Here is a 48,190-nt window from a genome sequence, read left to right on the forward strand (position 1 = left end):
ACACCCACACACCAACACAAATCCCCAGCACAACAGGCATATTTCGCGCTTGTTAACACGTGCTATTAAGCCCGCTTTACGTTCACTGCGCCGAATAAGTACGGCACGATTATGCACCCCGCGACGCCCAGCAGGATTCCGCTGAGCGCATAGACCACTACTGCACTTGCGGGGTCATACGTTTGCGGATTGAGCATTTCTCGCCCGGAGATCCAAGCAATAAGTACCGGGAAGTGGCTGGAGTTGGGTAACAACATCTCCATGGCCTTTCCCGCAAGCAGCGCGGCTACTCCGGCGATCGCGAAAAAGACGAACGGGGAAAGGGGCAACGTGGCGTCGATAAGCAACGCAGGAAGTGCACCAGACATCGCAATGAAGGCTTGAGAAACGACTACTTTCAGCACAAGGGTGCCCGCCCACCGCTTGCGCGTTCGTCCATAAGCCTGGGCGACAGCGGCTGAGGTAAAGCCGTCGCTGGCCGCCCAAGCCCAGTACGCGAGCAGCGGAATGGCCGGCACGATTGCCGCAAGCCATTCGGGCCCAACTTTCGCGCACAATCCGTACAGCGCACCGGCAAGCACTCCGGCAAGGATTGCAAAGATCTCGATTTTCCCGGGCAGGTGCAGTCGGCCGAGCGTCTCACGGTTCGCACTTTCCCCGCCTTGTAGGCAGGTCACAAGATGGACCGCGGCTCCCAGCAGTGCGCCAGTAAACGAGCTCACCGGCGGTGCCACCTGCGCAAAGGCCAAGGCGACAAGCAGCGTGACCGGAACGAGCACGAACAGCAGTTGCTGGCGGGCACGCGCGCGGTTCATGCCGTAGGCGCGAAACGTTTTCGGCTCGGGTATGAGCAGGAAAGCCACCATGACGCAGCACACAAGCGACCCGAGCCATGCCCACCCACCTGCGAATGCGAAGACGAGATAGAACAGCGGGATCATCGGAAGCTGGAGAAACCGCAGGCCCGGGCCTGCTTTGAATTGGAACCACAGGAAGTCGCGGTCGAGGTGCGTCATCGGGTTCACTGCTGCACCTCCAGCACTGCCTCGAGGACGTCGCCGAGGTCCGCCGTTTGGGTGCGTAGTCCCATTTCAGCGGCGGTTTCTGCGGGGAGGATGGCGCGGGCGGCGGTGGCGGTGCGTCGATAAGCAAGGGCCCCGGCGGGCTCGTCGAAGTTGCCGGTCGCGATGACGTAGCCGTCGGCATCCTCTGCGTGCAGATGCTTATCGACGCTCCCCTGCCTCCCCAGCACCAACGCCGAGTCCAGGATCTTGGCGGCGTCGTCGATGTGGTGAGTGGCCAGGATGAAGCATCGCTCGGACTCTGCGTGCGCGAGAAGGTGGCGGTAGAAGACGGAGGTGTTGTGGACGTCGAGGCCGACGTAGGGCTCGTCGAGAAGCGTGAGTTCTGCGCCGGAGGCAAGCCCGATGACGATGCCGACCATCGCCCGTTGGCCGCGGGATGCCTTGCCAAACGCAGTCCTCGCCTGCGCGTCCAGTCCGAAATCTCGCATGAGCATCTCTGCAGTGCTTTGCGACCAGTTGGGGTAACGCTTCGCGGCCGCGGCGACCACATCAACGAGTGCCCACGAGGCGGGGTACGGGGTGTCCACGCCGGTGAAGCAGACGCGGTCCATCACGCTCGCGCGGTCGAAGGGTTGCTCGCCGAAGACGGTGAGCTCGCCGCCGGAGGGCTTGAGTTGGCCCGCGATGAGCGCGAGCAGCGTGGATTTGCCGACGCCGTTGCGACCAAGCAGGGCGTGGATGCCAGAACCGGGGAGCTCGAAAGAGATGTCACTGAGGACTTTATGTGCCCCAAAGTCCTTTTCCAGGTGATGCGCGTGAATCATTGGTACATTCCTCTACTTTCTGCGACGCGGTCGATAAGGGTGTGCAGGGTGTCGCGGTCGTAGCCGAGGCGGACAGCCTCGTCAATCGCGGGTGCGAGGTAGTCGCCGGCGTAGCGCTCGCGGCGCGCCTTTAACGCCCGCTCGCGCGCCTCGGGGGTGACAAACATCCCGAGGCCGCGGCGCTTTTCCAAGATGCCGGCATCCACGAGGATCCCCAGGCCCTTGCGCGCGGTGGCTGGGTTGATCTCGTGGAAGGCGGCGAGCTCGTTGGTTGAGGGCGCGCGCTCGCCGGGGGCAAGCGTGCCGTCGACCACCAAGTCCTCCACCAGGCGGGCCACCTGCACGAAGAGTGGCTCTGTATCGGCATTCATGGCGTTATCCCTGCATACTCATGTGGGTTGGTTAGTTACTCGAGTAACTAACACGCTAACTGCGTTATGGGGTGAGCGCAAGGTTCGCTGAAAGAGGTAGACCTCGCACGCTGATTCAGGCACACTGGGGAGGTAAACAACCTTTAGCAACGAAAGAATCGGAATTTAGGAGCCATGCTTGAACGCACTTTGGTGTTCGTCGACACGTCTTACCTACTCGCAAGCTTTTACAACTCGTGGGAAATCGGCGCTCGATCCCAGTTAGAAATTGATTTGCCCGAGGTCGTGGCAAGCCTCGGCACCATGATCTGCCAACAACTCAGCCAACCTATCCACCGCCAGTTCTGGTACGACGGCATCCCGGACTCGGGCCCGCACCGCTACCAGCGCGCGCTACGCACCTGCGACGGCGTGCAACTGCGCACCGGCCAACTCATCGAGTGGGGCGACCGCCGCACGCAGAAGGGCGTGGATACTCGCCTCGTCGCGGACCTGGTGGTCAACGCCACCCGCGGCCAGTTCACTGATTTCGTGCTCGTCTCCGGCGACGCGGACATGATCCCGGGCGTGGAGGAGGCCACCGCCAGCGGCGTGCGCGTTCACCTCTACGGCTTCGGCTGGGATTCCATGTCCTCGGCGCTGCGCCACGCGTGCGACACCACCACGATCCTGGACCCGCGCGAGGACTTCGCCGACGCCATGCAGCTCCAGGTCCTCGAGGGCCCGCTGCCCCCGTCGATTAGGGAGCGCCCGCTTGCCGACGCCGCGCCGCTCGACGAAGCCGAAGGCCCCTCCCCCGTCCCGCTCGGCCCGGATCCGCTGGCACCAGAGGAGCCAGAGGAGGAAGCGGAGCCTCCAGCGAAAACCGAGGAAGCTCCAGAGCCTGTCGAGCCAGCAGAGCCCGAAAAGCCTGCTGAGCCAGAGAAACCCATCGAAGCCCCCGCCGATGCCCCCGAAACCCCGAAGCCCGCGCCGAAGCCGTCCATGATGGCTCCGCGCCGGAAGCTGCGCTCCCGCTACGTGCCGCTGCCGGAAGAGGTGTGGACCTCCGCCGGGTTCCAGACCCCCTACGACGTGGGCCAGCAGTACGCGGCGTGGTGGTACGACAATGCTGCCTCCTCGGAGCAGCGCGACAAGGCACACATGCTGTCCGGGGGCGGGCTACCGCCGGAGATCGACCGCCCGCTTCTGCAGTTCGCCTGCGAAACACTGCACGAATACACGCTGAGTGAAACCCAGCGCGTCAATCTTCGCGATGGGTTCCACTCAGGGATTCGTGGCGTGCTGATTAATATCAGCCGCGACTAGTCCTCTTTTTCGGCCTCGGCCTCGGGAGCTTCTTCCGGGGCCTCGATGGCCTTCTCTGCAGAATTCATCGAAGCGCGGATCTCGTCGAGCTTGCTGGCGGCCTTGATGTCGGTGCCAGCGGTCTCGATTTCCGCCATCCGGTCCCCCAGGGAGTCCTTGGCCAGCTCCTGCGCGCCAAGGGCGGTGGCGTAGCGCTTCTCGATCTTGTCGCGCACGCCATCCAAGGTCGGCACGTTGTCGTTCGCGCCGAACTGGTTGATGGTGTCCATCGTCTGCGCGGTCTGCTCCTGCATTTTCGCCTGGTCGATCTGCGACTCAAGCTGCTGGGCCTGCTGCGCCTGCTCGCTCAGGCGCGCCTCGGACTGCTGCAGCTGGGCCTGCGCCTCGCGCGCGGCCTGCTCGGCACCGGCGTGCGCCTGCTTGGTCTGCTCCAGGTCCTGCTCCACGGCCACGAGCTGGGAGGCCAGCACCTCGGCGGTGTTGTTGTACTCCTGCGCCTTGGTCGCATCCCCCTCCGCGTTCGCCTTGTCGGCGGCCTGGAGCGCGATCCGCGTTTTCTCCTGGAGCTCTTCCTGGGACTTGATCAGGCGCTCGAGCTTCATCTCGAGCTGGTTGCGGTTGCCGACGATCGCGGCCGCGTGCTCGGCGATCTCGCGATGGTTCTTCCGCGCCTGCTCCATCGCCTGCTGGAGCTGCACCTTCGGGTCAGCGTTCTCGTCGATCTTCGAGTCGAACGACTGCATCAGGTACTTCCAGCCCTTGGAAAATGGGTTCGCCATGGTGGTGTCCTTCCGGTCTACTCGCCCTGCTGCTGCGCGATTTGGGCGCGCACCTCGTCCATATTCAGCGCCTTGACCTGACCAATGAGGTCATCGAAAGCGGCCGGCGGCAGGGCACCCGCCTGACGGAAGACCAGGATACCGTCGCGGAAGGCCATGAGCGTGGGGATGGACGTGATCTCCAGTGCAGCCGCAAGCTGCTGGTTCGCCTCGGTGTCTAGCTTGGCGAAGGTCACGTCCGGGTGCGCCTCGGACGCCTTCTCATAGGTCGGCGCAAACTGGCGGCAGGGCCCGCACCATGCGGCCCACGCGTCGACGAAGACGATGCCGTCCGCGCTGACTGTGGATTCGAAGGTGTCCTCAGTGACGTCAATGGTGCTCATAGTTCTACTCCTTAGAGTGGTTTGTTAACGTTGCTCCAGTTCCAACACTAACAATGGCGATTGTATTCACGAGGTACATCGAGGGCATGACGAAGAATTACAAAATTTCCGGCGAGGCTAGCGAGGTCGCAGTGGATTCGCTTATCGACGAGGTGCGGATGGTCGACGGCACCTTCGATGTCGAAATCGACGTTGCAGAGGGCCGCATGACGGTCACTGGAGAGAACTTCAGCGACGCCGATATCGAAAAGGCTGCGCAGGAGGCGGGCTTTAGTATACTTTCGCCAGATACCCCCTAGGGGTATAGTCGCGGGTGTACGTGACACTCCAAAAAGAAAGGACACTCACTATGGATACCCGCGAATTCACCGTTGAAGGCATGACCTGCGGCCACTGCGAGCTCAGCGTGAAAGAGGAGATCGGCGAGATCGTCGGCGTCACCGACGTCACCGCCGACCACACCACCGGCGCCGTGACCGTGACCGGCGAAGGCTTTGCCGACGCTGACGTGGCCAAGGCGGTCGCCGAGGCCGGCTACACCCTGAAGTAGCCATGACAAGCCAGATCGAGCTGGGCGTGACGGGCATGACCTGCACGTCGTGCTCCTCACGCGTCCAGCGCAAGTTGAACAAGCTCGACGACGTCACCGCCGCGGTCAACTATTCCACCGAGACCGCCACCGTCGACTACGACCCAGCGACCACCACGCCCGAGCAGCTTATCGACGTCGTCCGCACCGCCGGCTACGACGCTTTCGTGGTGGGAAAAGCTCAGGACGAGGCAACGTCGATAAGCGAAGCGCGCGACGAAGAGGCAGACAGCCTGAAGCGCACCACCATCTGGGCGGCGCTGCTCAGCCTGCCGGTGATGGTGCTGTCGATGGTGCCTGCGCTGCAGTTTCCCAACTGGGAGTGGGCCGCGTTTGCCGCGACCACCCTGGTCTATTTTGCCGCGGGGAAAGTGTTCCACCGCGCGACGTTGGTGAACCTGCGCCACGGCGCGGCCACGATGGACACGCTAATTACGCTGGGCACGACCGCGGCGTATGTGTGGTCAATCGTTGCGCTGTTTGTGTGGGAAGACGTCTCGGACATCTATCTGGAGACGGTCTGCGTCGTCATCACCTTCCTGCTGCTCGGCCGCTGGTTTGAGACCCGCGCGAAGGGGCAAAGCTCGGAGGCGTTGCGAGAACTGCTACAGATGGGCGCGAAAGACGCGAGCGTGCTTCGCGACGGCGTGGAGGTCCGCGTCCCCATCGCCGAGGTGAAGGTGGGCGACAAGTTCGTGGTCCGGCCCGGCGAGAAGGTTGCCACGGACGGGCGCGTCGTCTCCGGCCACTCGGCTGTCGACGCCTCCATGCTCACCGGCGAATCCGTCCCCGTCGAAGTCGGCGAGGGTGAGCAAGTCACCGGCGCGACGCTGAATACCTCCGGACGGCTCGTCGTGGAGGCAACCCGCGTGGGCGAAGAAACCACGCTGGCGCAGATGGGCGCACTGGTCAAGGACGCGCAGGCCGGCAAGGCCCCCGTGGAGCGCCTGGTGGACCGGATTTCGCGGGTATTCGTGCCTACCGTCATCGCGGTCGCTTTCGTGGCGCTGGTCGGCCACCTGCTGTTCGGCGACGGACTGAGCGACGCCTTCCGCGCCGCTGTCGCCGTGCTGATCATCGCGTGCCCTTGCGCGCTTGGTCTTGCCACGCCCACCGCGATTCTGGTGGGTACCGGCCGCGGCGCGCAGCTGGGACTGCTGATTAAGGGCCCCGAGGTGCTCGAGTCGACCCGGCAGGTGGACACCGTGGTGATGGATAAGACCGGCACGGTAACTAGCGGCGAGATGGAAGTCGTCGACGCCTCTGATAGTGAAACGCTGCGGTTCGCCGCCGCGGTCGAGGCGGGCTCCGAGCACCCGATTGCGCGCGCCATCGTGCGTGCCGTGACTGGCGAGCTGCCGGAGGCCACCGACTTTGTCAACGAGCCTGGCCTGGGTGTCTCCGCCACTGTTGAAGGCAAACGGGTCCGAGTCGGCCGACCAAAACACGCGACTGATAAGTTCCGCGCTGCGGAAGAGTCAGGCGCTACGGCGGTTGCCGTCGAGGTTGATGAAAAATATGTCGGCATGGTCGCCGTGCGCGATACGGTGAAGCCGGATTCGGCGCGTGCCGTCGCAAAGCTGCGCGAGCTTGGGCTGACCCCGCACCTGCTCACCGGCGATAACGCCGGGGCTGCCCGTGCGGTGGCAAAAGAGGTTGGCATCGACCCGGAGCACGTGACGGCAGGCGTGTTGCCGGAGGACAAGGTGAACGTGGTCCGCCAGCTCCAGGAGCAGGGCCACCACGTGGCGATGGTGGGCGACGGCGTGAACGACGCTGCCGCGCTCGCCCAGGCAGACCTCGGCCTGGCGATGGGTGCGGGCACCGACGTGGCCATCGAGGCCTCCGACATCACGCTGATGCACAATTCGCTGATGTCCGCCGCGGACGCGATCCGGCTCTCGCGGCGCACGCTGCGCACCATCAAGGGCAACCTGTTCTGGGCTTTTGCCTACAACGTGGTGCTCGTACCCGTGGCGGCGCTGGGGTTGCTCAACCCGATGCTGGCTGGCATCGCGATGGCGTTTTCCTCCGTGTTCGTGGTGAGCAACTCGCTGCGCCTGCGCGGGTTTAGCGCCGCGCGCGGTTAAAGATGCGCCCGAGCAGGCCGCGAATGGTCTGCTCCTCCGTGGCCTGGTCGATGGCGTCGATGCTGCGCGGCAGGTTGTACAGCCGGGTGGCGTCCCCCGACTTGGCCACGGTGATGGAGGGGTCAAGCTTGGCCATGGTGCCTGCACAGGCCCCATCGGCGTGGATGGATCGAATAGTCATGGCGCTTCCCTTTCCTTTCAGTACCGTAGGTTTGCGCTAGTACTTCAAGGATCGTAGCCACAAAACCGCAGGCTGTCACCGTTGGAAAGGCAAACCTTACCCGTGCGCCATGTTGACGAAGCGGGAGTAGTGCAGCTGGTGCGCCACCGGAATCGTGTCGATCGGGCCGCCGCGGTGCTTCGCCACGATGATGTCCGCCTCGCCTGCGCGCTCGTCGTCGCGATCCTGCGAATCCGGGCGGTACAGCAGGAAAACCATGTCGGCGTCCTGCTCCAGCGAGCCGGACTCACGGAGGTCAGCGAGCTGCGGCTTCTTGTCAGTACGCGCCTCGGGCCCACGGTTGAGCTGCGAGATGGCAATCACGGGGACCTCGAGCTCCTTGGCCAGCAGCTTGAGGTGGCGGGAGAACTCCGAGACCTCCTGCTGGCGGGACTCGACCTTCTTGCCCGAGCTCATCAGCTGCAGGTAGTCCAGCACCACCAGGTCCAGGCCGTGCTGCTGCTTCAGCTTGCGCGCCTTGGAGCGGATTTCCATCATGGTGAGGTTCGGCGAATCGTCGATAAACAGCGGGGCGTCCTGGATCTCGCTGAGGCGCTGGGTGAGCTTCTCCCAATCACGCTCCTCCATGTTGCCTGAGCGCATGGAGGAGAGCTTGATCTCCGTTTCCGCCGAGAGCATGCGCATGATGATCTCGGAGGCGCTCATCTCCAGCGAAAAGATCACCGAGGTCTTGCCGTGCTGGATGGAGCAGGAGCGCATGAAGTCGAGCGCGAGCGTGGACTTACCCACGCCCGGCCGCGCCGCGATGATGACCATCTGGCCTGCGTGCAAGCCGTTCGTGAGGTTGTCCAGGTCGGTAAATCCGGTGGGCACGCCCTGCTCGAGGCCGCCGCCAGAAGCGATCTGCGTGAGCTCGTCGATAGTCGGCTTGAGCAGGTCGGAGAGCACCTTGTAGTCCTCGCCGCCGCCGCTGCGCGCGATGTTGAAGACTTCCTGCTGCGCGCGGTCGACCAGCGCCTCGACCTCCATGCCCTCGGCACCCTCGTAGCCGTACTGCACGACGCGGGTACCGGCGTTGACGAGCTGCCGTAGGAGAGACTTTTCCTCCACAATTTCCGCGTAGTAGCGAGCGTTTGCCGACGTCGGCACCTCCGAAATCAGCGTATGCAGATACGGCGCACCGCCCACCCGCTCCAACTGGTTCAGCCTGTCCAGGCGCCCGGCGACGATGAGGACGTCGATCTGGCTGCCGTCCGCAAAGAGATCGAGCACCGCCTGATAGATCAGCTGGTGGGAAGGGAAGTAGAAGTCTTCCTGCTGAAGGCTCTCCACCACGTCAAGGACGACCTCCTGGTTCAGCAGCATCGCGCCGAGCACGGAGCGCTCCGCCCGCTCGTCGTGCGGGGGCTGCCGGTACTCCTGCAGGTCGCCCCGCGCTTGACTGAAGTTGGACTTGGCTGGCTTCCGTGTGTTGGCGGCGTAGTCCCCAAAGTCGTCGAAGTCGTCCCGCGGCTCGGGCGGCAGGACGTAGTCGTCGTCAAAACCGTCGAGTGCATCTCCAGCCATGTGTTTCCCCTTAGATGTCGTTCCGGATATTTAGCGTACCCCGCGACACCTCTCCCCGGAAGTTATCCACAACCCCCTGTGGACAACTTTGCGGTATTCCCAGGGGTTCGCCACACGGGTGTGGATAGGTTGTGGATAACCGTGTTCTCCGTCCTGCGCAAACACCTTATACGTACAGCTCAGCCCTGTTATATTCATTATCAATCCGTGGTTGAGAGTTGGGGAAAATGGCGCTCACCACCAGGTTTGACACTGGTGCGTTTACCGACTAGTAACCTGAAATTCGCCCGTGAGCAGGCATCTTTCCCCCACTTATCCACAGCAGCCAGGGGCGTGTTCGGGTGGTGCTATAGCGTGTGTGCCATGAACGCTACCCGTGAATCCGCAAACCACCTTCTCCAGGGAATCGCTGGCCCCAACGCACAGTTGCGCGACGACCAGTGGTCCGCCATCGATGCACTTGTAAACCACCGCCGCCACATGCTGGTCGTGCAGCGCACCGGCTGGGGCAAGTCCGCCGTCTATTTCATCGCGGCGAAGCTGTTACGCGAAGCCGGCACAGGGCCGTCGATTATCGTCTCTCCCCTGCTCGCGCTCATGCGCAACCAAGTCGCGGCCGCCGAGCGCGCCGGTATTCGCGCAGCCACGATCCACTCCGCCAACGTCGCCGAGTGGGAGCAGATCGAGGCAAACCTCCATTCCCTGGACGTACTCCTGATTAGCCCTGAGCGCCTCAACTCCCCCGGCTTCCGCGAAGAGGTGCTGCCGAACCTTCACGCGCACGTAGGCATGCTCGTGGTGGACGAGGCCCACTGCATCTCGGATTGGGGTCACGACTTCCGCCCCGATTACCGCCGCATCGCCCGCCTGATCGAGGATCTGCCTGCGGACACGCCCGTGTTGGCCACCACCGCGACGGCGAACAACCGGGTCGTCGAGGACATCCTCAGCCAGCTCGGCGAGCACACGGGAGTGTTGCGCGGCGGTCTCGACCGCCAGTCTCTCGCACTTAGCGTCTGCCAGCTTGACGACGCCACGCAGCGCCCCGCCTGGATCGCCGAATACCTCAGCCACACCGAAGGCTCCGGCATTATCTACTGCCTCACCGTCGCCGCCGCGCACGACCTGGCCGAGGCACTGCAGGCGTCCGGATTCGCGGTCGCCGCCTACAGCGGGCGCACCGAGGCGGAGGAACGCGAGAGACTGGAGCAGGCGCTGCTTACCAACGAGCTCAAGGCCCTGGTTGCCACGAGCGCGCTCGGCATGGGCTTTGACAAGCCAGATCTTGCCTTCGTCGTGCACATGGGCGCACCCAGCTCGCCGGTCTCCTACTACCAGCAGATCGGCCGCGCTGGCCGCGCCACCGACCACGCTGAGGTCGTCCTGCTCCCCGGCCCGGAGGACGAGCGGATCTGGCAGTATTTCGCATCCGTGTCCATGCCGGAGGAACCAGTGGTGCGCCAGCTGCTCGCCGGGCTCGGCAGCGAGCCGATCTCAACGCAGCGGCTGGAGAACGTCGTCGACCTGTCCCGCTCGCGCATTGAGCAGGCCCTCAAGGTCCTCGACGTCGAGGGCGCAGTCCGCCGCGTCAAGGGCGGCTGGGTGGCAACCGGCGCGCCGTGGAGCTACGACCACGCCCGCTACGACGGACTCGCACAGGCCCGCGAGCGGGAGCAGGCGCTCATGCTGGAATACGAAAGCACTCAAGACTGCCGCATGGCGTTTCTGCGGCGCGAACTCGACGACCCAACGCTCGACGGCACCCCCTGCGGCCGCTGCGACAACTGCACCGGGAGTGCGCTGCCGACCACGGTGGATGGGGAGCTCGTGGCGTCGATAAGCGCCCAGCTCAGCGCGCCCGGAGTGGCGCTGCCCGCGCGCAAGATGTGGCCGACTGGCTCCGCGCGGCGCGGAAAGATCAAAGGCCTGCTGCCTGGCAAGGCGCTGGGCAGGCTTAACGACGTCACACGCGGCCCCGCCCTCACCACACTGCTCCGAGACAATACGTACCGCCCCCTGCCCGCGCCGCGGTGGCGCGAGGACGAGTGGGTGCGGCAAGTCGTGGAGATGCTGGCGGCGTGGGAGTGGAGTGAGCGGCCCAGATGCGTCGTGGTGCTCGGCGACGCAGATGCGGCGCGGACCGAGATGCTCAGCGCGCTTGGAAAGACGGTTGCGGAAGTTGGGCGGATGGACTTTGGCGGCACGATTGCGTTATCCGGACCTAAGGTCACTGCGAAGAACTCGGCGTTTCGCGTCAACGCGCTCGATCAGCATTTCGATTTCCGCGGTGTGGAGGTGCGCGAGGGGCCGGTCTTACTTTTGGCCGGAGTGGTGGACTCCGGCTGGTCGGTGACGGTTGCGGGGGCGGACTTGGCTGCTACGAGCGGTTTCGAGGTGCTGCCTTTTGCTTTCGCAAGTACGGGCTAAATTGTTCTGTAACAATATGGTTACAGGTGTAGCGCTCGTTTGTGTGTTCGGTATAATTGTCGGCAACGGAAAGTTTAGAAAGGAGGAAGCCCCATGTCCCGCACAACCACGCAGACGAGCACAGAGACACACACGCCGGCCGCGCTGCACAAGCATTTTCGCTGCCAGAACGCGAGTGATCCGCGCGCGAAGCTTTCGCAGCAGATGCGGGACACGGAGTTCGCCCTCTACAGCCCTTACACCGAGATGCCGCTGCAGGACTTCGACCTGGAGGTGGAAGAGCTCGCCTCCACCACCGATCGCCCCAAGCACGAGATCAGCGCGGCGATCTTCGCATACAACCGGCTCCGCCTCCTTCCCCTTCTGCGCAAGATGCAGGAAGAGACCCGGCTTTTGTCCGTCCACACCCTCGTCGGCATTGATTCCGCGCTGATGAAGGTGGGCGCGGAAGCGGACGAGGAGACTTGGGCTGCCTTTGACGAGATGCTGGTCAAGCTCTTCCGCCCCAAGCGCGCCAACCAGCCCCTGCCCAGCCGCGCGACTATTGTGCGCCGGATCCGCACGCTGATTGCCAAGCTGGACGTCGGCCTGAACTACGACCCGGTCAAGCGCAAGAAGCGGGAGGACGCGCACAACCACCGCTCACGCGCCGTCGATTTCAGCGACTTTGAGCGCAATGGCGTCGAGCTCGGCTCGCTCCAGCTCACCACCGACAACACCACCATGGCCGTCGTGCGCGCCAGCCTGAAGGCCACGGCCCGCGAGCACAAGCTCTCCCTGGCCGATACCGCGATCAAGCTGCTGACCGGCGACATAGAGCCGACCGCAAAAGTACACCTTCACGTCTACGCGCCCGCGGGCAAGGACGGCGCGCGGGAGGAAGGCACGCCCGTCTTCATCCCCGGCATCGGCTGGACGAACGCACTGGACACCAAGGAGTTCGAGGACCTGTGCGACGCGACTCCGCCCACGGTGCACAACCTGGACGAAGTAGCCAAGACCGTCACGGACAGTTACACCCCAACACAGGAGATGAAGCACTACGCGCACGCCAGGGATGGGCACTGTATCTTCCCGGGCTGCACACGGCCCGCCGCGGCCTGCCAACTCGACCACCGAATCCCCTTCGACCGCGGCGGGAAAACCACACCCCACAACCTTTTCTGCCTTTGTGCTCATCACCACAACATCAAGACCGACAAGCGTGCGTTCTACATCTCCGACCCCGTCACCGGCGACATCGTCTGGCTGCTGGACAACGGCACGTACCTGTTGTCGCGCCACGAAGGCCCGCTTTTCGACGAGATCACGCCCACCACGCCCCGTTGGCGCAGCTCCCTCGAAGCGGCAGCCAAGAACCGAGACACGGTCGCTGAGTTCAACGCCCGCATCCACCGACTCCTCGACGAGTACGACACCCACGGGGACTACTACCGCTGCCTCGCCGAGATCCAAGTCCTCGAGCGCCGCTTCAAACTGCATTCCGACTTCGCCCCCGAGCCACCAGAGGTCGAACCGGTGCACATCCCCGAAGAACCAGACCCGGATCCGTTCCCCGACCCCGAGCCGCTGGCCAAGCACAACCCCTTTCCCCCGACCGAATAGCAAAAAGCACGGACCCCCTCCTCACAAGGGGATCCGCGCTTGAAGTGCTGTTGTCGCTCGTCGAAAAGCGTAAAGCGTTTACGCTGCGACGACCTCGAAGTTAATCTTGCCTTCCACATCGTCGTGGAGGTTGACCTTGACCTGGTAGCCGCCGGTCTTCTTCACAAGACCCTTCGGCACGTTGATGCGACGCTTATCCAGGGACGGGCCGCCAGCCGCCTTCACAGCGGAAGCGATCTCCGCCGCGGTGACAGAACCGAACAGCTTGCCGCTGTCGGAAGTGCGCACGGCAACCTTCACACCAGTGAGCTGGTCGAGCTGATCGCGCAGCTCCTTCGCGTGGTCCAGATCGCGGACCTCGCGGTCAGCCTGCACGCGCTTAATGTCTTCAATCTGCTTCTCTGCGCCACGGGTAGCCGGGATAGCCAGGCCGCGCGGGAGCAGGAAGTTACGTCCGTAGCCGTCCTTGACCTCGACGATTTCGCCGGGCTCGCCAAGTTTCTCAACGGCAGCGGTGAGGATCAGCTTCATGAATCCTAACCTTCCTTATGATGAAAAATGATTGTGTGGGTTAAAACAACGTTTTAGAACGGGGGCTCATCATCCATCCCGCCGAAACCACCAGCTGGTGGGGCGGAGTTCCACGGATCATTCGCCGGCTGCGATTGCTGCTGAGGTGCCTGTTGCTGCTGCGGCGGTGCCGACTGCTGCTGTTGGAAGCCTTGCGACGGACGCGGCTGCCCACCACCCTCACGTGGCGTGCGGCTCACATTCGCCGTGGCAAACTTCAGCGAAGGCCCGACCTCATCAACTTCAACCTCAAAAACCGTGCGGTTTTCCCCCTCGCGGGTCTGGTAAGAACGCTGCCGCAGGCGACCTTGCACGATCACGCGCATGCCCTTCGTCAGGGACTCCGCGACGTTCTCGGCCATCTGCCGCCAGCAGTTGCACGTCAGGAACAACGCCTCGCCGTCCTCGAACTGGTTGGTCTCCCGGTTGTACGAACGGGGCGTCGACGCAATGCGGAAGTTCGCCACTGCGGCGCCACTCGGGATGAAACGCAGCTCTGGGTCAGCAACGAGGTTGCCAACGACGGTGATCGGTGTTTCGTTCTGTGCCATGCTCTTCTCCTACCAGGTGGAATACGTTCGGCTTGAGCCTACCGGTTCCTACTTGTCGGTGCGCAGCACCTTGGTACGCACAACGTTGTCGTTCAGGTTCAGCACGCGGTCGAGCTCCTTGACCGTGTCAGCCTCGCACTCGAGGTTCACAACGGCGTAGATGCCCTCTTCCTTCTTGTCGATCGGGTATGCAAGGCGCTTCTTGCCCCACACATCAACCTTTTCCACCTTGCCGTTTTCCTTACGGACAACTTCCAAGAACTTGTCCAGGGACGGGGCAACGGTGCGCTCATCCTGCTTAGAATCCAGAATGATCATTACTTCGTAGTGACGCACGGACCTCATCACCTCCTATGGTCTAGTAATTTCAGTTTCGGCCGCCACGCTCGTCGCAGCGGCAGGAGGGTCGTTGCGTCAAGCAACTTGTCCAGGGTACCCCACCCAATCCCGCAGGCCAAATGGCTAGCGGTCGGCCTCGAGGACCATCCCATCAGGCGTGATGTCGACATCGATGCCATTAAACTCGAGCTCAAAGTGCCCGTCATCAAACTCGATCTCGGCGCGGCCATCGTGCGCCGCATCGAGCACCCCCTGAATGTCAGCCTCGGAGAGGTTGTCCTCGGCCATGTCAGACTTCGCCTCGTCGCTGTAGCCGCTTATCGACGCCGGCAGCTCGGCAGTGGCTTCTGTCTGCTCCGCAGTCACTGTTGTTTCAGAAACTTCAATCTCTTCGCTCGCACCGCAAGCGGCAAGTGCCCCGGCGAGCGCGACGGTCGTGGTCAAAGTAGTGAGTCGGTGCATGCGCCCCACCGTACCTAGCTCGGCCCCGGCACCGCCACGAATACTGCAAGAAAAACCGGGATAATTGTGATGAAGACAAACGCCGCGATACCGAAGCCAAGAGCAAGCATCGGGCGCTGCATTTTCGCCATCGCCCAGAACGCGGCGGCGATTAGGCAGAAGCCGATTGCAATTGAGCCGATGCCGACGACTGTTGCTGTGCCCACTTCGCGTCCTCCTCTTTCCACTGCTCGGGTGTGGTCAAAAGCGGGTCGTGGCCGTTGTGGGCCTCCGCGACCTTGTCGCGCCGCTTGCCGAACATCTGCTGGACCACCAGCACCATGATGGTGATGATGAAGGCGTCTCGGGTGATGATGGTGACGTCGAGAAGCCAGCCCGGCGCGCCCAAGTTATCCTCGCCCATCATGTGCCACATCAGCACTGGCCACACCATCATGTCGACGGTCATCCAGCTCAGCAGCAGGCGCCAGTACGGCAGCGCAAGCACGGCCGGGACGATCAGCCAGATGGAGTACTGGGGGCTCCACACCTTGTTGAAGAGGAGGAAGAACCCGATGATCAGGGTGAGCAGCTCCGCGATGCGCGGCGTGCGCGGGGCCTTCAGCCCCATGACCAGGACCGCGGCGCAGCCGGCGAGGAAGAGGATGAGTGTGACGGCGTTGAGGATCACCGGCGCGCCCTCGCCGGAGTCGAAGCCGCCCCAGCCGGTCACGCGGGAGAAGACGGCGTAGATGGTCGTCCACTCCCAGCCGCGGTCGGTGTTCAGGCGGCGGAACTCGGCCCACGCCTCCGGGTTGCGCAGGTAGATGGGCAGGTTCACCACAACCCAGCTGACTATCGACGCCGCGAGCATCTTCAAAAACGGCACCAGGTCGCGCTTGCGCAGCGCGACGACCAGGTAGGCGCCGAGGGCGAAGATTGGCCACATCTTAAACGCGGTGCCCAGCCCGATCATCACGCCGGCCAGGGTGAACTTGCCGTTGCGGGCGGCGAGCAGCGCCGCGACCGCGAAGAAGATGGAGGGGATGTCCCAGTTGGTAAACGCGTGCATGATCAGAAGCGGCGAGCCCACGACCAGCAGCGTGTCCCACACGCGGTTGCCGGCGAGCTCGGCGACCATGCGCGCGGTGGCGACCCAGATGATCGCCAGGAAGAACACCGTGACGTAGAAGTACCAGCCCACCTCCGGCAGGAAACGCTGCGCCACGAAGTAGGTGTTGCGCGAGATGAAGGAGGTGAACCCCTGGAACAGGCCCGCGAGTACCGGGTACTCCATGTACCGGGTCAGGCCTTCCTCAACCCACGAGTAGTCGTACACAAAGCCTGGCTGGTCCAGGCCGCGCGCGCCGTAGAGCGGCACGATGTCGTTGTAGCAGAACGAGGTGAACTGGCGGTTGCCGTCCCAGTTCAGCTGGAGTACGCCGTTGTCGTCCGGCTTGCCGAGCGCACAGTTCGACTTCGACAACGCGCCCATGAAGAGGAAGACGTAGGCCACCGCGAAGATGGTGCGCAGCGGTGTCCAAAACTTCGCCCGCCCGATCTGCGCGTACTTGCCCATCGGGCCGCCGAGGAACTCGGTCCACCCACGGGCGATCGGTTCCGTGCGGCTCGGCTGCACGCGGTCTGCCGGATCCGGCCACGTTGTGCTCTGCTTGGACATCGCTTCTTTATTCTCCACCTTTATCGCAACGCGCCTTCAATACCGTCAAAGAAATCATTTACCGCATCATTGAGCCCGAGGTCCGGCGCTGCCGGGGCCGGGGCGGGCGCAGGCGCGGGTGCCGGAGCAGGAGCCTGCTCCTGCGGTGCCGAAGGTGCGCCCGGTGCATCAGAGGACTCGCGATCTTCCGACGGCTGTTCTTCCGCAGGCTGCTCGCTCTGCTGCGTGGCCTGCTGCTGGTTGTAGTAGCTCCAGGAGTTGCCGCCCAGGTTCGCGCCGCCGGAGTACGGGTTCACGCCCCAGTAGACCGGGCTCGCGTCGTGGAAGTTCTGCACCTCCTGGCCCTCCAGGACCGTGTCCAGCACGCTCTTCCAAATCCGGGTCGGCGTCTGCGCACCCCACATCGTGCCGCCGCCCTCGTTGTAGATCGCGGAGGTGTTATCCGCGGTACCCACCCACACTGCAACGGAGAGCTGCGGGGTGGAACCCACCATCCACGCGTCCTTATTCAGGCCCGTGTCGCCCAGCTGCGCGGTACCGGTCTTGCCCGCGGCGGGGCGGCCGCCGGCGAGGTTGGCGTAGGAGTAAGGGATCACCGTCTGCATCGCCTGGATGACGTTGTCCGCCACCTGGGCGGACACGCGGCGCTCCGCGTAGTCGTTGTCGTTTTCGTAGAGCACCTCGCCGCGCGCGTCCTCGACGCGCTCGACAAAGTGGGTCGGGTGGTACACGCCACGGTTTGTCAGAGTGGCCACGCCGACAGCCATGTCGAGGACGCGGGACTGGTACTGCCCCAGCACGATGCCTTCGTAGGGCTGCCCACCGTTTTCGCGCAGGGTGACCGGGATGCCCGGGATGGAGCGCGCCACGCCGAGCGCGTGCGCCATGTCGGCGGTGTCCTGCGTCGTGTTGTCCAGGTCGTCCTGGATACGCATGTACGCGGTATTCGACGACACGCGCGTGGCCTCAGTCATGTTGATCATGCCGCCGCCACCGCCGTCGGCGTTGGTCACCACCGCGCCGTTCGGCAGCGTGACCGGGGAGGCGTCGAAGTTAGCGTTGAGCGGGATGCCCTGCTGCAGCGCCGCCGCAAGGGTGAAGATCTTAAACGTCGAGCCCGTCTGCAGGCCCGCGTTGGCGTAGTCCCAACCGGAGGCGTCGTTGCCGCCGTAGTAGGCGCGCACGGCACCCGTGCCCGGCTCCACGGCGACCACACCGGTACGCGCGTCGTCCTGCAGGTTGGCCAGGTTCTCCTCGGCAATGCGGACCGTATCGTCCTGGGCCTTCTTATCAATCGTGGTGGTGATCTGTAGGCCGCGGTTGGTCAGGTCATCCTCCGAGATGCCGATCGCTGCCAGCTCCGTCATAACCTGGTTCTTGATCAGGCCGTTCGGGCCGGTCGCCTCGGTGTAAGCAGAGTAGGTCGCCGGGTCACGCGTCTCCGGGAACTGCGCCTGGGCACGGACGCTCTGGTCAATGGCCCCCATCTCCACGAGACCGTCCATCACGTAGTTCCAGCGATCCTCCGCACCCTCCGGGTTCGTCCACGGGTCGAGCTGGCTTGGGCGCTGGATGGACGCGGCGAGCACCGCGCCCTCCTCCACCGTCAGCTCGCTGGCGGGCTTGGAGAAGTAGGCGTGCGCGGCCGCCTCGATGCCGTAGGCGTTACGTCCGAAGTAGACGGTATTCAGGTAGGCGCTGAGCACTTCTTCCTTCGACCAGGAGTTGGTCATCTTGATCGAGTACACCAGCTCCTTGGCCTTGCGCTGGTACGAGTGCTCATTGCCGACGATCGCGTTTTTCACGTACTGCTGCGTAATAGTAGAGCCGCCACCGGCAGAAGGGTTGCCGGTGAGCTGGCCGATCACCGCGCGGCCAAAGCCGGTAAAGGAGAACCCGGAGTTCTCCCAGAAGTCACGGTCCTCGGCCGCCAGCACCGCGTTCTGCACCTCAACCGGCACCTTGTCCAGCGGGATCTGCTCGCGGTTTCCCTCCGGCGGGACCACGCGGGCGAGTTCAGTCTTTGCGTCGCTGAAGTAGATGTTGGAGATCTGCGCCGCTTCGATCTCGTTCGGCTCCGGCAGGTTCGCCCGACTGTAGTTCCACGCGAACCACAGCGCGGGGATGGAGGCGATGAGCACCAACAGCAGCAACAGCGCCAGGAGCCACTGCCCGATGCGGGAGGGCTTCTTCTTTGCCACGGTGCTCCCGCTCTCGGGGGCTTTCTCGTTGTTTGTCACGCGTTTTCCCTTGCAACGTCGACGACGACAGCAGTCACAATGCTCTCAATACTTACAGGACACACTACCCGCCCACCGCGAAATCACCCTACTGGGCAAGCAGTAAAAGCCTTGCACAAATAATTCCACTTGCACTCCGGGCACACCTCGACGAAATGCACCGTGATCGGGCCGACCTCAGCAACGAGCCGGTCGATCTCCTCCTCGCTGCGCGCGGTGTTCGCGCGGCGGCCCAGAGCGTCCCCGTAGACCCACTTCACGTCCCGCATTTCCCCACCACAGATAGGACAGGGGCGCTCGGCGGGCGTACCGTGGAATTCGCTGGCGGTGCGGAGGAGAAAATCGGCGTCGCAGACGTCGCTAAGCAGCAGGCGTCCAGCGTGGAAATCCCGCAGGGTTTGGCGGCGGGCCCACTCGTGGGAGATCTCGTACCGGTAAGCAAACACCCCGACTAGTATAGTCATCACAAAGCTGGTACTATTTAGTCGCCTAAAAGCGTCGAGGAGTTGGAGAAGACCGTGTCACAGGAGCCCCAGGAACAACCAGACCCGTACGAGATTGCGCAACGCATCCGTCCCGCGATGACCTCGTTGTACGTCACCTACTTCCGCACCGCCGAACACTCGGACCTCACCGGTCCCCAGCTGTCCATCCTGCGCAGGCTCGCAGAGGAAGGCCCGACCCGTATCAGCCGGATCGCCGAAGCGGAGGGCGTGCGCATGCCGACCGCCTCAAATACCGTTAACCAGCTGGAGAAGCGCGGGCTGGTGCAGCGCATTCGCTCCGAGCACGACCGCCGCGGTGTAAGCGTGGAGACCACCAAGCTGGGCCGTGATGAGCTCCACCGCGTGGGCGATGAGCGCACCCGCTACCTGGGCGAGATGCTCGGGACCCTTGACCAGGAGTCGCTGCGCAAGCTCGACAGCGTCACCGACATCATCAACCTGCTCGCTGAGGCCTACGTGAATAAAGAACATCCCACCACGTAGAATCGGGGGTGTGACGGCACGTTCTTTCTCCAGCGATCTGGCGCAGCTGCCCCGCGACGAGGGGGAGCTGCGCATCGTCGTTGGCTGGGACTCGAGCAACTCCAACAACAAAGAAGCCCTCGAGTACGCGGCCTGGCTCGGCCGCTCCCTGCCGGTCAAGGTGCAGGTGATGTCCACCACAAAAAAGTCGTGGACGACCTCCATGTCCGGCAAGAAGTACAAAAAGTGGCTCAAGCGCTCGCAGGAAAGCTTTCACAAGCAGGTGGAGAAGGCCCTCGACGGGGTCTTGCCCACCTCGCAGCGCGCCCCCAACGTCGCCCGTCTGGTCGAGCGCACGGGCGGCACCGAGCCGCTTTACGACGTCGCGCGGACCTTCAACGCCGACATGATCATCCTCGGCTCCCGCGCCAAAACCGCCAAGAGCCGCTTCCGCCCCACCAGCGAGGCGGACCAGCTCATGCACTCCTCCACCCTGCCACTGGGACTGGCACCGAAGCACCTCACGCTCTCAAAGAAGGGCGTCACCCGGGTCACCTACGCGCTGATCGACTCCGACGAAGTCACCGGCGACGGCAACCGGGAACGTTTCCCCGGCCTGGCCTACGCCGCCACGATGGCCTGCATTGTTGGCGTGCCCTTACGTATCGTCGCCTTTTCTCCTAATGAGCGCGCGGGTGAATTCTCCCACGAGCTTGCGGCCTGGAACGAAACCACGCTCGGCCTCCTCGACCGGGTGCGTGACCAGGCCTTTAGCGTGTGTAACCAGGTCGAGGGCTGTGAGGGGCTCGACGTGGAGACGCTACTCGCCTCCGGCAAGGGGTGGAAGCGCGCGATAGATAGCGTGAAGTGGAAGAAGGGCGACCTGCTGTGCCTCGGCTCGCAGCCCTCCGGGCAGCTCAAGCGCGTGTTCGTGGGCACCCGCGAGGGCGAGTTCATCCGCTTTGCCCCCGTGCCGGTGCTGATCTACCCGCGCTCGGAGGCCGAACACTAGACAAGGGTGGTACAGATGGGAACTATGCGCGAACACCCAGAAAACGACCTCTCCTATCCCGCAGACCGCTTCAGCCGGGTACGGCCCGAGCCGCAGGACTTTGACGCGCTGGCCGATGAACCCGACCCAGCCGAGGTAGCGGAGCGCAACAAGCGCTCCACGCGGCAGGCCATCACCTTTGCCGCCAGCTCGGTCGCGATCACGCTGCTCGTGGGCTTCGTACTCAAGGCGATCCCCGGAATCAGCGAGAACACCTGGGCCGTGCTCACCTCAATCCCGCCCGTCGTCGCGCTTTTGGCCTGCGCCGTGATCATGGTGCGCAAGCTCAACCGCTACGAGCGCTGGGTGCCGTGGATGGGCGTGTTCTGGCTGCCGATGGTGCCGTTTACCATGGTGGTGCTCATCATCACCATCGGCAAGCTGGCCACCTAGCCCTGTGCGCACTCCCCACAGTACGGGTTGCGCTCACGGCACTCGGGGCAGCTGAGGTACTGCACGCGGCATTCTGGCTCGTTGGCGCAGTTGTAGAAGCGGTTGGTCGCCTCCCCGCAGTGCACGCAGTGGCCCAGCTGCACGTAGTTGGGGTCTTCTGCCCCACCGCCGAACTCGGTGTGCATGCGCTTGTCAAAGACGTAGAGGGAGCCCTCCCACAACCCGGAGTTGCCGTACTTCTCGCCGTAGCGCACGATCCCGCCGTCGATCTGGTAAACGTCTTCGAACCCGCGGTTGATCATCAGGCTGGAGAGCACCTCGCAGCGGATGCCGCCGGTGCAGTAGGAAATGACCGGTTTGTCCTTCATCCAGTCGTACTTGCCGCTGTCCAGCTCCCGGATGAAGTCGTGGGTGGTCTCCACGTCCGGCACAACCGCGTTCTTGAACTTGCCGATCTCGGCCTCGCGCGCGTTGCGCCCGTCGAAGAAGACAACGTCCGGGTTGTTCTCCACCAGCTCGTTGACCTCTTCGGGGCTCAGGTGCTTCCCACCACCGACGACGCCATGCTCGTCCACCTTGAGCTCGCCGGGCGCGCCGAAAGACACGATCTCCTCGCGCGCCTTGACCGACAGTTTGGGGAAGTCCTCGCGGCCACCCTCGGACCACTTGAACTCAATGCCGCGGAAGTACTCGCGCGTCTTCTTCGCGTACGTCTTACACGCATCAATCGGGCCGCCGACCGTGCCGTTGATGCCGTCCTTGGACACGATGATCCTCCCGTTAAGGCCCAGCCCCTCGCACAGGTCGCGCTGCCAGAGCCGCACGGCGTCCGGGTCGGCGATGGGCTGGAACTTGTAGTACAGGAGGATTTTGTTAACGCTGGCCACGGATATTTGCCATCTGATCCTTGTAGGCCACTGCGTCGCGCGTGTAGACGCGGCGGTGGGTGCCGACCTTGTGCCCGGTCAAGTGCCCCTCGTCGATCAGCTTGACCACGAAGGGGCGGGACACGCCGAGGAGGTTGGCCACCTGCTGGGTGGTCATTTCCTCCTCGGGGCCGGGGGCCTTGACCAGGCGACCCTCAGCCAGGTCCTCAATAATGTCGCGGAGCCACACTGCCGTTTCCTTCGGCAGCGTCACAGTATCCGAAGCGTGCGTTCGGGCCTGTGAGAGGTTGTTGTTCAAATCTGCCAGTGCTTGCTCTACCGGTGAGAGCTTCTCTTCCGTTGCCATGCCCGCAATCATACGAACAATCCGCAACGAGCGCAATAGGAGAAGCGCAAAGCGTGCAAATTTAGCGCTTGTGGTAGAGCCCCTTCTTCCAATACTTCGGCTCGGAGGTGACCAAAACGCCCAGGTTGCGGAAGATTCCCTCGTCCACCGAGCCGAGAATGGTGGTGGTGTGTGCATCGCAGCCGCGCAAGTTGCGCAGCTGGTCCAGCGCCGCGGCAGCATCCGAGTTCGTCGAAGCCGACACGGAAAGCGCGATGAGCACCTCGTCAGTGTGCAGGCGCGGGTTCACCGAGCCCAGGTGCTTCGTCTTTAAGGTTTGGATCGGCTCGATGGAGTCCGGGGACAAAAGGTGCACGCTATCGTCGATACCCGCGAGCTGCTTGAGCGCATTGAGCAACACCGCGGCCGAGGGCCCAAGCAGATCGGAGGTCTTGCCGGTGACGATCGTGCCGTCCGGCAGCTCAAGCGCGGCCCCTGGCTTGCCCGTTTCCTCGGCCACTTCAAGCGCGGGCGCAACCACCGGGCGATCCGCCGTGGTCACCTCTGCTTTGCGCAGCACGTTGGCGATGCGGGCGGACTCCGTGTTGTCCTTATCCGCGCGGCGCTCCTCCACAAGCGCCTTGTAGTAGCGGCGGATAATCTCCTGCTCGGCGGCGTGGCGGCAGGCCGCGTCGTCGGAAATGCAGTAACCCGCCATGTTCACGCCCATGTCGGTCGGCGACTCGTAGGGCGTCTCCCCGGTGACCTCGCGCAGCAGCGTCTTGAGCAGCGGGAAGACCTCGATGTCGCGGTTGTAGGAGGTGACCTTCTCCCCGTAGGCCTCCAGGTGGTACTGGTCGATCACGTTGATGTCGTCCAGGTCCGCGGTGGCCGCCTCGTACGCCAGGTTCACCGGGTGCGACAGCGGCAGGTTCCAGATGGGGAAGGTCTCAAACTTGGCGTAACCAGCCGGAATGCCGCGCTTGTGCTCGTGGTAGACCTGGCTTAAGCAAGTGGCCAGCTTGCCGGAGCCCGGCCCCGGCGCGGTCATCACAATGAGGTCGCGCGCGGTCTCCACGTAATCGTTGTGGCCGAAGCCGTCCTCGGAGACCACGGTCGCCGTGTCGTTGGGGTAGCCCGGGATCATGTAGTGACGCGAAACCTTCAATCCCAGCCTGCCCAGGCGCTCCAGGAAGGCCTCGACGTTCTCGTTGTGGCCTTCCAGCTGCGTGACCACCACGTTTTCCACCAAAAAGCCACGGTCGCGGAAGACGTCCACCAGGCGCAGCACGTCGTCCTCGTAGGTGATACCGAGGTCGGCGCGCACCTTCTGACGCACCACGTCACCCGCGTTAAAGCAGATGACAATCTCCACCTCGTCCTTGATCCGGTCCAGCATGGCGATCTTGTTGTCCGGGGTGAACCCGGGCAAGACGCGGGAGGCGTGGTGGTCGTCGAAAAGCTTGCCCCCCATCTCTAAGTACAACTTGCCGCCGATCTCCCGCCTTCGCGCGGTGATGTGCTCGGACTGCATCTGGATGTATTTTTCGCGGTCAAACCCGATCGTGTACGGCATGGGAGCAATAATACAATTTTGGGCATGCAGTTTTGGAAGTGCCACGATGCCTGAGGGTCACGTCATTCACCGCCTGGCCACGCGCCTGAACGAAGAGTTTCGCGGCGCGCCGCTCGCCGCGTCTTCGCCGCAGGGGCGCTTCGATGCCTCGCTTATCGACGCCCACACGCTGGTTTCCGCCCAAGCCCTGGGCAAGCACCTCTTCCTGGAGTTTTCGGATACTTTTGTGCACATCCACCTGGGGCTGATCGGCTCTTTGCGCTTCGAGCCGGCCGAGGACATCTGGGGCCAAATCCGGCTGCGGCTGGTGCCCGACGGCGGGGCAGGCGACATCGCCGCGAACCTGCGCGGGCCGCAGACCTGCGCCTACCTCAGCCCGGCGGAAGTCGCCGCCATCGTCGAGCGTGCCGGCGAGGACCCACTCAGTCCAGACGCCGACCCGGACGCACTGTGGGCGCGGGTGCACCGCTCGAAGCGCACGATCGGCTCGCTGATGATGGACCAGTCCTACTTCGCCGGGGTGGGCAACATCTATCGCGCGGAGCCGCTGTTCCGGCTAGGGATTTCGCCCTTTACACCGGGGCGAGCGCTCGACCGTGCAGAGTTCGACGCGCTGTGGGCCGACCTGGTGCAGCTCATGCGCTACGGATTCGAGCACGGGCGCATCGACACGGTGCGCGATGAGCACTCGCCGGAGGCGATGGGGCGCGCGCCGCGCAAGGACGACCACGGCGGCGAGGTCTACGTCTACCGCCGCGCGGGCCAGCCCTGCTACATCTGCGGCGAGGAGATCGCGCTGCGCAAGGTGGAGGGCCGCAACCTGTTCTGGTGCCCCGGCTGCCAGCGCGACTAGCCTGGCCGGTATGTACGCCTGCACGTTTACCGCCGACCAAGTCCGCGCCGCCGAACAACCCCTGCTTGATGCGCAAACTGCGCCCGACGAGCTCATGCAGCAGGCCGCGCACGCCGTGGCTCAAGTCGCGCGCGCCATGGTTGCACCCGGCGCGCGGGCCCTCGCAGTGGCCGGGCCCGGCGGCAACGGAGGCGACGCCCTCTACGCCGCCGCGGAACTGGCCATGTCCGGCTACCGGGTCGACGCGCTGCTGGTGGCAGGAGCTGCACAGGAGCGCGCGCTCGAAGCGCTGCGCAACGCGGGCGGGACGGTGGTTGAGGACGTTACTGGTGCGTACGACCTTGCCATCGACGGTATCACCGGCATCGGCGGTACCGCCGGTCTGCGCAAGGAGTACGCGGAGGTAGTAGGCGCGCTCAACCGGCTGCGCGTGCTTGCGGTCGACGTGCCCTCGGGCATCGACGCGGACACCGGCGAAGGCGGGGACCTGTACGTTCGCGCCGAGGCCACCGTGACATTTGGCGGTTTTCGACGCGCCCACGTGCTCTCAAGTGCGTGCGGCGTGCAGTTGCTCGCGGACATCGGCATCGGCGGCCGCCATCTGTACGAGACGCTGAGCGATACGCTGCCGGAATGGTCCGCCGACGGCCCCACGCTACTCACCGCCAACCGCGCCGTCGCCCCGGACTTTCCGGTCCCGGAGGGGATGTGGGGACTCAACCCCGCGCCCGTCCCTTCGGTCGAGCCTGACGCGGCCGACGACAAGTACTCTGGCGGGGTGGTGGGTATTCGCGCTGGTAGCCGCACCTACCCGGGCGCAGCCCTGTTGTGTACCGCGGGCGCGCTCTACGCCACCCCGGCGATGGTGCGCTACGTGGGCCCGCAGGCATCCGAGGTGGTGCGCGCGCACCCGGAGGTCGTCGCAGCCGGCACGCTTAAGGAGTGTGGACGCGTCCAGGCCTGGGTTGTCGGTCCTGGGGCTGGCACCGACGAGGCCGCCGCCGAAGAATTGGGTGCGCTGCTCGCCGCGCCGGAGCCACTGCTTCTCGACGCCGACGCCATCACCCTTCTTGCCAACTACGAAGATCTTCTGTCTTCCCTGCGCACACGCGAAGCGTATACCGCGCTGACCCCGCACGACGGCGAGTTCGCCCGCCTGCGGGAGGCAACGGGTTTACCCACCCGTGACCGTGTAGAGGAGACGCTGCAACTGGCGGAGTACCTCGACTGCGACGTTCTGCGCAAAGGGCGGGCCACCTTAATCTCCGACGGCCACATCGTCTACGGCCTGGACACTGGGCACTCCTGGGCCGCCACCCCGGGCTCCGGCGACGTGCTCTCCGGCATCGCCGGGGCACTGCTCGCCCGCGACGCGCAGACCGCCTCGCTCATCGCCGCCGCGACCGTGCACGCAGTGGCCGCGAAGTTGGCCGCCGCCACCAAGTACGGTGATGCCACCGCGCCCGCCAGCCGCATCGCCGCGTTCGTCCGCGAAGCTACCGCAAAGCTGACACATGCTTGACACTGCGATCATCGGCGGCGGCCAGTCAGCACTCGCGACCGCCTACTACCTGCGTAAATACGGTGTGGACTTCGTGATGTTTGGCGACCGCGCCGCCGGTGCCTGGCCCACGTACTGGGATCACCTCACGCTCTTTTCCCGCGCCGAATTTTCCAACCTCCCTGGCTGGCCCATGCCCGCCTACGACGGCTACCCGCCGCGCGACCACGTGGTGGACTACCTGACCAGATACGAGCAGCGCTACGACTTCCCGGTCATGCGCGAGCGGGTCGAACGTGTGGCGCATCGTAACGGGACGTTCAGGCTGCTCCCCCAGGACGTCGAGGCCTGCAACGTGGTCGTGGCCACTGGACACATCCCCTTCGTGCCGCACCTGCCGGGCGTGTTTCGCGGCACGCAGATCCACTCCGCCGACTACCGCAACCCCGCGCAGTTCGCGGGCAAAAGTGTCGCGGTGGTTGGCGGCGGAGACTCCGGTGCCCAGATCACGGCGGACCTGGCACTTCACGACGTCGACGCGCAGTGGCTGACCCGCACACCCCCGCGCTTCATGCCTGACGACGTCGACGGCGAGGCGCTCTTCCGCCGCAACCGCGAGCGCTTCCTTGCCATCTCACAAGGCAAAGAAGATCCGGGCGGGGCCGACTTCGGCGGCGACATCGTCGCAGTTCCTGAAGTGCGCCGCGCACGCGATGCGGGTCTCTTAAAGATTCGGCACCTTCCATCCTCCCTGGACGAGATCGAAGCGCGCGGGGTGGACGTACTCATCTGGGCAACCGGCTACCGGCCTGCGCTCGGACCGGTGCGCGGGCTCGATCGAGATACACCAGGCCTGTGGTTCGTGGGCTACAACGACATCAACGGTCCGGGTGCGGGCACGCTCGGCGGCGTGAGCCCATTTGCGCGGGATGTGGCGCGCGCGATCGCGGGCTAAAGATTGCGGTCTTTCGCGTCTGCCAAGGCCAGTGCGAGGCGGGCGTACTTCTGCGCGACCGCCTCGGGAGAATCCGGCCCGTCCGCGCAGAACCAACCGGCGATGCCTTGGATCGCGCTCAGTAGGGCGCGTGAGATGTCGGTGGGGGAAGCGTACGTCGAAAAGCAGCCCTGTTCTTGCCCGCGCTGAATGATAGAGCGCAACTTGAGCTCAATGCGATCCCTGCGCTCCTCATAGATCTGCCGGTTCTCGCCCTCGAGCGAGCGGATCTCGCTGTCCAAGAAGGCGAGCTCGCGATAGTGGGCCATATACAGGCTCAACGCCTCGGTGAAGTGCACGAGCTGCGCGCGAGGGTCGTCACCCGCCTCGTCTACGCTCGCCTCCACCTTCTGTTCCACGATGGTCAGGGAATAGTCCAGTAGCGCGACGAGGACGTGCTGCTTGTTGTCGTAGTGGTAGTACAGCGCGGGGATGGTCACGCCGACGTCGCGAGCCATCGCGCGGACAGTGGTTGCGTGGTACCCGCGCTCGGCAAAGTGCCGCAGGGCCACCGTCAGGATGGTGTCGAGCTCCAACGGGGGAAAGTCTCGCCAGTTGGAGGAAGATATGGGGGCAACGCTGTTAGGCACGCCAAAATTCTATCGCGACCTCCCCGCCCAGGTCATCGCGGCCCACACGGCGGGGACGCCCGGCACGACGACAAAGAGGTAGTACGGCCACTTGCCAAAAAGTTCGAGGATGGACCAGCCGCGCGGGTAGCCCGCGAGGAAGCCATAGTTGCCGCCGGTGATGCGGTTGGCAGTGGCGGCAAGCCCGGCCCAGGCAATGGTGATCGCTGTGGTGATGCGCCAATCGCGCCAGCTCGGGCGGTACCCCAGGCCAAAGGTGAGCACGGTGGGGACGACGAGGGCGGCACAGTGGAAGAACCAGTAGGCCAGCTCTTGCAGGCCGGGGCGGTCCTGCACGTACGCCATGTCGGGGAAGAGCAGCGCCATCGGGTTGAGCAGGAAGCCCCAGTAGAAGGACAGTGCCGAGACCGTCGGATTGTCCGTCAAGAGCGCGACCGGGGTGATCACGCGCAAAAAGTCGGTGATGTGGAAGGGTGCTGTCTCGTCCCAGACAATGTTGGCGGGAGCGAGTACCCAGAGGTAGTAGACGGCCACAGTAATCCCAAGTACGGCCCCAGCGACCTTGCGCGCTGCCTTCACGGTGCTGCGCGGCAGGTTGCGGGCGGCCACGACCAGGATGCCGCAGCAGAGAATAAGGACGACGAGTACTGCGAGGTGCCGGGAGTCGTACTGCGTCATCGTCCGGTAGGTGTGTCCGTTGCGCGAGGTCCAGTCCGGTGGTTGGTACGGCATAGACATCGAGGATATCGTTAATCCACTATTTAAGAATTACACGCATGTAACTTCTAAGCTTTTTGGCCCCATCCTTACCTTTTTTACCCCCACTTTAGGGCAATTGCGGAGTCAGCAAGAGGGAGGCACCGGCCACATGGGCAGACGTCGGTGCCGTGAGCTGCACATACGTTTATATTACCAGGTATTTCCGTGCATTTTACTTCGACAACAGTAAACGGAATGCGTTTATTTATGCGATCCTCAGCTAGACTAAAAATATGTTCAACAATCAGAAGTTCGCAGCAGCAGCCACCGCCGTCGCCCTGGGCGTGTGCGCTGTAATTGCGCCGCAAGCGCAGGGCGCTACTGTTGGTGCGAACACTGATGGTGTGTGCACGCTTTCCCTCAATGACCAGGAGAAGCAGGAGTACCGCCGCATCGCGTACGCATCCACACACTTCAATATGGATGACACCTGGCGCGAGGCTTTCGAGACCGCTTTCCCCGCCGCTCAGGAAATCTCCTCCGAGTTTAAGGATTACTACCGGGGTGCTGAGCGCGAAGCGTTCAACAATAACCTGATGGAAAATCTTAACCTCTGGTCCAAGCGGGTCGCCGCCGAGACCGGCGTTTCTCAGGATGCTTCCTTCTGGTACTTCTCCTACGTGTGGAACGACCTCGCTACCTCGAGCGACGCGGATCTTTCCCTCGCTACCTACTGGGACTCCGTCGACCAGGCGCTGCAGGCCGGCGAGATCGTCGCCAACGAAGACCCCGCCGAGTCCGTCTTCACCCCGGTTCCGCCGCTGGCAGAGCTGGAGAAGGACCGCAAGGAGCAGTTCCCGGAGCTCGCTTCGCACGACGCCGCTGCTTGGGCCGACGCCTTTGAGAACTCGCAGGCGCTCCAGGATTACCGCCTCGGTGCCTCGTTCGAGACTGCCTTTGAGCAGGCCAGCCTCGACTGCGCCAAGGGTGGCGACACCTTCGCCCTCTTCCCCACCGCAGGGGAGAACCCAGACGCGAAGCGCGCAGCAGAGCGGACCGCGGAGCGCACCGACCAGGGTGCCATCGTCGTCGCCCCGGCAGAGAAGGAAACCTACGACAAGGGAGGCACCACGACCCCCGCTCCGACCGAGGAGCGCAACGTCACGGTGAACGAGGACGGCTCGACCACCACTCGCATCGTGCGCACCGGCACCAACACCAGCGTGGATGTCACGGTGACCACCCGCGCAAACTCCGCGGACGTTGACATCAACGATAAGGAGAAGAAGCAGGCAGCCGGCAAGTCCCAGTCGAAGACTGTGGAGATGGACAACGGCCTGATCGCCGCGATCGTCCTCGCAGTCCTGGCAACTCTCGGCGGCGTCGCCGCCAGCCTCCTTGGCTAAGCGTGTAGTCCTCGCCACCGCCGTCATGTTAACGTGCGGTGGCTTTGCTGTTCCCGCAGCGCATGCAGCACCAGCAGTACAGACCGCACAAGTCTGCACCGTCGAACTCGACTCCGAGGAGTTCCTCAAGGCCACCGATACCGCGCACCGCTACCTCGAGCGCGAGGAGCGGCTGTCCCAGGACCGCTACGCCTCCTTACTCGCCGCGTTCCCCGAGCTCGCCTCCGTCGAGACCGACGTGCGGCGGCGCATCCGCGACGAAGAACTGGGCATCTACCTGGCCAATGAGCACTTCGCGGACCCGTCTACCATCGAGTACCGCTACGCGGTCGAGCGCTTCGCCGAGCTCGGCCTGCCCGAGGACGTGGCCGCCTGGTACCTCTCCCGTCACGCGCCGACGCGCACCAACGTCACCCCACCGATGGATGAGATTGAGAAGTACCACGCGCTCGTCGCCACCAAGGGACACATCCCGGTCGGCGCAGAGGACCAAACATGGTTCATCCACACCGGTCTAGCCACCGACACCGCCGGCATCGCCACCGGATTGCAGGAGCGCTTCCCGCAACTTACCGCGCCACTCGCGCAGCGCTGGGCCGAGAAGCTTGCCACCACGCCGACCTACGACAACTTCCGCGCCGTCGACGCCTACGCCGAGCGCTTCGAGGCGGCCCGCCACGAGTGCGAGGCGCAGAACCTGGCCGGGGCCAAACCCCAGGTACCGGACCTGCACCCCGCAGCAAGTCCTGGCTGGCCGCTCATCACTGGGATTGTCATGCTGCTCGGTCTCCTCGGCTACGGAGCATTCGCGTATGTCACTTTCTACGCCTAAGTTATTGGTGTGACCTCTGCGCTGAAATCTCCCCAACACTTCCCTGTCGTACCGCTTGCGGCGATGGGTTTTGCCGCCTTCGTCTACGTCACCTTTGAGATGTTCGCCGTCGGACTGATCTCACCCATGGCGGCGGACCTCGGCGTGTCAGAGGGGCAGATCGGGCTGCTGATGAGCGTGTACGCGGGGCTCGTGGCCGTGGTAACCATCCCGCTGATGGCCGCGACCCGCAACATCAACCGGCGGCCGCTGTTCATGGCCACGCTCGGCTTCCTGCTCGCGGGCATCGTGCTGCAGGCGATAGCGCAAAACTACTGGGTACTGGTTGCCGGACGCGTTGCCGCCGCATTGACGCACGGGCTGTTCTGGTCGCTGGTCAACCCGATGGCCGCACGCCTTGCCCCGCAGGGCATGACGGGCAAGGCGGTCGCCGCGGTCTCGCTTGGCTCCACACTTTCGCTGGTGGTCGGCTCACCGTTGACCACCTCGCTCGGCGGCATGATTGGGTGGCGTGGTGCCACGTGGGTGCTCGGGGCGGCAACACTGATCGCATTTGCGCTGCTGCTCAAGACGCTGCCGAGCATGCCAGCGATTCCACCCACCCCGCGAGACAAGGCGCAGAAGACGCGCTCGGCGATCCCCTCGCTGGTCGTCTTCGTCGCCTTTTCGGTCACTGCGGTCTTTGCCACCTTCACCTACCTCGCACTGTTGGTGGAGGCGACCGCGGGGCACGCGCTCGTGCCGGTCGGGCTGGGTGCCTACGGCGCGTTCGGGCTTGTCGGGGTGCTGATGGCGGGCAAGCGTGTCGACGTCCGCATGATCCGGCTCAACGGGTTTGCCGGCATCATGCTCATCATCGCCGCGCTCGTGGGACTCATTGCCCTGCGCGCGGATTCGGGCGTGACCATGTTCATCATGATCGCCATCTTCGGTACTGCGGCGGGTGCCCTGCCCACCGTGGCGACCACAATTTTCTTGTTCGCTGGGAAACGCAATCAGGACCTTGCTAGCTCCATCTACGTGGTGACGTTCCAGGTCGGGATTGCTTCCGGATCCGCGCTCGGCGCTGCGGCAGTGGATGCGGGCTACCTCGGCGGCACGCTCGTGCTCACGCTGCTGCTCGCGGCCGGCGGGTTTGGCGTGCTTACGCTGCTATCGCGGCCTCGGCTGCGGTGACCTTGCCGTCCGCGACGCGGACAACCTCGTCGGAGGAGGAGATCAGCTCGGTCTCGTGAGTTACAAAGCCGCATGCAATGCCGCGGTCCTCAACGAGCGTGCGCAGCAGCGCGACGATCTCGTGGGAGCGTTCCGAGTCGAGTGCGGCGGTGGGCTCGTCAGCCAGGATTAGCGAGGGCTCGCCCATCAGTGAGCGGGCAATGCCGACGCGCTGACGCTGGCCACCGGACAGCTGCTGCATCTTCCTGTCGCCCAGGCCCTCGAGCCCAACGGTGGCGAGCAGCTCGTCGGCGCGGTCCCGGCGCGGTTTTCTCCCGCGGATGTGGTCGGTGACCAGCAGCTGGTCGCGCACGTTCAGCGCGCCGAGCAGGTTCGCTTGCTGGAAAATCATGCCGATTTTTTCGAGCCGGACGCGGGTGTCCACCGGCTCATCGTCGATAAGCACGGTGCCCGAATCGGGCGTGAGCAGTCCGGCGGCTGCCGAGAGCAGGGTGGACTTGCCCGAGCCGGACTCGCCGACGATAAAGGTGAGGTGGCCGGGGGTGGCTTCGAAAGAGACGTTGTCGAGTGCGGTGAGACGCTCCTCGCCGTCCTGGAATGTGACGGTGACGTTTTCCATGTGCAACATTTACGCGATACCTCCGAGTGCGAGTTGGGGTTCAACCTTGGTAATAGAGCGGGTGGCGAACAGGGCGCCGGCCAGCCCGAGGACCCAGATGAGCAGCGGCGGGCCGACGGTGGTCAACGTGGTCAGGGTGAACGGTACTGCGCCGCCGATCAGGCGACCCAGGCCGACGGCGACGCCTGCGCCGACGAGCACGCCGACGCCCAGCACGATCGCGGACTGGCCGAGCGCGTCCTTGCGCAGGTAGCCGTTGGAGGCGCCGATGGCCTTGAGGATGGCCAGGTCGCGGGTGCGCTGCATCGTCCACACGGTGAGGAAGGCGACGATGACGAGTGCGGCGATGATGTAGAGGAAGCCCTGAATCATCAGCAGCGAGCCCTGCTCGGAACCGTAGGCCGGCAGCGCGTTAAAGGAGTCCTCGAGTGGCATGCCGCGGCCGTCGCTGGCGAGCAGGACGGTGCCCTGAGCATCGGTGTGCATGGCGGCCTGCCAGTCGGCGGTCGGTGCCCACAGGACCGGGGAGTGCGAGTACTCCAAGTCCTCGGCGGTGCCGCCAACGGTCATCGGTGCGCCGCCGACGGTCAATTCTTCGCCGACCTCGAGGCCGAGGGAGGCGGAGGCAATCACTTCGTCGCCGAGCACGTCGCCGCTGGGCAAGGTCGTGCCCTCCGGAAGGCCCAGGATGGCCACGGATTCCTCGGTGCCGTCCTCGCGGCTCAGCAGCGTCTGGCCAGTGCCCAGCGGGACGTCGCCGGCCTGCACATCGGCGCTATCGATACGGGAGGTGGTGTACGAGGGGTCGTCCATATCCGAAAACACCACGGACTCCGGCTCGAGCGCCTCGAGTGCTGACGTGTTTTGCTTACCAAGGCCAGCCGTCAGGCCCGTGAGCATGACGACGAGGAGCGTGATCAGCCCCACGACGCCAATGATCAGGCCGAAGCGGCCCTTAGCGCTTCCAATCTCTCTCAATCCAACGAACATGGCTCAATTATGGGCTTGGCCTGGGCTTATATACATCGGGCGCGTGGTGGAACTTCCACTCAACCATTCGGTTGATTCCTACCCGACCGGGCTGGGTGGAACGCAAACGCCGTTAGGCTTGGACGCGTGCAATACACCAACCGAATCCTCGCCGTGCTGCGCGTGAGCCTGCACATCCTCGTCGCGGTCCTGCTGCTGGTAGGACTCATCGCCGACTTCGACCCGCTCGCGTTAGTCTTCGGCGCGTGCTACCTCGCCGGCACCGCGCCCTATAACCGCGGGGTGGAGTTCAGCACGCGCGCAACCTGGGCGTGGCTGGCGGTCATCGTCGCGCTGTGGGGCTGGCTGGCCTACCGCTCCGAAGCTTACGTGTGGTTGGAGTTCCCCCTGGTCATGCTCGGCGTGTTCCTACTGCCCACCGCGGCGGGCCTGGCGCTGTCCGCCGTCTTACTCGCCGCCACCCTGGCGATTACGGTGCCCGCCTCGGGCATCAGCGGGGCGATCGGCCCAGCCATCGGCACGGTGCTCGCGGTGATCATCGTCCACTCCTACACCATGCTGCGCGGGGAGGCCGAGCACTACAAACAGCTCGCGCTCGAGCTGGAGGTGGCGGAGCGCTCCCGCGGCGCCGCGGAGGAGCGCGCCCGCCTGTCACGCGAGGTGCACGACACGATGGCGCAGGGCTTAAGCTCCATCGTGCTGCTCGGCCGGGCGCTGGACAAGCAGCTTGACGACGCCACCGCGGACGCTGCGCGCGAGATCCTCACCACCATCCGCGAGGTCGCGGCGGAGAACCTGGCGGAGGCGCGCCGCTTTGTCGCCGTCAACGCCGAGGGCGGCAGCGCGCAGCCGCCGCGGCGCACCCTGCCCGAGCAGGTCCGCGAGCTGGCGAAGGCGGCCGAGGACCGGCAGCGTGCGCTCGGCGAAACACTCGAGGTGCAGGTCAACGTGGTCGACGTGGTGGGCCCGGCCGTGGAGGTGGCCGAGCGCGTGGTGCGTGAGGGCTTGAGCAACGTGGTGCGCCACGCGCACGCCACCAAGGCGGTGGTGACGGTGGATAAGCTGGGAGAGACGATCACCGTCGACGTCTTTGATAACGGCCGCGGCATGTCCGGGCCGGAGGGCTTCGGGCTGCGCGGCCTGCGCGCCCGCGTCGAGGAGGCCGGCGGCGAGCTTTCGGTCGAGGGCAATGTGCTCGCGGCCACCATTCCCGCCCAACTCAAGGAGGCACAATGATTCGGGTCATGCTTATCGACGACCACCCGGTCGTCCGCGCTGGACTCCGCGCAGTCCTCAACTCCTTTGGGGACATCGAGGTTGTCGCGGAAGGTGCTGACGGGACGGCAGAAATCCCCGAGGGTGTCGACGTCATTGTCAGTGATATCCAGATGCCCAACGTGGACGGCATCGAGGTCACCCGGCGCGCCGTCGCCGCGGGCGGACCGCCCGTGCTCATCCTGACCACCTACGACACACAGGCCGACGTGGTGGCCGCGGTGGAGGCGGGCGCACTGGGCTACCTGCTCAAGGACGCGCCTGAGGACGAGCTGCACGACGCGGTGGTGAAGGCCGCGAACCGTGAACGCGTGCTTTCCGCACAGGTGGCGGGCGTGCTCGCGGAGCGTGTGATGCGGCCGGAGGAGGCGCTGTCAGCGCGCGAGATTGAGATCCTCAAGGCGCTGCAGACCGGGGCGTCGAATAAGCAGATGGCGGCCAGCCTGTTTATCTCGGAGGCGACCGTGAAGACGCACCTGATCCACATCTACTCCAAGCTGGGCGTGGATAACCGGACCGCGGCTGTGGACAAGGCCCGGGAACGCCGCATTATTTAAGTTCGCGCTGCTTTGTCAGGCCGAGCACGGCCGCCGCGGCAAGCACGGCGCAGCCAAGCGTGCCCAGCGCCATGGAGAGCATGTGGTTCGCGCCCAGGGCAACCAGCGGGGGCATCGCGGCGGCGATGATGAACTGGCAGAAGCCGAGCGCGCCCGAGCCCGCGCCGGTGCCGATGTCGCGGACTTCCTCCACGGCGAGCGCGGAAGCGTTCGCCATGATGAACCCGCCCATCAGTGACAGGACGGCGAAGAAGGGCAGCGCCCACAGCGTCGGGGTGGTCAGGGCGAAGGGGAGGAGGATGAGGGCGATGCAGGCGTCGATAAGCAGGGCCCCGACGAGCAGCGAGCGCGGGTGCTTGGCGCGCAGGGCGCGCATGTTCAGCGTGTTGGAGACGGGGATGAGCAGGGCCATGCCGCCGAAGATCAGGCCGTAGGCGGTGCTGCCCAGGCCCAGCTGTGACTGCAGGACCAGCGGCGAGGCCGCGATGTAGGCGAACAGTGCGCCGAAGCCGAGGCTGCCGGCGAGCATGTAGCCGACGAACGCGGGGCGGCGCAGGCACAGCCACATGCGAGGGAACATCGAGCGCAGCACGCCCGCCGAGCGCTTCTCCTCGGGCAGGGTTTCCGACATGCGGAAAGCGAGGATGGCCTGGACGACGTTGAGGGCCACAAGCAGCCAGAACACGCCGCGCCAGCCGACGACGGGCAACATGGTGCCGCCGATGATCGGGGCGATCGCCGGGACAAAACCGGTCAGCGCCATCAGTCCGGAAAACGCGCGGGCCGCTTGCTTGCCGTGAGAGACGTCCGGTACCACCGCGCGCGAGACGGCCTCCAGGCAGCCCGCGGCCAGGCCCTGGATGAAGCGGGCTGCGATGAGCGGCCAGATGCCCGGCGCGAGCGCACAGGCAACCGACGCCGCGAGGAAGACCGCGGAGGCCGCCACGATTGGTGACTTTCGCCCCGTGCTATCAGAGATCGCGCCAAAGACCAGGTTGCCCAGCGCCATGCCCAGCATGAACCCGGAAATGGTCAGCTGCGCGATAGCCGGGGTGGTGCCCAGCTCCTCTGTGATCGTGGGCATGGCCGGCAAGTACATGTCGATGCCGAACGGGGCGACCGAGGAGAAGAACGCGAGGGCCACCAACAGCCCGGGTGAAAGTTTTTGCACGGCAGGTACCATACCCGTATGAGCACCGAAATGAGCAACGTAGTGGGCGCATGGAGCGGCATCGAGCTGCCTTCGCGCACAGATGCTGTGGAGGGCCGTGCTGAAGTGGCGGGGACAACCCTGCGCTTCGGCGAGCTGGAGCTGGACTACGACGGTCCGGAGGCTTCCGGTGCGTTTACCCCGGAGCCTTTCACGCTGCGCTCGGTGACCACCCGTGTCAGCGGCGAGGCCTACGTGTTGGCCGGCTCGCTGTTTGGACAGCGCTCGCCGCTGTCGCTTCCGGAGAGTTTGTGTGCGGCCGCGCTGGTCGTGGAACCCGGCGCGGAGATCGCCTTTGTCTGCGACGAGGAGCTCGCGTACGCGATGGTGGCCTGCACCGAGGGGTTGCGCTTTGACAACGTCGCCGTGCCCGCCGGCTCCTTCGGGCGTACGCGAGAAGGATTTGCAACCCACGCGGTGAAAAACACCGCAGCGCAGCAGGCGGTGGCTGTGGTTTTGGGCGGTAGCCCGGCGCGTCGTCGATGAACCGCGGGCTGACCTTCGACACCCTGCCACCACCAGGGCCCGCGTGGGGCGGCAGCCTGATGGGCACATCCCTTATGGCAACCCTTATGCTCACCAGCGGGCTGCGCCTTGTGGCCTGGCCCTTTGCCATCCTGGGCGCGGCGATCTTCGTGCTGCTCTTGGTTGGCTTCGCCGTCTACCGCACCCCGCACTTCCACCAGGACCTCATGGCGCCGTGGGCGATGTGGTTTATCGGCATCATGGCGCTCGGCACCGCGTGGACCAAGCTCACGGGCGCGCACTGGTGCATCCTTGTAGGGTTTTGGGTCGGCGCGCCGCTGTGCCTGGTGGCGTACGCGAACCAGCTGCGGCGCTTTAGCGGCACGCCGAACTTTGCGTGGGGGCTGCCGCTGGTCGGCCCCATTATGGCGTCGAATACCGCGGGCTCGATCGCCGAGCTGACCGGGCAGCGCGCCTACTGGGCGCTGGGAATTGGCTGCATGATCCTGGCGGTGATCGCCGCCTACCCGCTGTTTTTCCGCGTCTATCTTGCGGCTTTTCGCGGCGAGGCTGACATCCATGGACCTGCCGCAGCGACGACGTGGATCCCGCTGGGGGTGGTGGGCCAGTCCACCTCCGCGATCGCGCTGCTGTTTGGCACCCGCGTGGAGGTTGTGGTGGGCAGCGCCTTGCTCATCCTGGCCATCCCCATGGCGCTGTTTGCCATGTGGCACTTCTACCCCGCCGTGCTGAAATGGGTGGACTACTCGCCCGCCTGGTGGGCGTCGACCTTCCCCACCGGGGCGATCGGGGTGGGCGGGTATTCGCTGGCCCAGGCGTGGGACTTGGACTGGCTCAGCACGGTTGCCACAGTGCTGCCCGCGCTGCTGATTGTGCACTGGTGCCTGTGCGCCGCGCGTTTTCTTTCCTGGTGGGTTGCGCTCCGCCGCTAAGCCTGTGTGTGTGGGCGCTGCGGCACGTAGGCTGGTGGGCATGATCGTCACAATGCTGTTCACCGTGGAGGGGGCCCGACCTGAGATCAGTCGGTGCGTGAATGTGGAATCCGACTTGGACTTGAGTCGCCTGGCGCAGATTATCGACGCCTCGCTCGGGTTCTCCGGCGCTGCCGGGCACCTCTTCATCCACGAGGACGAGACGAAGCGGGAGGTGTTCGCGGAAAACCCCGGCCCGGGCGAGCGCTCCATGAGCTCGATGCAGGTCGGCGACATGCCGCCGCTGCTCTACGTCTACGACCCGACCGCGAATTGGAACGTGAACGTCCGCCGCATCGGCCAATCCGGCCTGGAGGGCCCCACCCCGCTGCTCGTGCACGCGCAGGGCCCGGACGTGGTGGAGACCGCCAACGGCCCGGAGATGATGACGCGTCTGCACGAGGAGGCCCGCAACCTGGCGGCAGGGCTGCCGCCGAACATGGAGATCACGCCGCTTTTGCTCGGGTGCCTGCCGGTGATGACCCCGGATCGGATGCTCGACCGGCTCAGCGTGGTCGACCAGGTCGCGGTGGCCACCCGCATGGGTTTCGTGGGCGAGGAGCTCGACGTGCCGAGCGCGCAGCCGCCTCACTTCGACGACCTGCCGGACCAGGACCTGACCATGCTTCTCGATGCCTTCATCGAACAGCGCCCCGACCTCAAGGAAATCCTGGACACGGACCCCAACCCGCACAGCAACCCCACGCTTATCGCGGCATTCCAGGAGTTCTTCGAGGACACCATGGTGCCCGTCGGCGACGGGGCCGTCGATATGCACGCGCCGAAGGGCTTCTCCCCAGTCCTTGCCCAATACTTAGAGACGCTCGGGGAGAGAGCACCCCTGACCACGCGCGGCAAGCTGAAGGTCAATATTGTGCGCTCGCTTATCGACGTCCTCGACCTCCCCTCGTACCTCTCCCAGCCCCGCGAGGACACGTGGGATGCCATCGTGTTCGGGCGCTTCCTGCTGGAAAAGTTGGGCTTTCTCACCCGGGTGGGCAACTCACTGCTGCGCACCCCGGAGGGCACAGACTTCCTTGCGAACCCGTCGATCGTGGGACGTGAGGCGGAATTCGCCGACGCGTGCGCCGAGTACTTCGGCGACTGGACCTGGGACATGGTCGTGGAGTTCCTCACCGGCGACCTGCGCGAGCCCGCCTCGCCCTTGATCGACGATGCCCTGGACACCCTCATGGTCCTGGGCGGGGTATTCGAGATGGGCGATGTCAACGTGATTACCGGGGAGCTCACCGCGGTGCTGAATCGGGGGAAGCACTAGGTGAACGCTTAAGCCACGAAGACGACGTAGAGCCCCAGCCCGCCGAGCACGCCCATCGCGAGCGTCATCGCCGCGACCGCGGGCGTGTTCGGCGCGGAGCGCTCGTTGGCCAGGTGGACGGCGTCGTGCCGGTAGAAGCGCCGGTTCATCGCGATGATCACCGCAGCGACTAGCGCCAGCAGCACGATCACGGTGAAGATCACGCCGGGGTAGGCGCTTGACCAGCGCATCAGCACCGAGGAACACACCAGCATGGCCAGTGCGGTGCGCCCCCAGGATAAAGCGGTGCGCTCCGGCTGCAGGCCCGGGTCCGCGACGGGGATCTGGCGGGTCACGTCAGGCTCACCAGCACGACGACGGCAGCGATGAAGATGCCGACGCCCAGCACCGGCACGATCGCGGGTGCCGGCAGCGGACGGCCGTGGCGCAGCGCGCGCTCAAGGCGCACCCAGCGGATCGCCGCGCCCAACGAGATCGCCATGGCCAGCACCACGATCAGCGCCGCGATCACGGTGCGGGTGGCGGGCTCGATGCCGGGCAGGTCGAAGGCCTCGATCGCGATCCCGCCGGCGAGGAAGGCCAGGGCGGTGCGCGTCCAGGCGAGGAAGGTGCGCTCGTTGGCCAGGGTAAAGCGCGGGTCCGGCTCCGTGCCGTCGGGAAACACCGCGCGCGTAAACCAGCCGCGCGAAGGCTCCGGCGGGGTCGGTGCTTGGCTCATGCCACCCACCCTACCTACCGCGGCGCAACACCCAGCGCGAAGTAGGGAACGAGGATCACCACCGCGCACGCGATGAACAGCCACACTGTGGTGGGCGACTTGTGCAGGCGCGCAGCATAAGCGCCGAGCCAGCCGCCCGCGATGTTGAAGAGCAAATCGTCCATATCGCTGTAGCCCGCCGCAAGCAGGTATTGCGCGGTCTCGACGGACAGGCTGGCAAGGAGGCAGAAGCAGGTGGTGGCGGCGACGGAACGTCGATAAGCGAGATAGCCCACGGGAAAGAAGAGGGCGAGGTTGCCGAACAGGTTGAACCAGGGGCCCCACCAGACGCGGTAGTGCTCGAAGGAGACGAGCGGGTCGAGGCGGATCTGCTGGATCTGGTGCGCCTCGGCGTCCCATACCCCGGGGACGGAAATGTAGGCCTTACCGACGGTAAAGGCGAGCACGAACACCACGCTGACCAGCAGGGCGAGCGTGTGCAGGGCGCGAGAGATTTTCACCCACGCGACAATAGCGCCGCAAGCTGGCTACTTACTGGTAGCTTCCTCGGGAAGCGGTTGGCCGGATACTTGGAGGTAGGCGTGCCCGAACGCGAGCGCACCGACCGGCAGGGTGATGAGCAGGCCGACCACGGCGAGCGCGAGACCCACCAGGTTCAGGGCGGTCGCGGCGAGGCTGATGAGCAGCAGCGAGCCGTAGTTACGCTTCGCGGCGCGGTAGCCGGGGCGGGCGGCCTCCCACACGCTCATCGCGTCGGCCGCGTACAGCATGACCATGGAAAGCAGCGGGGTGAGCAGGTTGATCCCGAGGATCCCGCCGGCGAGCAGCCAGAACAGGGCAGTCTGGTAGAAGGGTGCGCCCTGGTTGGTGGTGGGTGCCGCGAAGAGGTCGGCCAGCCCGCCGGTGATTACAGTGGACCACGCGACGAAGACCGCGACGCAGGCAGCGACGATGAATAGGGAGGTCAGCAGCGTTTCCTGGTACTCGGTGGCGCGCACGTCGCCCAGCCGGAAGCGGGTCTGGCGGGCCTGCCGCAGGACGTTGACCGAGCCGAGCGGGAGGATGAGCGCGGCGATGACCAGCGGAGTAGTCACCGGCAGGAGAAGGAAGCTGAGCACGACGGCGGCGAGGCCGACGGCGGTAAGGACCACCCAGGTGGTCCAGTTTTTCATCGTTGCGCGCCAGGCCCATGCGAGTGCCGAACCCGCGCTGATGGTGCTGGGGGCGGGCAGGGTGCTGGTCTCGGGGCGCATACCTTAAAAGTTAGCAAGAAGTACCCGTGTGTGGGTCGTGTGGGTGGCGCACGGGGTTAGAGGCGCGGCTGTGGCACTACTTGGGCCGCTACTTGGCGGTAGCCGTGCGCGAATGCGAGCGAGACAAACGCGATGATCGGCACCCAGATGAACGCGGACAGGCGCGCGTACTCGTGCGGGATGAGGGTGCGCAGGTAGACGCCGACTGCGAAGGGGATCACGGCGATGAGGAGCGCGAGGAGCACCTTGTCCAGGTTCTTCGCGCTCGCGGCCAGGCCTAGGGTGGCGGCCTCTGTGAGTGTGAAGCGCTCGTCGGCGGCAAAGGTGAAGGTAAACGCGCACAGCGCGAGCACCACGGCGAAGAGGCCGACGGCGACGTAGAGCGCGAAGAATTCGGGCTCAAGGAGCCCGTAGGCGACGTTCGAGGGCGAGGATGCGGGGAAGTCCCGCAGCCCGACCGCGAGGAAAATGCCGAAGGTCATGAGCGCGTAGATCGCGGTAAAGCCGGCGAAGATCGCCGCCATGACGATGACGCGGAAGGAGCTGGAGTAGGTGACCTGCCCAAGCTCCAGGTTCGGGTTGGCCGAGTGCTGCACCGCCACCGCAAGCAGCACGGGCGTGAAGATCCCGCCCAACAGTGGCAGGGCCGCGGCGAGCAGACAGACGACCAGCATGATGGGTACCCACAGCCGCCAGCCCGCGAACAGCTCGCGGGCGGCCCAGGCGTAGGCCGGGAGCACGGCGAAGCCGCGGATCGGCCTGGGCTGTGGGGTGTCCATGGGTACTGGGATGAGTTGGGGCCGCTTGCTTAGTAGGTCTGCGTCGCGGACTCGGCTGGGACCGGGCCGCCGGAGATCTGGCGGTAGGCGTGTGCCATGGCCAGGATGACCACCGGCGCGGTGACGATCAGGCCGACGAAGGCCAGCAGCGAGCCGAAGCCGATCAGCAGGCCGTTCAGAAGCGACATGCCCAGCAGCGGCAGGTAGTTGCGCTTGCCCGCGGCGAAGCCCGCCTTCATCGCCTCGCCGAAGGAACCGGCGTTGTCAGCAGCGTAGAAGGTCTGCATAGCGAAGAACGGGGCGAGCAACAGCGCGACCAGCATGATGACGCCAATCAGGCCGGCGAGGCGGCTCACCAGCGGCCCAATGGCCATCGGATCCTCTTCAATCACTGCGAGATCGTCCGGCAGTGTGCTCGGATCCAGGCTAGAGAAAATGCCGATACCCGCAATCAGCGCGACTACCAGAATCAGCGCGAACACGATCAACCCCACGACCACAGACATGCCGAGCGTCTTGCCGTAGGTGGGGGCCTTCACCTGGCCCAGGCTGAACTTGCGCGACAGCGTCTGCTGCAGTCCCGCCGACCACACCAGCGGGTAAATGAAGATGGAGAGCAGGCTGAGCAGGCCGGTCGGCTCAAAGGCGCTCGCCGCCATGAACACTGCCGCGAGCAGGCCGAAGAGCAGCCAGGTCTGCCAGTTGCCGGAGGTGGTCTTAAACGCCCAGGACAGCGCCTCCATCACGCGGAGCTTGCCGGTGCCCTTGGTGTGCGTGAAGCCGTTGTTGGCCGGATCGTTGATGGGGTGCGGGGTGGTGCCGTCGCCGTACGTGCCGTCGACAAGCTGCTGGCCGTGGTAACGCAGCGCGGTGGCACCTGCGGCTCCGGCCGCGGCGTTGACGTCGAACTGGTCAAAGCTCTGCTGATCGTATCCGTTCTGGCCGTATCCGTTTTGACCGTACGAGCTCTGCTCGGATCCGGGCCACGCTGAAGAGCCAGCGTTTTCCGGATGGCTGCCGGCCGGGTTATCCGGGTACGGCTCGAAACCCCCGTAGGGGCTCGAGCCGCCTGCGCCGTTCGGGTTGGTGTTTCCGTCGTTCGGTGTAGTCATGCGGCCGATAATAACAGCCGTTTCGCGCACCCTGCCCGCCCACAGGAAGCGGACAGGGCGCGTTCACCTCTCCCCTACTCCACCACAAGGTTGACCATGCGGCCCGGCACCACGATCGTCTTGACGATGGTTTTGCCGTCGGTGAGTTCGGCCACGCGGGCGTCGGCAAGCGCAGTGCGCTCCATGTCCTCCTTGGAGGCGTCGACGGCGACATCGATGCGCGCCTTGACCTTGCCATTGATTTGGACGGGGACTTCGACGGTGTCGTCGGTAAGCAGCGACTCGTCGAAGGTGGGGAACGGTTCGAACGTGAGCGTGTCGGTGTGGCCGAGCTTCGCCCACAGCTCCTCGGCGATGTGCGGGGCGACCGGCGCAACCATCTGCACCAGCGGGGTCACCGCGGCGCGCGGGGCGCTGTCCGGGTAGGTCTTGGTGAGGTAGTTGACGTACTCGATCAGCTTGGCCACCACCGTGTTATCGCGCAGGTGCTCGTAGTCCTCGCGCACGCCCGCGATGGTGCGGTGCAGCTGCTTGGCGTCGTCCTCGGAAAGCTCGGCGTCATTGACAGTGACCTCGCCGGTCTCCTCGTCGACCACCAGGCGCCACAGACGCTGCAAGAAGCGGTGCGCGCCGACGACGTCCTTCGTCGCCCACGGGCGGGAAGTGTCCAGCGGGCCCATCGACATCTCGTAGACACGCAGGGTGTCCGCGCCAAAGTCGGCGGCGATGTCGTCCGGGGCCACTGCATTCTTCAGCGACTTGCCCATCTTGCCGTACTCACGGTTGACCTCGGCGCCGTTGTAGAAGAACTTGCCGTCCTTCTCCTCCACTTCGGCAGCCGGGACGTAGACGCCGCGGGAATCCGTGTAGGCGTATGCCTGGATGTAGCCCTGGTTGAACAGGCGGCGGTAGGGCTCCTTCGAGGTGACAAAGCCAAGGTCATAAAGCACCTTGTGCCAGAAGCGGGCGTACAGCAGGTGCAGCACCGCGTGCTCCACGCCGCCGACGTACAGGTCCACGCCGCCCGGGTCGTTCTCGCCGCGCGGGCCCGTCCAGTAGCGCTCGTTCTCCAGGTCGCAGAAGGCGTTGTCGTTGGTCGGGTCGACGTAGCGCAGCTGGTACCAGGAGGAACCGGCCCACTGCGGCATGACGTTCGTGTCGCGCCAGTAGGTCCGCTCGCCCTCGCCCAGGTCCATGCGCACCTCGACCCAGTCCTTCGCCTTCGCCAGCGGCGGCGAGGGCTCCGAATCCGCGTCGTCAGGGTCGAAGGACACCGGCTTGTAGTCCTCCACGTCCGGCAGTTCGACCGGCAGCTGATCCTCCGGGATGGAGTGCGCCTGGCCGTTCTCGTCGTACACAATCGGGAAAGGCTCGCCCCAGTAGCGCTGGCGGGCGAACAGCCAGTCGCGCAACTTGTACTGGATCTTCTCCGCGCCCTTTTGCTTCTCGACGATCCACGCCAGCACCCGCTCAATCGCCTCCGCCTTACCCAGGCCGTTCAGGTCCAGGCCGTCTTCGTTGGCCGAGTTGATGTGGGCGGCGTCGCCGGTGAACGCCTCCTCGGAGACGTCGCCATCGAGTACCGGGACAATCGGCAGGCCGAAGACGGTGGCGAACTCGTAGTCGCGCTCGTCGTGCGCCGGCACCGCCATGATCGCGCCCGTGCCGTAGCCGGTGAGCACGTAATCCGCGATGAAGATCGGCACCTGCTGACCATTCACCGGGTTGGTGGCGTACGTACCGAGGAAGACGCCCGTCTTCTCCTTATTCTCCTGACGCTCCACATCCGACTTCGCGGCGATCGCGCGCTTGTAAGCGTCCACCGCCTCGCGCGGAGTGGCCTTGCCGTAGGTCCAGCGCTCGTCGGTGCCCTCGGGGTACGTGTCGGCCAGCAGCTCGTCGACAAGCTCGTGCTCCGGCGCGAGCACCATGTAGGTCGCGCCGAACAGCGTGTCCGGACGGGTGGTGAAGACGGTGAGGTCGCCCGCCGGGGAGGCGAAGTTGACGTCGGCGCCGCGGGAGCGGCCGATCCAGTTGCGCTGCATGCTCTTGACCTTCTCCGGCCAGTCGAGCAGCTCCAGATCATCCAGCAGGCGATCCGAGTAGGCGGTGATGCGCATCATCCACTGGCGCAGACGCTTGCGGAAGACCGGGAAGTTGCCACGCTCCGAACGCCCGTCCGCCGTGACCTCCTCGTTGGCCAGGACCGTGCCCAGGCCCGGGCACCAGTTGACCATGGACTCATCGAGGTAGACCAACCGGAAGGCGTCGATAGCCTTGTGCTTTTCCGCCGTGGTCAGGTCGCGGAAGTTGCGACCGTCCTTCGTTGTGCGAGCCCCCGACATCAGGTCCCGCACCAGATCCTCGATCGGGCGGGCCTTCTGCTGCTCCTCATCAAACCAGGCGTTATAAATCTGCAGGAAGATCCACTGCGTCCACTTGTAAAACTCTGGATCCGTCGTGGCCACCGAGCGACGGCGATCATGGCCCAGGCCCAGCTGATCCAGCTGGCGGGTCATGTTCTCAATGTTCTTCTCCGTCGTCGTCCGCGGGTGCGTACCCGTCTGGATGGCGTACTGCTCCGCCGGCAGACCGAAGGCGTCGTAGCCCAGCGTGTGCAGGACGTTCTTGCCCAGCATGCGGTTGTAGCGAGCGTAGACGTCGGTAGCGATGTAGCCCAGCGGGTGCCCCACGTGCAGGCCCGCGCCCGAGGGGTACGGGAACATGTCCTGGACGTTGAGCTTCTCCTTCGGCAGCTCCCCGCCGGTAGCCAGGTCGCCGACCGGGTTCGGAGCGTTAAAGGTGCCGTGCTCGCGCCAGTACGCCTGCCAACGCTGCTCAATGTCATTAGCCAGCGCCGCGCCGTAGCGGTACGCGGGGCCGTCGGTGTGGGAGTTCGCGGGAGTATTCGCCTCAGTCATAGGTATGCAGTGTAGTAGGCCACCCGTGCAGAGGGGCGATTGCTTATCGACGGCTACGCCGCCCACGTTTTCCCAGCAAATTCTTTTTTCGCCGTTTTGTGAGCGCAAAAAGATATAGGAAAGATATAGGGGCGGATTTTGGGGCCGGTTTTCGACGTTTTGGCTGGTAGGCGAATTGTTGCGATATCTTTTTTATTTGTTTTCTTGGCGGTTATGCCTTGATCCAGCGCGTGCCGCGGCCGCGGGGTGGGCCTGCATTTCCCCAGGGAATTCTTTTTTGCAGTTTTTGTGGGCGCAAAAAGATATAGAAAAGATATAGCGGTGGTTTTTAGGGCCGGGTTTTGGCGTTTTGGCTGTTAGGCGAATTGTTGCGATATCTTTTTAATTGTTTTTGGACGCCTCGCACCACGCGACGATCTCGTCGAGCCGCGAAAGATCAACCCGGTCAGTGTCCTTCTTGTAGCCCTCGATCATCGCGCGCTCATTCTCCGATTTCCGAGGCTTCAACTTGAGCGCGCCGATGATCCCACGCATCACGCCCGCGTGGGCGGCGGTGAGTTCGGAGTAATTCAGGCGGCCGGGCAAGTAGAAGCGTTGGATTTTGCTGGCCCGGTCGCCGAGCAGCTCTGCCGTCGGATCCGCTTCTTGTACCACATGGTCCAGCGTCATCCCCACCGTGACGACGCAGGTGGGGCGGGCCTCGGTCGTCTGCTCAGGTAGCGCTTTTGCGAACTTGGCCGCAGCGTTCATCGGTCCGTGCGCCGGTGCGAGGACGATAATGGGGCCTTCTTCGGCGGCCGCGGACACTTCGGCGGGGTCAGGAATCTCCTGCGCTGTCGTGCCTAGACGACGCGCGAGCTCCTCAGCGTACTGCCGCGTAGACCCATAGACGGAGGAGAAGTAGATGTGCATAACGCCATTGTGGCATGGATGGGGAGGGGGCGTAGCTCGAGCACGCGCTCCGAGACCTCGAGGTGAGGCTCACTCCTGCTAGCGCGGGGAGCACAATCCCAAGGCGCGCATTGCTGCCATCAAACGGGGTTCATCCCCGCCAACGCGGGGAGCACGTGGAAGAGCGAGTTCTCGAGCTTGCGCGCAAGGACTCATCCCTGCTCACGCGGGAAGCACGCTGGTCTCGTTGCGGCGTAATTCGACCTCTGCGGCTCATCCCCGCTCGCGCGGGGAGCACGACGTGCATGACAAGATTGACGGACCTGACGCGGGCTCATCCCCGCTCGCGCGGGGAACACATTGCTCGCGATCCGCTCAAGTAGGGCATCAAGGGCTCATCCCCGCTCGTGCGGGGAGCACAGGGTGACGGTGAACCGCGGGTTCGACGCTTCGGGCTCATCCCCGCTCGTGCGGGGAGCACCTGCTGGTATTCGGGCCCGCCCTTGGCGACGACGGCTCATCCCCGCGCGTGCGGGGAGCACATGGGGCTCAATCTGATTAGACGCGGTGCGCGGGGCTCATCCCCGCCTGTGCGGGGAGCACGAGTACGGGGTGATCGACGAGGGTGACGGCCCCGGCTCATCCCCGCCTGTGCGGGGAGCACTCTTCGATTGCAGCCTGCGCTGGCTTGCTCTGGGGCTCATCCCCGCCTGCGCGGGGAGCACAAGACAATTGCCGAGCAGATCGGCCTACTCAACGGCTCATCCCCGCCTGCGCGGGGAGCACGAGATGGGACGGCAAAGGAAGAGCATTACCGAGGGCTCATCCCCGCCTGCGCGGGGAGCACCACTTGCCGCTTGACGCGGGGCTTACCGTCGAGGGCTCATCCCCGCCTGCGCGGGGAGCAC

The 48,190-nt window shown here is 64.8% G+C and carries 51 protein-coding genes; 20 read left to right on the top strand and 31 right to left on the bottom strand.

The window, feature by feature from the left end; all coding sequences use genetic code 11:
- Positions 1–65: 65 nt before the first annotated feature.
- The 3 genes from HMPREF2550_RS11245 to HMPREF2550_RS11255 are packed head-to-tail and all read right to left on the bottom strand — an operon-like array spanning position 66 to position 2,220.
- Positions 66–1,025 (bottom strand): hypothetical protein, encoded by a 960-nt coding sequence (locus HMPREF2550_RS11245; protein WP_070791175.1) that lies wholly within the window; start codon positions 1,023–1,025, stop codon positions 66–68.
- Positions 1,022–1,849 (bottom strand): ATP-binding cassette domain-containing protein, encoded by an 828-nt coding sequence (locus tag HMPREF2550_RS11250; protein WP_070791178.1) that lies wholly within the window; start codon positions 1,847–1,849, stop codon positions 1,022–1,024. Before HMPREF2550_RS11250 ends, HMPREF2550_RS11245 begins: the two co-directional genes overlap by 4 nt.
- Positions 1,846–2,220, bottom strand: a complete 375-nt coding sequence (locus HMPREF2550_RS11255; protein WP_070791179.1) for a GntR family transcriptional regulator — start codon at positions 2,218–2,220, stop codon at positions 1,846–1,848. The genes HMPREF2550_RS11250 and HMPREF2550_RS11255 overlap by 4 nt, the downstream gene beginning before the upstream one ends.
- Before the next feature lie 174 nt (positions 2,221–2,394).
- On the opposite strand from HMPREF2550_RS11255, the gene HMPREF2550_RS11260 reads away from it, so the two are divergent.
- Positions 2,395–3,528 carry an NYN domain-containing protein gene (locus tag HMPREF2550_RS11260; protein WP_070762491.1) on the top strand — a complete coding sequence of 378 codons (1,134 nt, stop codon included), beginning with the start codon at positions 2,395–2,397 and terminating at the stop codon, positions 3,526–3,528.
- Here HMPREF2550_RS11260 and HMPREF2550_RS11265 read toward each other — a convergent pair.
- Together HMPREF2550_RS11265 and HMPREF2550_RS11270 are read right to left on the bottom strand one after the other, a co-directional pair.
- Positions 3,525–4,307: a PspA/IM30 family protein gene (locus HMPREF2550_RS11265; RefSeq protein ID WP_070791181.1), complete on the bottom strand. Its 783-nt coding sequence runs from the start codon at positions 4,305–4,307 to the stop codon at positions 3,525–3,527. The two genes, HMPREF2550_RS11260 and HMPREF2550_RS11265, sit on opposite strands and share 4 nt — an antisense overlap.
- 17 nt (positions 4,308–4,324) lie before the next feature.
- Entirely contained in the window at positions 4,325–4,690 is a 366-nt protein-coding gene (locus HMPREF2550_RS11270; protein ID WP_038593053.1) for a thioredoxin family protein, read from the bottom strand.
- 86 nt (positions 4,691–4,776) lie between these two features.
- On the opposite strand from HMPREF2550_RS11270, the gene HMPREF2550_RS11275 reads away from it, so the two are divergent.
- From HMPREF2550_RS11275 to HMPREF2550_RS11285, 3 genes are read left to right on the top strand one after another with little or no spacing between them, the layout of a single operon-like run.
- Positions 4,777–4,989 (top strand): hypothetical protein, encoded by a 213-nt coding sequence (locus HMPREF2550_RS11275; protein ID WP_038593056.1) that lies wholly within the window; start codon positions 4,777–4,779, stop codon positions 4,987–4,989.
- Between the two features lie 50 nt (positions 4,990–5,039).
- The gene (locus HMPREF2550_RS11280; RefSeq protein WP_070791183.1) at positions 5,040–5,240 is read left to right on the top strand and encodes a heavy-metal-associated domain-containing protein; all 201 of its coding nucleotides are present in this window, start codon (positions 5,040–5,042) and stop codon (positions 5,238–5,240) included.
- A gap of 2 nt (positions 5,241–5,242) precedes the next feature.
- Positions 5,243–7,369 carry a heavy metal translocating P-type ATPase gene (locus HMPREF2550_RS11285; RefSeq protein ID WP_070791185.1) on the top strand — a complete coding sequence of 709 codons (2,127 nt, stop codon included), beginning with the start codon at positions 5,243–5,245 and terminating at the stop codon, positions 7,367–7,369.
- Here HMPREF2550_RS11285 and HMPREF2550_RS11290 read toward each other — a convergent pair.
- On the bottom strand, positions 7,350–7,550 hold the full coding sequence (locus HMPREF2550_RS11290) for a hypothetical protein (protein ID WP_038593065.1): 201 nt from the start codon (positions 7,548–7,550) through the stop codon (positions 7,350–7,352). The two genes, HMPREF2550_RS11285 and HMPREF2550_RS11290, sit on opposite strands and share 20 nt — an antisense overlap.
- Positions 7,551–7,646: 96 nt before the next feature.
- Complete coding sequence (gene dnaB / locus HMPREF2550_RS11295; protein ID WP_070791187.1) at positions 7,647–9,116, bottom strand: replicative DNA helicase; 1,470 nt, start codon at positions 9,114–9,116, stop codon at positions 7,647–7,649.
- A 363-nt stretch (positions 9,117–9,479) separates the two neighbouring features.
- On the opposite strand from dnaB, the gene HMPREF2550_RS11300 reads away from it, so the two are divergent.
- Together HMPREF2550_RS11300 and HMPREF2550_RS11305 are read left to right on the top strand one after the other, a co-directional pair.
- Complete coding sequence (locus tag HMPREF2550_RS11300; RefSeq protein ID WP_070791189.1) at positions 9,480–11,543, top strand: RecQ family ATP-dependent DNA helicase; 2,064 nt, start codon at positions 9,480–9,482, stop codon at positions 11,541–11,543.
- 93 nt (positions 11,544–11,636) lie between these two features.
- Positions 11,637–13,148 carry an HNH endonuclease signature motif containing protein gene (locus HMPREF2550_RS11305; RefSeq protein WP_070791190.1) on the top strand — a complete coding sequence of 504 codons (1,512 nt, stop codon included), beginning with the start codon at positions 11,637–11,639 and terminating at the stop codon, positions 13,146–13,148.
- A 78-nt stretch (positions 13,149–13,226) separates the two neighbouring features.
- On the opposite strand, the gene rplI is transcribed toward HMPREF2550_RS11305, so the two are convergent.
- The 8 genes from rplI to HMPREF2550_RS11340 form a co-directional block, all read right to left on the bottom strand.
- Positions 13,227–13,679 (bottom strand): 50S ribosomal protein L9, encoded by a 453-nt coding sequence (gene rplI / locus HMPREF2550_RS11310; protein WP_038593074.1) that lies wholly within the window; start codon positions 13,677–13,679, stop codon positions 13,227–13,229.
- A gap of 53 nt (positions 13,680–13,732) precedes the next feature.
- On the bottom strand, positions 13,733–14,269 hold the full coding sequence (locus HMPREF2550_RS11315; protein ID WP_070762483.1) for a single-stranded DNA-binding protein: 537 nt from the start codon (positions 14,267–14,269) through the stop codon (positions 13,733–13,735).
- Positions 14,270–14,317: 48 nt separating this feature from the next.
- Complete coding sequence (rpsF, locus tag HMPREF2550_RS11320) at positions 14,318–14,605, bottom strand: 30S ribosomal protein S6 (protein ID WP_246819818.1); 288 nt, start codon at positions 14,603–14,605, stop codon at positions 14,318–14,320.
- Positions 14,606–14,731: 126 nt separating this feature from the next.
- Positions 14,732–15,070 carry a hypothetical protein gene (locus HMPREF2550_RS11325; protein WP_070791194.1) on the bottom strand — a complete coding sequence of 113 codons (339 nt, stop codon included), beginning with the start codon at positions 15,068–15,070 and terminating at the stop codon, positions 14,732–14,734.
- 14 nt (positions 15,071–15,084) lie between these two features.
- Positions 15,085–15,276, bottom strand: coding sequence for a hypothetical protein (locus HMPREF2550_RS11965; protein WP_083319911.1), 192 nt, complete (start codon positions 15,274–15,276; stop codon positions 15,085–15,087).
- Positions 15,222–16,730: a glycosyltransferase family 87 protein gene (locus HMPREF2550_RS11330; RefSeq protein WP_070791196.1), complete on the bottom strand. Its 1,509-nt coding sequence runs from the start codon at positions 16,728–16,730 to the stop codon at positions 15,222–15,224. Before HMPREF2550_RS11330 ends, HMPREF2550_RS11965 begins: the two co-directional genes overlap by 55 nt.
- Before the next feature lie 20 nt (positions 16,731–16,750).
- Positions 16,751–18,970 carry a transglycosylase domain-containing protein gene (locus HMPREF2550_RS11335; protein ID WP_070791198.1) on the bottom strand — a complete coding sequence of 740 codons (2,220 nt, stop codon included), beginning with the start codon at positions 18,968–18,970 and terminating at the stop codon, positions 16,751–16,753.
- Between the two features lie 83 nt (positions 18,971–19,053).
- Complete coding sequence (locus HMPREF2550_RS11340) at positions 19,054–19,434, bottom strand: DUF5318 family protein (RefSeq protein WP_070791200.1); 381 nt, start codon at positions 19,432–19,434, stop codon at positions 19,054–19,056.
- Between the two features lie 117 nt (positions 19,435–19,551).
- Between HMPREF2550_RS11340 and HMPREF2550_RS11345 the strand changes: the two genes are divergently transcribed.
- Genes HMPREF2550_RS11345 through HMPREF2550_RS11355 form a run of 3 tightly spaced genes read left to right on the top strand, consistent with a single transcriptional unit; the run spans position 19,552 to position 21,382 of the window.
- Positions 19,552–19,959: a MarR family winged helix-turn-helix transcriptional regulator gene (locus tag HMPREF2550_RS11345; protein WP_070762504.1), complete on the top strand. Its 408-nt coding sequence runs from the start codon at positions 19,552–19,554 to the stop codon at positions 19,957–19,959.
- A gap of 10 nt (positions 19,960–19,969) precedes the next feature.
- Positions 19,970–20,950 (top strand): universal stress protein, encoded by a 981-nt coding sequence (locus HMPREF2550_RS11350; protein WP_083319912.1) that lies wholly within the window; start codon positions 19,970–19,972, stop codon positions 20,948–20,950.
- Between the two features lie 24 nt (positions 20,951–20,974).
- Complete coding sequence (locus tag HMPREF2550_RS11355; RefSeq protein WP_246819819.1) at positions 20,975–21,382, top strand: hypothetical protein; 408 nt, start codon at positions 20,975–20,977, stop codon at positions 21,380–21,382.
- Here HMPREF2550_RS11355 and HMPREF2550_RS11360 read toward each other — a convergent pair.
- The 3 genes from HMPREF2550_RS11360 to HMPREF2550_RS11370 form a co-directional block, all read right to left on the bottom strand.
- A complete protein-coding gene (locus HMPREF2550_RS11360) occupies positions 21,379–22,269 on the bottom strand; it encodes an oxygen-dependent tRNA uridine(34) hydroxylase TrhO (protein ID WP_371441190.1) in 891 nt (296 codons plus the stop codon). The genes HMPREF2550_RS11355 and HMPREF2550_RS11360 overlap by 4 nt on opposite strands.
- Entirely contained in the window at positions 22,256–22,615 is a 360-nt protein-coding gene (locus HMPREF2550_RS11970; protein WP_210400233.1) for an excisionase family DNA-binding protein, read from the bottom strand. Before HMPREF2550_RS11970 ends, HMPREF2550_RS11360 begins: the two co-directional genes overlap by 14 nt.
- Before the next feature lie 61 nt (positions 22,616–22,676).
- Complete coding sequence (locus HMPREF2550_RS11370; protein ID WP_070791206.1) at positions 22,677–24,170, bottom strand: DUF1846 domain-containing protein; 1,494 nt, start codon at positions 24,168–24,170, stop codon at positions 22,677–22,679.
- Positions 24,171–24,216: 46 nt separating this feature from the next.
- Here HMPREF2550_RS11370 and HMPREF2550_RS11375 point away from each other — a divergent pair, with 46 nt between their 5' ends.
- Genes HMPREF2550_RS11375 through HMPREF2550_RS11385 form a run of 3 tightly spaced genes read left to right on the top strand, consistent with a single transcriptional unit; the run spans position 24,217 to position 27,479 of the window.
- Positions 24,217–25,023: an Fpg/Nei family DNA glycosylase gene (locus HMPREF2550_RS11375; protein WP_070791208.1), complete on the top strand. Its 807-nt coding sequence runs from the start codon at positions 24,217–24,219 to the stop codon at positions 25,021–25,023.
- 10 nt (positions 25,024–25,033) lie between these two features.
- The gene (locus HMPREF2550_RS11380) at positions 25,034–26,545 is read left to right on the top strand and encodes a bifunctional ADP-dependent NAD(P)H-hydrate dehydratase/NAD(P)H-hydrate epimerase (RefSeq protein ID WP_070791210.1); all 1,512 of its coding nucleotides are present in this window, start codon (positions 25,034–25,036) and stop codon (positions 26,543–26,545) included.
- Positions 26,538–27,479, top strand: a complete 942-nt coding sequence (locus HMPREF2550_RS11385; protein WP_070791212.1) for an NAD(P)-binding domain-containing protein — start codon at positions 26,538–26,540, stop codon at positions 27,477–27,479. Before HMPREF2550_RS11380 ends, HMPREF2550_RS11385 begins: the two co-directional genes overlap by 8 nt.
- Here HMPREF2550_RS11385 and HMPREF2550_RS11390 read toward each other — a convergent pair.
- Together HMPREF2550_RS11390 and HMPREF2550_RS11395 are read right to left on the bottom strand one after the other, a co-directional pair.
- Complete coding sequence (locus HMPREF2550_RS11390; RefSeq protein WP_070791215.1) at positions 27,476–28,108, bottom strand: TetR/AcrR family transcriptional regulator; 633 nt, start codon at positions 28,106–28,108, stop codon at positions 27,476–27,478. The two genes, HMPREF2550_RS11385 and HMPREF2550_RS11390, sit on opposite strands and share 4 nt — an antisense overlap.
- A gap of 9 nt (positions 28,109–28,117) precedes the next feature.
- Positions 28,118–28,840 (bottom strand): YwaF family protein, encoded by a 723-nt coding sequence (locus tag HMPREF2550_RS11395; protein WP_070791217.1) that lies wholly within the window; start codon positions 28,838–28,840, stop codon positions 28,118–28,120.
- 260 nt (positions 28,841–29,100) lie between these two features.
- Here HMPREF2550_RS11395 and HMPREF2550_RS11400 point away from each other — a divergent pair, with 260 nt between their 5' ends.
- The 3 genes from HMPREF2550_RS11400 (at position 29,101) to HMPREF2550_RS11410 (ending at position 32,221) form a co-directional block, all read left to right on the top strand.
- Positions 29,101–30,213 carry a hypothetical protein gene (locus tag HMPREF2550_RS11400; RefSeq protein ID WP_070791218.1) on the top strand — a complete coding sequence of 371 codons (1,113 nt, stop codon included), beginning with the start codon at positions 29,101–29,103 and terminating at the stop codon, positions 30,211–30,213.
- Between the two features lie 25 nt (positions 30,214–30,238).
- Positions 30,239–31,045: a hypothetical protein gene (locus HMPREF2550_RS11405; RefSeq protein ID WP_070791220.1), complete on the top strand. Its 807-nt coding sequence runs from the start codon at positions 30,239–30,241 to the stop codon at positions 31,043–31,045.
- A 63-nt stretch (positions 31,046–31,108) separates the two neighbouring features.
- A complete protein-coding gene (locus HMPREF2550_RS11410) occupies positions 31,109–32,221 on the top strand; it encodes an MFS transporter (RefSeq protein WP_070791324.1) in 1,113 nt (370 codons plus the stop codon).
- Here HMPREF2550_RS11410 and HMPREF2550_RS11415 read toward each other — a convergent pair.
- Both HMPREF2550_RS11415 and HMPREF2550_RS11420 read right to left on the bottom strand, forming a co-directional pair.
- Positions 32,190–32,849, bottom strand: a complete 660-nt coding sequence (locus HMPREF2550_RS11415) for an ABC transporter ATP-binding protein (RefSeq protein WP_070791221.1) — start codon at positions 32,847–32,849, stop codon at positions 32,190–32,192. The two genes, HMPREF2550_RS11410 and HMPREF2550_RS11415, sit on opposite strands and share 32 nt — an antisense overlap.
- Positions 32,850–33,830: an ABC transporter permease gene (locus tag HMPREF2550_RS11420; RefSeq protein WP_070791223.1), complete on the bottom strand. Its 981-nt coding sequence runs from the start codon at positions 33,828–33,830 to the stop codon at positions 32,850–32,852. It abuts the gene before it with no gap.
- Between the two features lie 126 nt (positions 33,831–33,956).
- Here HMPREF2550_RS11420 and HMPREF2550_RS11425 point away from each other — a divergent pair, with 126 nt between their 5' ends.
- Complete coding sequence (locus HMPREF2550_RS11425) at positions 33,957–35,066, top strand: sensor histidine kinase (RefSeq protein ID WP_070791225.1); 1,110 nt, start codon at positions 33,957–33,959, stop codon at positions 35,064–35,066.
- Positions 35,063–35,662 carry a response regulator gene (locus HMPREF2550_RS11430; protein ID WP_070791227.1) on the top strand — a complete coding sequence of 200 codons (600 nt, stop codon included), beginning with the start codon at positions 35,063–35,065 and terminating at the stop codon, positions 35,660–35,662. The genes HMPREF2550_RS11425 and HMPREF2550_RS11430 overlap by 4 nt, the downstream gene beginning before the upstream one ends.
- Here HMPREF2550_RS11430 and HMPREF2550_RS11435 read toward each other — a convergent pair.
- Complete coding sequence (locus HMPREF2550_RS11435; RefSeq protein ID WP_246819820.1) at positions 35,655–36,833, bottom strand: multidrug effflux MFS transporter; 1,179 nt, start codon at positions 36,831–36,833, stop codon at positions 35,655–35,657. The genes HMPREF2550_RS11430 and HMPREF2550_RS11435 overlap by 8 nt on opposite strands.
- A 30-nt stretch (positions 36,834–36,863) precedes the next feature.
- On the opposite strand from HMPREF2550_RS11435, the gene HMPREF2550_RS11440 reads away from it, so the two are divergent.
- From HMPREF2550_RS11440 to HMPREF2550_RS11450, 3 genes are read left to right on the top strand one after another with little or no spacing between them, the layout of a single operon-like run.
- Positions 36,864–37,358, top strand: a complete 495-nt coding sequence (locus tag HMPREF2550_RS11440; RefSeq protein ID WP_141760603.1) for a pirin family protein — start codon at positions 36,864–36,866, stop codon at positions 37,356–37,358.
- On the top strand, positions 37,355–38,290 hold the full coding sequence (locus HMPREF2550_RS11445; protein ID WP_083319915.1) for an SLAC1 family transporter: 936 nt from the start codon (positions 37,355–37,357) through the stop codon (positions 38,288–38,290). The genes HMPREF2550_RS11440 and HMPREF2550_RS11445 overlap by 4 nt, the downstream gene beginning before the upstream one ends.
- Positions 38,291–38,330: 40 nt before the next feature.
- Positions 38,331–39,608: an IS1096 element passenger TnpR family protein gene (locus HMPREF2550_RS11450; RefSeq protein ID WP_070791234.1), complete on the top strand. Its 1,278-nt coding sequence runs from the start codon at positions 38,331–38,333 to the stop codon at positions 39,606–39,608.
- Positions 39,609–39,616: 8 nt separating this feature from the next.
- On the opposite strand, the gene HMPREF2550_RS11455 is transcribed toward HMPREF2550_RS11450, so the two are convergent.
- From HMPREF2550_RS11455 to HMPREF2550_RS11490, 8 genes are all read right to left on the bottom strand, one after another.
- Positions 39,617–39,943 (bottom strand): DUF202 domain-containing protein, encoded by a 327-nt coding sequence (locus tag HMPREF2550_RS11455; protein ID WP_070791236.1) that lies wholly within the window; start codon positions 39,941–39,943, stop codon positions 39,617–39,619.
- The gene (locus HMPREF2550_RS11460) at positions 39,940–40,326 is read right to left on the bottom strand and encodes a YidH family protein (protein WP_070791238.1); all 387 of its coding nucleotides are present in this window, start codon (positions 40,324–40,326) and stop codon (positions 39,940–39,942) included. Before HMPREF2550_RS11460 ends, HMPREF2550_RS11455 begins: the two co-directional genes overlap by 4 nt.
- 14 nt (positions 40,327–40,340) lie before the next feature.
- Positions 40,341–40,826: a VanZ family protein gene (locus HMPREF2550_RS11465; RefSeq protein ID WP_070791240.1), complete on the bottom strand. Its 486-nt coding sequence runs from the start codon at positions 40,824–40,826 to the stop codon at positions 40,341–40,343.
- 27 nt (positions 40,827–40,853) lie between these two features.
- The gene (locus tag HMPREF2550_RS11470; protein WP_070791243.1) at positions 40,854–41,579 is read right to left on the bottom strand and encodes a hypothetical protein; all 726 of its coding nucleotides are present in this window, start codon (positions 41,577–41,579) and stop codon (positions 40,854–40,856) included.
- A 56-nt stretch (positions 41,580–41,635) separates the two neighbouring features.
- Positions 41,636–42,358: a hypothetical protein gene (locus HMPREF2550_RS11475; RefSeq protein WP_070791244.1), complete on the bottom strand. Its 723-nt coding sequence runs from the start codon at positions 42,356–42,358 to the stop codon at positions 41,636–41,638.
- Positions 42,359–42,387: 29 nt separating this feature from the next.
- Positions 42,388–43,470 carry a DUF2189 domain-containing protein gene (locus HMPREF2550_RS11480; RefSeq protein WP_141760604.1) on the bottom strand — a complete coding sequence of 361 codons (1,083 nt, stop codon included), beginning with the start codon at positions 43,468–43,470 and terminating at the stop codon, positions 42,388–42,390.
- A gap of 74 nt (positions 43,471–43,544) precedes the next feature.
- Positions 43,545–46,391, bottom strand: coding sequence for a leucine--tRNA ligase (gene leuS / locus HMPREF2550_RS11485; protein WP_070791249.1), 2,847 nt, complete (start codon positions 46,389–46,391; stop codon positions 43,545–43,547).
- A 381-nt stretch (positions 46,392–46,772) separates the two neighbouring features.
- Entirely contained in the window at positions 46,773–47,303 is a 531-nt protein-coding gene (locus HMPREF2550_RS11490) for a flavodoxin domain-containing protein (RefSeq protein ID WP_070791251.1), read from the bottom strand.
- Positions 47,304–48,190 lie beyond the last annotated feature (887 nt).

The organism is Corynebacterium sp. HMSC074A01 (genome assembly GCF_001831515.1).
In the GTDB taxonomy this organism is placed as follows: domain Bacteria; phylum Actinomycetota; class Actinomycetes; order Mycobacteriales; family Mycobacteriaceae; genus Corynebacterium.

Coding starts and splice junctions, on each gene's coding strand:
- HMPREF2550_RS11250 (WP_070791178.1), bottom strand. CDS start 1,849: ATGATTCACGCGCATCACCTGGAAAAGGACTTTGGGGCACATAAAGTC.
- HMPREF2550_RS11255 (WP_070791179.1), bottom strand. CDS start 2,220: ATGAATGCCGATACAGAGCCACTCTTCGTGCAGGTGGCCCGCCTGGTG.
- HMPREF2550_RS11260 (WP_070762491.1), top strand. CDS start 2,395: ATGCTTGAACGCACTTTGGTGTTCGTCGACACGTCTTACCTACTCGCA.
- HMPREF2550_RS11265 (WP_070791181.1), bottom strand. CDS start 4,307: ATGGCGAACCCATTTTCCAAGGGCTGGAAGTACCTGATGCAGTCGTTC.
- HMPREF2550_RS11270 (WP_038593053.1), bottom strand. CDS start 4,690: ATGAGCACCATTGACGTCACTGAGGACACCTTCGAATCCACAGTCAGC.
- HMPREF2550_RS11275 (WP_038593056.1), top strand. CDS start 4,777: ATGACGAAGAATTACAAAATTTCCGGCGAGGCTAGCGAGGTCGCAGTG.
- HMPREF2550_RS11280 (WP_070791183.1), top strand. CDS start 5,040: ATGGATACCCGCGAATTCACCGTTGAAGGCATGACCTGCGGCCACTGC.
- HMPREF2550_RS11285 (WP_070791185.1), top strand. CDS start 5,243: ATGACAAGCCAGATCGAGCTGGGCGTGACGGGCATGACCTGCACGTCG.
- HMPREF2550_RS11290 (WP_038593065.1), bottom strand. CDS start 7,550: ATGACTATTCGATCCATCCACGCCGATGGGGCCTGTGCAGGCACCATG.
- dnaB (WP_070791187.1), bottom strand. CDS start 9,116: ATGGCTGGAGATGCACTCGACGGTTTTGACGACGACTACGTCCTGCCG.
- HMPREF2550_RS11300 (WP_070791189.1), top strand. CDS start 9,480: ATGAACGCTACCCGTGAATCCGCAAACCACCTTCTCCAGGGAATCGCT.
- HMPREF2550_RS11305 (WP_070791190.1), top strand. CDS start 11,637: ATGTCCCGCACAACCACGCAGACGAGCACAGAGACACACACGCCGGCC.
- rplI (WP_038593074.1), bottom strand. CDS start 13,679: ATGAAGCTGATCCTCACCGCTGCCGTTGAGAAACTTGGCGAGCCCGGC.
- HMPREF2550_RS11315 (WP_070762483.1), bottom strand. CDS start 14,269: ATGGCACAGAACGAAACACCGATCACCGTCGTTGGCAACCTCGTTGCT.
- HMPREF2550_RS11325 (WP_070791194.1), bottom strand. CDS start 15,070: ATGCACCGACTCACTACTTTGACCACGACCGTCGCGCTCGCCGGGGCA.
- HMPREF2550_RS11330 (WP_070791196.1), bottom strand. CDS start 16,730: ATGTCCAAGCAGAGCACAACGTGGCCGGATCCGGCAGACCGCGTGCAG.
- HMPREF2550_RS11340 (WP_070791200.1), bottom strand. CDS start 19,434: ATGACTATACTAGTCGGGGTGTTTGCTTACCGGTACGAGATCTCCCAC.
- HMPREF2550_RS11345 (WP_070762504.1), top strand. CDS start 19,552: ATGACCTCGTTGTACGTCACCTACTTCCGCACCGCCGAACACTCGGAC.
- HMPREF2550_RS11355 (WP_246819819.1), top strand. CDS start 20,975: ATGCGCGAACACCCAGAAAACGACCTCTCCTATCCCGCAGACCGCTTC.
- HMPREF2550_RS11970 (WP_210400233.1), bottom strand. CDS start 22,615: ATGGCAACGGAAGAGAAGCTCTCACCGGTAGAGCAAGCACTGGCAGAT.
- HMPREF2550_RS11370 (WP_070791206.1), bottom strand. CDS start 24,170: ATGCCGTACACGATCGGGTTTGACCGCGAAAAATACATCCAGATGCAG.
- HMPREF2550_RS11375 (WP_070791208.1), top strand. CDS start 24,217: ATGCCTGAGGGTCACGTCATTCACCGCCTGGCCACGCGCCTGAACGAA.
- HMPREF2550_RS11380 (WP_070791210.1), top strand. CDS start 25,034: ATGTACGCCTGCACGTTTACCGCCGACCAAGTCCGCGCCGCCGAACAA.
- HMPREF2550_RS11385 (WP_070791212.1), top strand. CDS start 26,538: ATGCTTGACACTGCGATCATCGGCGGCGGCCAGTCAGCACTCGCGACC.
- HMPREF2550_RS11395 (WP_070791217.1), bottom strand. CDS start 28,840: ATGCCGTACCAACCACCGGACTGGACCTCGCGCAACGGACACACCTAC.
- HMPREF2550_RS11400 (WP_070791218.1), top strand. CDS start 29,101: ATGTTCAACAATCAGAAGTTCGCAGCAGCAGCCACCGCCGTCGCCCTG.
- HMPREF2550_RS11405 (WP_070791220.1), top strand. CDS start 30,239: ATGTTAACGTGCGGTGGCTTTGCTGTTCCCGCAGCGCATGCAGCACCA.
- HMPREF2550_RS11410 (WP_070791324.1), top strand. CDS start 31,109: ATGGGTTTTGCCGCCTTCGTCTACGTCACCTTTGAGATGTTCGCCGTC.
- HMPREF2550_RS11415 (WP_070791221.1), bottom strand. CDS start 32,849: ATGTTGCACATGGAAAACGTCACCGTCACATTCCAGGACGGCGAGGAG.
- HMPREF2550_RS11420 (WP_070791223.1), bottom strand. CDS start 33,830: ATGTTCGTTGGATTGAGAGAGATTGGAAGCGCTAAGGGCCGCTTCGGC.
- HMPREF2550_RS11430 (WP_070791227.1), top strand. CDS start 35,063: ATGATTCGGGTCATGCTTATCGACGACCACCCGGTCGTCCGCGCTGGA.
- HMPREF2550_RS11440 (WP_141760603.1), top strand. CDS start 36,864: ATGAGCAACGTAGTGGGCGCATGGAGCGGCATCGAGCTGCCTTCGCGC.
- HMPREF2550_RS11445 (WP_083319915.1), top strand. CDS start 37,355: ATGAACCGCGGGCTGACCTTCGACACCCTGCCACCACCAGGGCCCGCG.
- HMPREF2550_RS11450 (WP_070791234.1), top strand. CDS start 38,331: ATGATCGTCACAATGCTGTTCACCGTGGAGGGGGCCCGACCTGAGATC.
- HMPREF2550_RS11460 (WP_070791238.1), bottom strand. CDS start 40,326: ATGAGCCAAGCACCGACCCCGCCGGAGCCTTCGCGCGGCTGGTTTACG.
- HMPREF2550_RS11470 (WP_070791243.1), bottom strand. CDS start 41,579: ATGCGCCCCGAGACCAGCACCCTGCCCGCCCCCAGCACCATCAGCGCG.
- HMPREF2550_RS11475 (WP_070791244.1), bottom strand. CDS start 42,358: ATGGACACCCCACAGCCCAGGCCGATCCGCGGCTTCGCCGTGCTCCCG.
- HMPREF2550_RS11480 (WP_141760604.1), bottom strand. CDS start 43,470: ATGACTACACCGAACGACGGAAACACCAACCCGAACGGCGCAGGCGGC.
- leuS (WP_070791249.1), bottom strand. CDS start 46,391: ATGACTGAGGCGAATACTCCCGCGAACTCCCACACCGACGGCCCCGCG.
- HMPREF2550_RS11490 (WP_070791251.1), bottom strand. CDS start 47,303: ATGCACATCTACTTCTCCTCCGTCTATGGGTCTACGCGGCAGTACGCT.